General features: G+C 30.6%; 55 protein-coding genes (2 of these 55 cut by a window edge). 46 read left to right on the top strand and 9 right to left on the bottom strand.

Features of this window, described 5'->3' with window-relative positions; genetic code table 11:
- On the top strand, window positions 1–370 hold the final stretch of the coding sequence (locus tag LX78_RS12370; RefSeq protein WP_109682979.1) for a 2,3,4,5-tetrahydropyridine-2,6-dicarboxylate N-succinyltransferase. It extends 446 nt beyond the left edge of the window; only the last 370 of its 816 coding nucleotides appear in the window; its start codon lies off the left edge, out of view; the stop codon is at window positions 368–370.
- Here the strand turns inward: LX78_RS12370 and LX78_RS12375 are convergent.
- Window positions 367–1,158 carry a lipopolysaccharide kinase InaA family protein gene (locus LX78_RS12375; protein WP_245881527.1) on the bottom strand — a complete coding sequence of 264 codons (792 nt, stop codon included), beginning with the start codon at window positions 1,156–1,158 and terminating at the stop codon, window positions 367–369. The genes LX78_RS12370 and LX78_RS12375 overlap by 4 nt on opposite strands.
- 98 nt (window positions 1,159–1,256) lie before the next feature.
- Between LX78_RS12375 and LX78_RS12380 the strand changes: the two genes are divergently transcribed.
- Entirely contained in the window at window positions 1,257–2,333 is a 1,077-nt protein-coding gene (locus tag LX78_RS12380; protein WP_109682980.1) for a glycosyltransferase family 9 protein, read from the top strand.
- Window positions 2,330–2,899 carry a class I SAM-dependent methyltransferase gene (locus LX78_RS12385; RefSeq protein WP_109682981.1) on the top strand — a complete coding sequence of 190 codons (570 nt, stop codon included), beginning with the start codon at window positions 2,330–2,332 and terminating at the stop codon, window positions 2,897–2,899. Before LX78_RS12380 ends, LX78_RS12385 begins: the two co-directional genes overlap by 4 nt.
- A 5-nt stretch (window positions 2,900–2,904) precedes the next feature.
- Here LX78_RS12385 and LX78_RS12390 read toward each other — a convergent pair whose 3' ends face one another.
- Window positions 2,905–3,726 (bottom strand): glycosyltransferase family 2 protein, encoded by an 822-nt coding sequence (locus tag LX78_RS12390; RefSeq protein ID WP_109682982.1) that lies wholly within the window; start codon window positions 3,724–3,726, stop codon window positions 2,905–2,907.
- A 246-nt stretch (window positions 3,727–3,972) separates the two neighbouring features.
- On the opposite strand from LX78_RS12390, the gene LX78_RS12395 reads away from it, so the two are divergent.
- The 9 genes from LX78_RS12395 (at window position 3,973) to LX78_RS12435 (ending at window position 10,402) form a co-directional block, all read left to right on the top strand.
- Entirely contained in the window at window positions 3,973–4,239 is a 267-nt protein-coding gene (locus tag LX78_RS12395) for a hypothetical protein (RefSeq protein WP_109682983.1), read from the top strand.
- A gap of 252 nt (window positions 4,240–4,491) precedes the next feature.
- Complete coding sequence (locus LX78_RS12400) at window positions 4,492–4,827, top strand: hypothetical protein (protein ID WP_109682984.1); 336 nt, start codon at window positions 4,492–4,494, stop codon at window positions 4,825–4,827.
- Window positions 4,828–5,035: 208 nt separating this feature from the next.
- Window positions 5,036–5,887 carry a hypothetical protein gene (locus tag LX78_RS12405; protein ID WP_146192581.1) on the top strand — a complete coding sequence of 284 codons (852 nt, stop codon included), beginning with the start codon at window positions 5,036–5,038 and terminating at the stop codon, window positions 5,885–5,887.
- 130 nt (window positions 5,888–6,017) lie between these two features.
- Entirely contained in the window at window positions 6,018–6,800 is a 783-nt protein-coding gene (locus tag LX78_RS12410) for a hypothetical protein (RefSeq protein WP_109682986.1), read from the top strand.
- A 157-nt stretch (window positions 6,801–6,957) separates the two neighbouring features.
- Window positions 6,958–7,335, top strand: a complete 378-nt coding sequence (locus LX78_RS12415) for a DUF2200 domain-containing protein (protein WP_109682987.1) — start codon at window positions 6,958–6,960, stop codon at window positions 7,333–7,335.
- A gap of 44 nt (window positions 7,336–7,379) precedes the next feature.
- Entirely contained in the window at window positions 7,380–7,913 is a 534-nt protein-coding gene (locus tag LX78_RS12420) for a GNAT family N-acetyltransferase (RefSeq protein WP_109682988.1), read from the top strand.
- 97 nt (window positions 7,914–8,010) lie between these two features.
- Window positions 8,011–8,430 carry a hypothetical protein gene (locus LX78_RS12425; RefSeq protein ID WP_109682989.1) on the top strand — a complete coding sequence of 140 codons (420 nt, stop codon included), beginning with the start codon at window positions 8,011–8,013 and terminating at the stop codon, window positions 8,428–8,430.
- Window positions 8,431–8,471: 41 nt separating this feature from the next.
- Window positions 8,472–9,638 (top strand): C45 family autoproteolytic acyltransferase/hydolase, encoded by a 1,167-nt coding sequence (locus tag LX78_RS12430; protein WP_109682990.1) that lies wholly within the window; start codon window positions 8,472–8,474, stop codon window positions 9,636–9,638.
- A 26-nt stretch (window positions 9,639–9,664) separates the two neighbouring features.
- On the top strand, window positions 9,665–10,402 hold the full coding sequence (locus tag LX78_RS12435) for a glycosyltransferase family 2 protein (protein WP_109682991.1): 738 nt from the start codon (window positions 9,665–9,667) through the stop codon (window positions 10,400–10,402).
- A 3-nt stretch (window positions 10,403–10,405) separates the two neighbouring features.
- Here the strand turns inward: LX78_RS12435 and LX78_RS12440 are convergent, their stop codons facing one another.
- Window positions 10,406–11,125: a polysaccharide deacetylase family protein gene (locus LX78_RS12440; RefSeq protein WP_170109852.1), complete on the bottom strand. Its 720-nt coding sequence runs from the start codon at window positions 11,123–11,125 to the stop codon at window positions 10,406–10,408.
- 99 nt (window positions 11,126–11,224) lie between these two features.
- On the opposite strand from LX78_RS12440, the gene LX78_RS12445 reads away from it, so the two are divergent.
- Genes LX78_RS12445 through LX78_RS12460 form a run of 4 tightly spaced genes read left to right on the top strand, consistent with a single transcriptional unit; the run spans window position 11,225 to window position 14,676 of the window.
- The gene (locus LX78_RS12445; protein WP_109682992.1) at window positions 11,225–11,971 is read left to right on the top strand and encodes a glycosyltransferase family 2 protein; all 747 of its coding nucleotides are present in this window, start codon (window positions 11,225–11,227) and stop codon (window positions 11,969–11,971) included.
- 5 nt (window positions 11,972–11,976) lie between these two features.
- Window positions 11,977–13,044: a glycosyltransferase family 4 protein gene (locus LX78_RS12450; protein ID WP_109683123.1), complete on the top strand. Its 1,068-nt coding sequence runs from the start codon at window positions 11,977–11,979 to the stop codon at window positions 13,042–13,044.
- A gap of 48 nt (window positions 13,045–13,092) precedes the next feature.
- Entirely contained in the window at window positions 13,093–13,995 is a 903-nt protein-coding gene (locus tag LX78_RS12455) for a glycosyltransferase family 2 protein (protein ID WP_109682993.1), read from the top strand.
- 21 nt (window positions 13,996–14,016) lie between these two features.
- A complete protein-coding gene (locus LX78_RS12460) occupies window positions 14,017–14,676 on the top strand; it encodes a class I SAM-dependent methyltransferase (protein ID WP_245881528.1) in 660 nt (219 codons plus the stop codon).
- Window positions 14,677–14,680: 4 nt separating this feature from the next.
- Here LX78_RS12460 and LX78_RS12465 read toward each other — a convergent pair whose 3' ends face one another.
- On the bottom strand, window positions 14,681–15,910 hold the full coding sequence (locus LX78_RS12465; protein WP_109682994.1) for a glycosyltransferase: 1,230 nt from the start codon (window positions 15,908–15,910) through the stop codon (window positions 14,681–14,683).
- A gap of 134 nt (window positions 15,911–16,044) precedes the next feature.
- On the opposite strand from LX78_RS12465, the gene LX78_RS12470 reads away from it, so the two are divergent.
- Complete coding sequence (locus LX78_RS12470; RefSeq protein WP_109682995.1) at window positions 16,045–17,130, top strand: glycosyltransferase family 2 protein; 1,086 nt, start codon at window positions 16,045–16,047, stop codon at window positions 17,128–17,130.
- Here the strand turns inward: LX78_RS12470 and LX78_RS12475 are convergent.
- On the bottom strand, window positions 17,127–17,909 hold the full coding sequence (locus LX78_RS12475; protein ID WP_109682996.1) for a glycosyltransferase: 783 nt from the start codon (window positions 17,907–17,909) through the stop codon (window positions 17,127–17,129). The two genes, LX78_RS12470 and LX78_RS12475, sit on opposite strands and share 4 nt — an antisense overlap.
- Window positions 17,910–18,043: 134 nt before the next feature.
- On the opposite strand from LX78_RS12475, the gene LX78_RS12480 reads away from it, so the two are divergent.
- The 7 genes from LX78_RS12480 to LX78_RS12510 all read left to right on the top strand — a co-directional run bounded on the left by LX78_RS12480 (window position 18,044) and on the right by LX78_RS12510 (window position 23,624).
- Complete coding sequence (locus LX78_RS12480) at window positions 18,044–18,991, top strand: polysaccharide pyruvyl transferase family protein (RefSeq protein WP_109682997.1); 948 nt, start codon at window positions 18,044–18,046, stop codon at window positions 18,989–18,991.
- An 8-nt stretch (window positions 18,992–18,999) separates the two neighbouring features.
- Complete coding sequence (locus tag LX78_RS12485; protein WP_109682998.1) at window positions 19,000–19,566, top strand: L-threonylcarbamoyladenylate synthase; 567 nt, start codon at window positions 19,000–19,002, stop codon at window positions 19,564–19,566.
- Between the two features lie 25 nt (window positions 19,567–19,591).
- Window positions 19,592–19,966 (top strand): GxxExxY protein, encoded by a 375-nt coding sequence (locus LX78_RS12490; protein ID WP_109682999.1) that lies wholly within the window; start codon window positions 19,592–19,594, stop codon window positions 19,964–19,966.
- Between the two features lie 228 nt (window positions 19,967–20,194).
- Window positions 20,195–21,613: a CCA tRNA nucleotidyltransferase gene (locus tag LX78_RS12495; protein ID WP_109683000.1), complete on the top strand. Its 1,419-nt coding sequence runs from the start codon at window positions 20,195–20,197 to the stop codon at window positions 21,611–21,613.
- A 2-nt stretch (window positions 21,614–21,615) separates the two neighbouring features.
- Window positions 21,616–22,074: a GNAT family N-acetyltransferase gene (locus LX78_RS12500; protein WP_185117713.1), complete on the top strand. Its 459-nt coding sequence runs from the start codon at window positions 21,616–21,618 to the stop codon at window positions 22,072–22,074.
- Window positions 22,071–23,084, top strand: a complete 1,014-nt coding sequence (locus LX78_RS12505; RefSeq protein WP_109683002.1) for a COX15/CtaA family protein — start codon at window positions 22,071–22,073, stop codon at window positions 23,082–23,084. Before LX78_RS12500 ends, LX78_RS12505 begins: the two co-directional genes overlap by 4 nt.
- Before the next feature lie 24 nt (window positions 23,085–23,108).
- A complete protein-coding gene (locus tag LX78_RS12510; protein ID WP_109683003.1) occupies window positions 23,109–23,624 on the top strand; it encodes an IS1096 element passenger TnpR family protein in 516 nt (171 codons plus the stop codon).
- Here the strand turns inward: LX78_RS12510 and LX78_RS12515 are convergent.
- Entirely contained in the window at window positions 23,621–24,682 is a 1,062-nt protein-coding gene (locus LX78_RS12515) for a hypothetical protein (RefSeq protein ID WP_109683004.1), read from the bottom strand. The genes LX78_RS12510 and LX78_RS12515 overlap by 4 nt on opposite strands.
- A gap of 121 nt (window positions 24,683–24,803) precedes the next feature.
- On the opposite strand from LX78_RS12515, the gene LX78_RS12520 reads away from it, so the two are divergent.
- The 7 genes from LX78_RS12520 to uvrB all read left to right on the top strand — a co-directional run bounded on the left by LX78_RS12520 (window position 24,804) and on the right by uvrB (window position 41,215).
- Window positions 24,804–25,700 (top strand): ABC transporter ATP-binding protein, encoded by an 897-nt coding sequence (locus tag LX78_RS12520; RefSeq protein WP_109683005.1) that lies wholly within the window; start codon window positions 24,804–24,806, stop codon window positions 25,698–25,700.
- A 23-nt stretch (window positions 25,701–25,723) separates the two neighbouring features.
- Window positions 25,724–26,548 (top strand): ABC transporter permease, encoded by an 825-nt coding sequence (locus tag LX78_RS12525; RefSeq protein WP_109683006.1) that lies wholly within the window; start codon window positions 25,724–25,726, stop codon window positions 26,546–26,548.
- Window positions 26,549–26,574: 26 nt separating this feature from the next.
- Window positions 26,575–29,886 (top strand): T9SS type B sorting domain-containing protein, encoded by a 3,312-nt coding sequence (locus LX78_RS12530; protein WP_109683007.1) that lies wholly within the window; start codon window positions 26,575–26,577, stop codon window positions 29,884–29,886.
- A 40-nt stretch (window positions 29,887–29,926) separates the two neighbouring features.
- Window positions 29,927–31,765 carry a T9SS type B sorting domain-containing protein gene (locus tag LX78_RS12535; RefSeq protein ID WP_245881529.1) on the top strand — a complete coding sequence of 613 codons (1,839 nt, stop codon included), beginning with the start codon at window positions 29,927–29,929 and terminating at the stop codon, window positions 31,763–31,765.
- Between the two features lie 106 nt (window positions 31,766–31,871).
- A complete protein-coding gene (locus LX78_RS12540; RefSeq protein WP_245881530.1) occupies window positions 31,872–36,722 on the top strand; it encodes a T9SS type B sorting domain-containing protein in 4,851 nt (1,616 codons plus the stop codon).
- 79 nt (window positions 36,723–36,801) lie between these two features.
- Window positions 36,802–39,132 carry a T9SS type B sorting domain-containing protein gene (locus tag LX78_RS12545; protein ID WP_109683008.1) on the top strand — a complete coding sequence of 777 codons (2,331 nt, stop codon included), beginning with the start codon at window positions 36,802–36,804 and terminating at the stop codon, window positions 39,130–39,132.
- A 79-nt stretch (window positions 39,133–39,211) separates the two neighbouring features.
- On the top strand, window positions 39,212–41,215 hold the full coding sequence (gene uvrB / locus LX78_RS12550) for an excinuclease ABC subunit UvrB (protein ID WP_109683009.1): 2,004 nt from the start codon (window positions 39,212–39,214) through the stop codon (window positions 41,213–41,215).
- Between the two features lie 30 nt (window positions 41,216–41,245).
- Here uvrB and LX78_RS12555 read toward each other — a convergent pair whose 3' ends face one another.
- Window positions 41,246–41,647 carry a hypothetical protein gene (locus tag LX78_RS12555; protein WP_109683010.1) on the bottom strand — a complete coding sequence of 134 codons (402 nt, stop codon included), beginning with the start codon at window positions 41,645–41,647 and terminating at the stop codon, window positions 41,246–41,248.
- 212 nt (window positions 41,648–41,859) lie between these two features.
- Between LX78_RS12555 and LX78_RS12560 the strand changes: the two genes are divergently transcribed.
- Window positions 41,860–42,126, top strand: a complete 267-nt coding sequence (locus LX78_RS12560; RefSeq protein WP_109683131.1) for a DUF1456 family protein — start codon at window positions 41,860–41,862, stop codon at window positions 42,124–42,126.
- A gap of 67 nt (window positions 42,127–42,193) precedes the next feature.
- A complete protein-coding gene (locus LX78_RS12565) occupies window positions 42,194–42,892 on the top strand; it encodes a phosphoadenylyl-sulfate reductase (RefSeq protein ID WP_185117714.1) in 699 nt (232 codons plus the stop codon).
- Between the two features lie 101 nt (window positions 42,893–42,993).
- Here LX78_RS12565 and sucC read toward each other — a convergent pair whose 3' ends face one another.
- Window positions 42,994–44,184, bottom strand: coding sequence for an ADP-forming succinate--CoA ligase subunit beta (gene sucC / locus LX78_RS12570; protein ID WP_109683135.1), 1,191 nt, complete (start codon window positions 44,182–44,184; stop codon window positions 42,994–42,996).
- Window positions 44,185–44,425: 241 nt separating this feature from the next.
- Window positions 44,426–45,433: a T9SS type A sorting domain-containing protein gene (locus tag LX78_RS12575; protein ID WP_109683011.1), complete on the bottom strand. Its 1,008-nt coding sequence runs from the start codon at window positions 45,431–45,433 to the stop codon at window positions 44,426–44,428.
- 134 nt (window positions 45,434–45,567) lie between these two features.
- On the opposite strand from LX78_RS12575, the gene LX78_RS12580 reads away from it, so the two are divergent.
- The 13 genes from LX78_RS12580 to LX78_RS12640 all read left to right on the top strand — a co-directional run.
- Window positions 45,568–46,080, top strand: coding sequence for an SRPBCC family protein (locus LX78_RS12580; RefSeq protein WP_109683012.1), 513 nt, complete (start codon window positions 45,568–45,570; stop codon window positions 46,078–46,080).
- 58 nt (window positions 46,081–46,138) lie between these two features.
- Window positions 46,139–48,157, top strand: coding sequence for a tetratricopeptide repeat protein (locus tag LX78_RS12585; RefSeq protein WP_109683016.1), 2,019 nt, complete (start codon window positions 46,139–46,141; stop codon window positions 48,155–48,157).
- Window positions 48,158–48,901 (top strand): LytR/AlgR family response regulator transcription factor, encoded by a 744-nt coding sequence (locus LX78_RS12590; RefSeq protein ID WP_109683018.1) that lies wholly within the window; start codon window positions 48,158–48,160, stop codon window positions 48,899–48,901.
- A 165-nt stretch (window positions 48,902–49,066) separates the two neighbouring features.
- Window positions 49,067–49,492, top strand: a complete 426-nt coding sequence (locus LX78_RS12595; protein WP_109683020.1) for a hypothetical protein — start codon at window positions 49,067–49,069, stop codon at window positions 49,490–49,492.
- Window positions 49,493–49,632: 140 nt separating this feature from the next.
- Window positions 49,633–50,571 (top strand): NAD-dependent epimerase/dehydratase family protein, encoded by a 939-nt coding sequence (locus LX78_RS12600; RefSeq protein WP_109683022.1) that lies wholly within the window; start codon window positions 49,633–49,635, stop codon window positions 50,569–50,571.
- 13 nt (window positions 50,572–50,584) lie between these two features.
- Window positions 50,585–51,106: a RidA family protein gene (locus LX78_RS12605; RefSeq protein WP_109683024.1), complete on the top strand. Its 522-nt coding sequence runs from the start codon at window positions 50,585–50,587 to the stop codon at window positions 51,104–51,106.
- Window positions 51,107–51,135: 29 nt separating this feature from the next.
- A complete protein-coding gene (locus LX78_RS12610) occupies window positions 51,136–51,588 on the top strand; it encodes a cupin domain-containing protein (protein ID WP_109683026.1) in 453 nt (150 codons plus the stop codon).
- Window positions 51,589–51,766: 178 nt separating this feature from the next.
- On the top strand, window positions 51,767–52,528 hold the full coding sequence (locus tag LX78_RS12615) for an SDR family NAD(P)-dependent oxidoreductase (RefSeq protein ID WP_109683028.1): 762 nt from the start codon (window positions 51,767–51,769) through the stop codon (window positions 52,526–52,528).
- Window positions 52,529–52,689: 161 nt separating this feature from the next.
- Complete coding sequence (locus LX78_RS12620; RefSeq protein ID WP_109683030.1) at window positions 52,690–53,544, top strand: SDR family oxidoreductase; 855 nt, start codon at window positions 52,690–52,692, stop codon at window positions 53,542–53,544.
- Between the two features lie 275 nt (window positions 53,545–53,819).
- Window positions 53,820–54,383, top strand: a complete 564-nt coding sequence (locus LX78_RS12625; protein ID WP_109683032.1) for a hypothetical protein — start codon at window positions 53,820–53,822, stop codon at window positions 54,381–54,383.
- A gap of 222 nt (window positions 54,384–54,605) precedes the next feature.
- Window positions 54,606–55,658, top strand: coding sequence for a proline iminopeptidase-family hydrolase (locus LX78_RS12630; RefSeq protein ID WP_109683034.1), 1,053 nt, complete (start codon window positions 54,606–54,608; stop codon window positions 55,656–55,658).
- Between the two features lie 10 nt (window positions 55,659–55,668).
- Complete coding sequence (locus tag LX78_RS12635) at window positions 55,669–57,405, top strand: amidohydrolase family protein (RefSeq protein WP_109683136.1); 1,737 nt, start codon at window positions 55,669–55,671, stop codon at window positions 57,403–57,405.
- Window positions 57,406–57,456: 51 nt separating this feature from the next.
- Window positions 57,457–57,671, top strand: partial view of a DUF418 domain-containing protein gene (locus LX78_RS12640; RefSeq protein WP_109683036.1) — the 5' end (the start) only. The gene runs 1,045 nt beyond the window's last position; only the first 215 of its 1,260 coding nucleotides appear in the window; it begins with the start codon at window positions 57,457–57,459; its stop codon lies off the right edge, out of view.

Below are 57,671 nucleotides of genomic sequence, written 5' to 3' on the forward strand. Positions count from 1 at the left end.
TGGTGGTGTAGGTATTGGTGGTGTTTTAGAACCCTTACAAGCTGCTCCTGTTATTATTGAAGACAATGCTTTTATTGGTTCTCGTTGCATTGTTGTTGAAGGTGTAAAAGTTGAAAAAGAAGCTGTTCTTGGAGCCAATGTGGTTTTAACAGCTTCAACAAAAATTATTGATGTTACAGGAGACAAACCTGTTGAAATGAAAGGTATTGTTCCTGCTCGTTCTGTAGTTATTCCTGGAAGTTATACTAAAGAGTTTCCTGCTGGAACTTATAATGTACCATGTGCTTTAATTATTGGTAAGCGTAAAGAAAGTACCAATAAAAAAACATCGCTTAACGATGCCTTACGTGAGTATGATGTTGCAGTTTAATTTTTAGAAAATCTCATCTTTCGTCCAGATTTACGTAATTTTTTAGAATTTACTTTTTTCTGAAACGCTCTACTATGCTTCAACATTAAACTATAAGTTTCTTTGTAAGATGTCTTATATAATTCCGAATATGTTTCAGACATGATTTTCACCATGGTTTTAGACAACCATAAACGTCTAAAATTGTGCATGCGTTTATTAAAATCCATAGTTTCGAAACGCATTCGGTTTAAATCTATTAAATAGAAATCGTATTGTTTCTCTAGCTTTTCAACAATTAAAGTGTTTCCAGGAGAATGATCTAAAAAGTTAATATTGTTTTCATGCAACTTAAACGTAAAGGCTGTAAACTGCTGTAAAATCTCCTTTCGGTTTGGAAATAACGGTTTATGGATTAAATCTCTAAAATCGAAATCGTAGTCAACATGTGTACTTATATAATAACTGGTTGTTAGACCAAAAGCATTAGTGTTTTCAATGTATGCTATTGGAAAAGGTGTTGAAATATCACAATCAATCAATTTTTTAGCATATTCAAAAGAACGTTTGGCTTTAGATTTCCTAATGTATTTATACACGAAACTGTTAAATGCATTTGGTATTTTAAACGACTTAATATTTATAGCTTCTCCATTAACTTCAAATTGTTTTATTACATTTCGTTGACCAATAGTTACATCCTTACCAGATGCTTCAAAATCTAAAATAATAGATTCTAGAGTTTCCTTTAAATGTTGGTATTTAGAATGTAAGTGTATAATAGTAATAACAATTTTGAAATTTCTCAAAGATATGTTAATTGATATTTTAATAAAAGTAGAAAATATAATACTTTGCAGTTGATTAAGTTTACCGTAAAAGATTCCTGATTATTTGGGAAATGACTATGAAAAAAATACTTGTCATACAAAACAAACGTATTGGAGATGTTTTAATAGCTTCAGTTATTGCACAAAACATGAAAAAAATCTATCCAGAGAGTCAGATTGATTTTTTGGTGTACGATTATACTGTTGGAGTTATTGAAAACAATCCTTCTATAGACAGCATTATTTCAGTTAATGATAAAGAACTAAAAAAACTTGGCAATTTAAAACAGCTCATTCAAACAGTTAAAAAAAGAGAATACGACATAATCTTCGATCCATATTCCAAACTCCAAAGCCGTCTTATTTGTTATTTCTCGAAAGCTCCAATTAGAATTGGTTTTCAAAAAAGAGGTAAAAATCCACTTTTAAAATTCTATACGCATAATATTCCTTTTTTAGAGGACAAAACAAATATCTGTGGAAAAGCCATTGAAGATAGGATTAATATGGTAACCTCGGTTTTTTCTTTACCAGAAAACAACATAGATTTCGAACCAAAAATTGTTTTAACTGAAAAAGAAAAACAATACAACAAAATAGATAGTTACAACAAGCCCTTTATTATGCTTGGTATTTTAGGTAGTACACCTCAAAAATCCATGCCTTATAATTACATAGTAGAACTTATAGATTATATTACAGACAACTACCAAGTGAATGTGCTTTTCAACTATGCACCAAACCAAAAAGAAGATGCATTAAGCATATATAAAGATTGCAAAAACAAAGACAATATTATTATAGATATATATGAAGATAGCATTCGTGGTTTTATAAAACTCATGAATAAATGCGAACTTTTAGTTGGTAACGAAGGTGGTATTGTCCATATCTCTAAAGCTTTAAACAAACCTACATTTACTATTTTTTCGCCTTATGTTATGAAAGATCATTGGGCTAGTTTTGAAGATGGCAAAAAACATGCATCCATTCATTTACTGGAAGAAAAACCAGAATTGTATAATGAAAATAGTGTTGAAAACAGACGAAAAATTGAAGCAGATCCAAGCTTTATGTACAAGCAATTAACGCCAGAATTAATATTTCCTAAGCTGGAACAATTCTTAATGTTACATTTAAAAAACAATACATGAATATTATAGACAAGTTTCATAATTGGCGAAGAAAACAACGTTGGAATAAACAATACAAAAAAGGACGTTGGAATAATTTAAAGAACCCAATTGAAGCGTCTAGATATAATACTATTAAAAATTTTATTATTGCTTATGGAAAAAGTAAACCAAGTATTTTAGACTTAGGCTCTGGTGAAGGCGTTCTTAACGAATATTTAGATTCAAATTCTTATGCTTATTTTTTAGGAATAGATTTCTCTAAAGTCTCAATAGAATATGCTAAATCGAAGCAATTTCCTAATTCAGAATTTATCTCAGCAGACATCCATAATTATACACCAGAAAGAAAATTTGATGTTATTATTTTTAATGAAGCTTTTTATTATGTGCATGATTCTGAAAAAGAAAACGTTTTTCAACGTGTAATTTCTTGTTTAGAAGACAATGGTATACTTATCGTTTCTATATACAGAGAAGGATTGGGTTGCTGGGAATATTTTAATAATCTGGAACAACTAAATTTTAAAGTTGTAACGACAACTCAAGAAAAAACTTACTGGAAAATAGGTGTTTATAAAAAATAACTGTTTTATTTCTTAACAATTCCAAAATCGGTCCACGTTTTTTGTTCCGTTTTAGTTGTCTTTCTAATGGCTAGATTTTTATTAATGGATTCTTGATTTTTATAACCTCTTGGATGGTCTAAATGAATACAAACAGCACTATACCTTATTTGCTTTCCTTTTACACCAAGATTCATTAAGCGCTCGCCTAATTCTCTGTCTTGACCTCCATATTGCATGCGCTCATCAAAACCATTAATAGCCACAATATCCTTTTTCCAGCCAGACGCATTGTGTCCATTCCAACTAGCATTGGTTGGAGTAATAGTATTTAAAAACCAAGATTTAAAACCTTTAGCTGTTAATTTATTGTTTTTAAAAGAGGTATTCAATCCTTGAGATTTCAACCATCTTAAATTAAAACATTTACCACTTAAAATTGATTCCTTAGTAATAGCTTTAGATATAGACATTGGTAACATAAAATAGCCACCAGACAAAAAATAACCTATTTCCCTTTCTCTAAAATGCACCTCAACAAAATCTTCTCTTGGAATACAATCGCCATCAGACATTAAAATGTAATCTGCCTGACATTCTACAATGGCTTTATTTAAAATTTGTGATTTTTGAAACCCATTGTCTTCATGCCAAACATGAGTAATTGGATAAAACACCTCTTTTTTAAAAGCCTCAATAAGATCTATGGTTTCCTGTTTAGAGCCATCGTCTGCAATAACAACCTCGAAGTTTTGATACGTTTGATTGTTATATCCATGTAATACTTTTGCCAGCCATTCTGGGGAATTATAAGTGCTTATTATTACAGAAATAGAAATCTCGCTCATCAACTTGTTGTTTTTGCATGGCAAAGATAAACATATTTCAGGTATTTATTTTATGAGTTTAAAAGAGACCGTTTACAATTAAAAACTTTTATATTTGGGAATATATATAAAAAGAATAAACACTCTAGTGTTTATATTCCATTGTTGGCAAACATTTGAAAAGTGAAATTTAGAACATTTATATTATTCCTATTTTTAATCCAAATTTCCTATTCCCAGAAAATAGATTCGATACAGAGTTATTCAATGGAAATTAAAGGTTGGGAATCCTATTTTAAAGGAAATAAAGAAGATGCTAAACTTCAATTCAAAAAAGCTATTGAATTAGACTCAACTAATTTTATGGCAAAAATTGGACTTTTTAATTCAAAAACGGAGAATGAACTAACCGAAAACGATTATGAATTAACAAAAAACCTTCCAAATAAAGGAGATTTTAAAAATCTAATGTTCAACTTAATGATGTCCAGTCAAGTTGACAAACAACTTCCGGATTCCATTAAAGTAATGTGAAATAAATATGATGAAAATTATATTCAATTTAAAGCACGTCTGACTGATTCAGAATTTAAAGTTTATGATGAGGATGGTGAAGTTAGACAGACTGGAGCTTTTAAAAACAGGAAACCCATTGGAACTTGGAAAAAGTATGGCTATGAGAACAAACTTCACCATTCTTTTACCTTTTCCCAAGAAAATGATACCGTAATAATTAAATATTACACACCCAATGGATATGTTGCAAGAAAAGAATTAACAACTGGAATGCCCTTCACAAATGAAAGTAAAAAGTTTAAAGAAATTGTTTATTGGCAAGAAACACCAGGAAAAGACATTGATTATTTATTTGTCACTAAAAATGGATTCACGGTTTTTGACAAAGAAAACCCTGTTGTGTTTGACGAAACGACACCTGACAACATAATACAAATGAAATTTAATCCTGAAACTTATAGTCAAGAAGCCTTCATCTGGAAAAACGGAAAGACAATACCTTTTGAATTTTGTCCTTATGATGGAACAAAAGTGACCTATTTAGAAAATGGAGTGAAAAAATCCTATCGTTGGGAAGATTGTAAAAAAGTACCAATTAATAAATAAAAACGTTTGCCAATCCGTTTATAATTCATTACTAGTACTCGCCCACTTCTGAAAATCCTCGCAGATTTTTTACCTGCCTACCAGCAGGCAGGTTCGGTTTGTATTTGCTAAATTTAGGGTTTAAATAAATAACGTAATCATACAAAAAAGTGTTGTACACAATTAAACCATAAATAATAATCAAAATGAATCTAAAAAATTCAAGTTTATGAAAACTAAAGTAACCTTATTTTTACTCTTTATGAGTATCGGAATTTCTACAATAGCACAAAACTTCGACATCATTCTAAAAACGAATGGCGAAGAAATGGAAGGAACTGTAAAAGGTATTGAAGAGGAAACTATATCCTTTATTTATAAAAACGAAACAATTGTTTATAAAGTGAAACAAAGTGATATTGTAAAAATCACCTTCGCTTCTGGGAGAGTACAATTTTTTAATAAATTTGATCAACCAGGAAATTCTAATGATGTAAGCCTGGAAGACCATCATAATAAAGTAGCCGTTTTGCCCTTTGCTTATATTAAAGACCAACAGGCAGGAGATCAGGTGATGAGTAATAAAATACAGACTGAAACTTTCGCGCTTTTAAATAAACATCGTGGAGGTTTAACCTACTTAAGTGTTAACGACACGAATGCGTTATTAATTAAAGCAGGAGTTACTAATAATAATATTCAAGGGTATACTATGGGAGAAATCTGTACGATTTTAGGAGTTGAATATGTAATTCAAGGAATGGTTTCAGTTGAAAAAACAACCCAACAAAATATCAATACTTATTCTGAAACCACAAAAAACAAAGGAAATAATAAGGCTTATGTTGATAGTAATGGACATTTAATTGGAGATCCCTTAAATAATGGCAAAAGTCAATCTTATGGCTCTTCTATATCAACCAAAACTCAGAATTATGCAACTTCTATGACGATGAATATATTCAACGATAAAGGAGATAATATTTTTAGTCAAGACCATACGTCCTTTTGGAATACTCAAGATGCCTATAAAATTACTTTAAAGTACTTGGCAAAAAGAATGCCTTTATTCAAGAAATAAATAATGGAATATAGAAAACTTTATATAACAAAAAGCTGAGTAATAAAACATACTATTTTAGTGCTTAACCAATTTAAAAGTGCGTGTTTGTTTACACACACAAAACCCTTTACACAAAAAAACAAACAATATGCATAAAAAAATATTTATAGTTTCGTTGCTAATTTTATTAACAAGTATTGGATATGCTCAATCTGATAAAATAAAAATTAAATCAGAAAATCTTAATGAATCAAATTATCTAAAAGTGGATGATTTTTATTTAACCCATTATTTGTATATCGACTTATTTTTAAGAGAGAATTTATTTCCAGAAGCAAATCCAGAAGATGTTTCCTCTATACTAAATGCATTAAAAAAGTATGTTTCATTAGAAAACAAGTTAGATATTGAAATTGAAAAACCTGGGAAAAAAAATTATTTAATTCGATTTGCACTATTAAAGAAAGATGACGGAACGGAACTTTTAATTGCATTTACAAACTGGAGTACGAAAGAAAAAATATTTGAGAAAGAAATAAAAATAGAGAACGATTCCTACACGAGATGGTATTTTCTTAATGGAAACAAAATGACCTATAGAAAAGATATGTCTAATGAGAATGATTATTCAAATATGACCAAATCTGACCTAGTCAACGCTTATCTGTTCGATGAACTATCAGAGAACGATATGGAAATAAAAAACACCTTAGACGAAATTCTAAATGAAAGTGATTTGAATGTATCAGATACTATTATGGCTAATTTAATTCTCTTGAAATATCAAATTTTCCAAAGAGATAACGACAATGTGATTAAGCAAACCGAATACTTAAATAAACTGTTTGAAAACAATAAATCGGAATCTAATATCAGAGGACTTGAAATGGCCTTTGACGCAACAAAATTTCAAATAGAACTAATGAAATAAATACAGTTAACATTAACGTATATATTTTATAGATAGCAATTACCTACTTACCAAGTTCTTACAGATTTTTTACCTGCCTACCAGCAGGCAGGTTCGGTTTGTATTTACTAAATTGGGTGCTTAAAACTGTTAACAACCCTTACAAAAATCATATAAAATGAAAGTTACTACCGAAAAAAATGAAAAAGTTGCCAATATGATATTTGCTTCCATTTATCCACTTTACTTGATTAGGTTGGAGAAGAATGGTAGATCAAAAGAAGAACTGAATCAGGTAATAGAATGGTTCACTGGTTTTGATAAAGATAAATTACAAGCACTCATTGAAGAGAAAGTAACTTTTAGAACATTTTTCCAAAAAGCTAAAATACATGCTAACGCACACTTAATTAAAGGAGTGGTTTGTGGTTATCGAATTGAAGAAATAGAGGATGAATTTGAATTGTATAGACAGTGCAGACGTATGGAAAAGCTAATTGATGAATTGGCAAGAGGTCGTAAAATGGAAAAAATTTTGCGTGAAGAAAAAAAGTAGAAACTGTTGCTAACAAAAAACTGAAACAAGAACAATTATAATCCATGCAAATCCAATTCAGAAAACTACAACCAAAAGAATCAAACTCATATAGAGAGATTAGATTGGAATGTTTGAAGAATTTTCCAGAAAACTTTGGCTCTAATTATCAAGATGAAAAAGCAAAGGATGTTTTATTCTTTCAACCTCATATTGAAAAGCAAAACACAAATAATTTTATTATTGGAGCATTTAACAACAATAACTTAGTTGGAATTTCAGGTTTTAATAGATACGAAAGTGAGAAAACAAAACATCGAGGCAGAATCATTCAGGTCTATGTAAAACTAGAATATCAAGGACAACATATTGGTTCAAATATTATTAAAGCCACAATTGAAGAGGCCTTTAAAATATCAGGAATTGAGCAAATAGAAATTAATGTACTTACAAATAATGTAAATGCAGAAAAACTATATAATAAATTAGGCTTTGAAGCTTACGGTGTTCAAGAGAATTACATTAAAATTGACAACAAATATTACGATCAAAAAATGATGCTGTTATATAAAACAGTTTATCATTCAAAGTATAATTGACATTTATTCAAATCTATAGCATCAATTCTTTTACTATCTTAGTCCTCAAGTCACCAAAACCAGAAACTAACTTTTCCTACATAAAAACACTAAAATCATGAATTCAACAGTAAAAAACATTTTAGCAGTAGTTGCAGGAATCATTATTGGAGGCATTGTCAATATGGGATTAATAAATATAAGTGGCTCTATTATTCCACCACCAGAAGGTGTAGATAATACAACCATGGAAGGTTTAAAAGAGTCCATGCATTTGTTTCAACCCAAACATTTTATATTTCCATTTTTAGCTCATGCTCTTGGAACACTTGTTGGAGCCTTTATAGCAGCTAAAATTGCTGCAACTCGAAAAATGACATTCGCTTTAGTAATTGGTGCCTTTTTCTTATTAGGTGGCATTACCAGTGTTATGATGCTTCCTTCACCTACTTGGTTCTCCATACTTGATATTGTTGGAGCTTATATTCCTATGGCTTATATTGGAGGAAAGCTCGCTATAGGAAAAACGGAATATTAAAATTCACTTACAATTAACCGAACATAAATATCTAAATTATTATGAAAAATATATTTATATTATTATTACTCTTAACATTTGAAGGTTTTGGACAACAAGCTAATAGAGATTTACAAATAATTACGCTTTCTGGAAGTGGTTATGACCTTGGCTTACAACATGGTAAACAATTAAAAGAAGAAATTGGAGACATTATTAGTGCATGGAAAAAAAATACTTCTAATGCATTAAAAAAAGATGCAGATTTAGTTGTGGCAGAGTTCTTTGAATATGCTAATTTTGATGAAGCCATTAAAAAATGGACACCAGACCTATATGAAGAAGTAAAAGGAATTGCAGATGGTTCTGAACAAAATTTCAATGATGTGTTTGTTTTGAATTTACTCGATGAGTTTTGGGTTTATCTAGACAATCTGTACAACCATCATTGTAGTAGTTTAGGTGTGCCAGCAAGAAATGGAAATCCAGGCTATATTTCACAAAACATGGATCTTGAAAATTATACTGATGGTTTTCAAGTGCTCATGCGTTTAAAAAGAATAGAAAATCGTCCAGAACAATTAATTTTAACACATCCTGGATTAATTGCATTAAATGGTATGAATGAAGATGGCATTGGTGTCTGCGTAAATACGCTTATGGAATTAAATGCTTCTGCTTCAGGATTACCTGTGGCATTTGTTGTTAGGCGCATTATAAATACCACAGATAAAGAAGATTTATTATCCTTTATCCAAACTGTAAATCACGCTTCAGGACAAAATTATATCTTAGGCATAAAAGGTGAAGTTTACGATTTTGAAGCTTCTGCAAATAAAGTCGTTAGATATAACCCCTTAAATGAAAATGGTACAGTTTACCATACAAACCATCCTATTGTAAATGATGATGTAAAATCTTGGCACAATCAGTTCAATCCTAATTTAAAAGAAAAAGAAAAACCTAAAAAGACAAATAGCCATTTAAGATTTAATGCTGTTGAAACTAGAATGGCAAATAGTGAAGAAATTAATGATCAACAGATAATGGATGCCTTGCGCTCTAAAGACGATAAAAACAACCCTGTTTGTAGAACAAATAATAACAATGGTTATGGGTTTACCTTTGCATCTACTATCATGACAATGTCTGAAAAACCTTATATACAAATTCTTGCTGGACCACCTGATGAATCTGATTATATACGAGTTGATTTTAGTTCAAAATAATAATTACCTTTGAAGCTTTAATTGCCATGAAAAAACTATCTGTCATCATTCCTACTTATAACGAGGAAGCCTATTTAAAAAATGCGCTTCTTTCGGTTTCTTTTGCCGATGAAATTATTGTGATAGATTCTTTAAGTACAGATAAAACAGTAGAGATAGCTGAAGCTTTTGGCTGTAAAATATTAAGCAGAAAATTCGATAATTTTTCCAATCAGAAAAACCATGCACTTCAATATGCTACTGGAGAATGGGTTTTATTTATTGATGGTGACGAACGTATTACATACAAGTTAAAGCAAGAAATTCTTGAAGCTATGGATTCTGGGAAACATGCTGGATACAAGCTCAATTTTCCTCATTTTTATATGAATCGTTTTTTGTACCATCATAGCGATCATGTAACCAGATTAGTTCTTAGAGAAAAATGTCGATTTGAAGGTTCTGTTCACGAAAAACTAATTGTAGAAGGAAGTGTTGGGAAACTTAAAAACCCTGTTTTACATTTCACATACAAAGGTTTGATGCATTACATAAGTAAAAAAGACAGTTATGCTTGGTTTCAAGCCGAACAGCTTTTAAACAAAGGTAAAAAAGCTACCTATTTTCATATAGCATTCAAACCTTTCTACCGTTTTTTTAGCAGTTATGTTTTACGTGGTGGTTTTCTAGATGGCATTCCAGGATTGGCAGTTGCCAGCATTAATGCCTATGGCGTTTTTTCTCGTTATGTAAAACTTATGCTTCTTCAAAAAGGTATTAGATAGGTTTTAGAAAAAAAGTTTTCCAAACTTCAATTTTCGTTTAAAAGTAGCTAGACTATCTTCTCCTTTAATATCTAATCGCTGAATTTCGTAGTTATTTTTAAATGGAAATGTATTTACTCTATTTCCAATTCTCAAACCATAAGCTATTTGATTTTTATGCAACAAATTAATAAATGTTTGTTTCTCTTCTCCTTTTCTTGGATACTTTCCGTAAGGATAAGCTAATGTATTATGTACTTCTAAATGGTTTTCAACTATAAATTTTTTACATAAATCAAAATCTATCTGGATATCTTCAAGAGTCATCTCATCATATTTATTATGTGAAAAACTGTGTAAACCAAGCTCGACAACTTCAGAATCTAAAATTTGTAATTGTTCAACAGACATAATTTTTTCTTCATCTGTATTCCATGAATCCACACCATTTACATATTTAAATGGCACATAAAAACAGGCTTTTAAACCATACTTTTTCAGCAACGGATAAGCCATTTCCAACTGATTTACATATACATCGTCGAACGTAATGATAACGGCTTTCTTAGGGAAATCTGCTAGACCTTTTATATCCTGAAAATCTTTAAAATGAAGTGATTGATAACCGTTTTCCTTTAAAAAAGCAAATTGTTCTTCCAATTTTGAAACAGCAATAGTTAAGCCTTGACTCTCTTCGAGATTCGCACTCACACTATGATACATTAAAACAGGTAGTTTAGGCATTGCTTGTTATTATTGAAAAAAATCTATGTAAATTGATTACTTTTGACACAAATATATAAAGGCATTAGCAATATATTTGATAAATCTGAAATTTTATAAATGATAAGCGCTTTAGCTATAACCTACAACGAGGAATCCAACATTGAAAGCTACATTGAGAGCCTGTCTTTTGCCGACGAAATTATTATTGTAGATTCTTTTAGTACAGACCAAACGGTTGCTCTAGCAAAAAAACATAAGGTAACAGTTGTGCAACGAGCATTTGATAATTTTTCAGCACAAAAAAATCATGCTATTTCTCTAGCTAAAAACGACTGGGTTGTGTTTTTCGATTTAGACGAAAAAATTTCAGAATCTCTAGCAAAGGAAATAGTTTCTACAGTAAATTCTAAAAATCCATTGAAAGCCTATAAAGTAAAACGCAACTTTATTTTTATGGGTAAACGCTTAAAATATAGTGGTTTTCAAACAGATGAAGTTATCAGGTTATTTAATAAGAATTTCTGTAAATACAACGGAAATTCGGTTCATGAAACCATTGAAACTTCAGAAAAAACAGGTCTTTTAAAAAACACTTCAGATCATGATACCTATAAGGATTTTGATAGTTACAATCAGAAATTAAGTCAATATAGCAAACTACAAGCAGAGCAATTATTCGAAAAAAATGTACGTCCTAACATGTATCATTTCCTGTTTAGACCTTGGTACAGGTTTATGCATCAATACTTTTTAAGAGGTGGTATTTTAGATGGTAAAGAAGGATTTATTTTAGCCTATATCAATGCCTTTTCAGTATTTAAACGTTATATTCAACTTTGGTTGATGTATAGAAAAATTAATTGATTGTTATGCCAAATATATTTTTAGAATCTCATAACATTAAAAATCAATTCTTCGGATTTGGACAATTCAATTACCATCTAATAAAAGGATTGTATCATGCCAATCCAGATGATTTTAAAATGACTTTACATGTTAAAGATGCTTCTAAATTAAAAGATGAATTTGGCAGCTTCTTCAACTATAAAAAATACTTTTCTTTTAGAAGATATCCTGCTTTAAGAATTAGAAAAAAATACGATGTTTGGCATTCTTTAAACCAGAATATCAAAATTGAACCATTTCATAACATTCCTTATATCTTGACAGTTCATGATGTGAATTTTATAGATGAAGTTTCTAAAGACATGGATCATGAAGTGAATATTAGATTTCAGGAGAAACTAAACAGAAGCTCAGCTATAACATACATTTCAGAATTTGCTAAAACCTCTACACATGCTCATTTTAAAGTACCAAGTGTTCCAGAGTATGTAATTTATAATGGCAATCCTATTGCAGAGATTACGTTACCTGAAAATCACAATCCAAAGCTCACTACATCTAGACCTTTTATATTTAGTATTGGCGAGTTTACCGAACGCAAAAACTTTCATACACTTGTAGAAATGCTTTCGCATTTGCCAGATTACGACTTGGTTTTATCTGGAAATAATGAAACCTCTTATGCTTCAGGAAAATTAGCAAACACCATTGAGTCTTTAAATTTAAAGAATCGTGTCTTCATTACTGGTAAAATTGGAGATTTAGACAAGCAATATTATTTAAAAAATTGTACAGCTTTTGTTTTTCCTTCGCTTCGTGAAGGTTTTGGTATACCACCAATTGAAGCCATGCGTTTTGGAAAACCAGTTTTCCTGTCTAATAACACTTCTTTACCAGAGATTGGTGGAAAACATGCTTTTTATTGGGATCATTACGAATCTGATTATATGGCAAACGTCTTTAACAATGGTATGAATGAATATCTTAATAAGAAAGAAACTTATGCTACTGCCTATATTGAAAGAGCAAAAAGTTTTAATTGGGATAATACTGCCAAGCAGTATATTGAAGTTTACAGAAGTCTTTTATAACAACTTGCTGAATAAAAATTAGTAGCTTTGTTTCATTAAAATCTATACATGAAGGATATTTCGGTAATCATTATTAATTACAACACAGCATCTTATACAATTAGTTGTGTGGAGTCTGTATTAAAATTAACAAACCCTAAATTAGATATCGAAATTATTGTTGTAGATAACAATTCTAAGTCTGAAGATTATTCATTTTTAATAGAAAGTCTACCAGAATCAAATAAAGTAAAACTTTATAGAAGCATTATAAATACTGGCTTTGGTGGAGGCAATATGTTTGGTGCTCAATTTGCTCATGCCAAATATCTTTTGTTTCTAAATAACGATGCTTTTTTACAAAACGACTGCTTGTCTATTCTACATGATTATATGGAAGAGCATCCAGAAATTGGTGTTTCTACTGCACAAAATTATGATGAATATGGAAAACATGTGGTCTCATTTGATCATAATAAAGGCATTAGAAAACTTATTTTTGGACGTAGTTTTTTGGAGAAGAATTTTTCTAAAAAACATCCAAAACGTAAAAAAGAATACACAGATCCAATAACTGTTAATTATGTAAATGGTGCTTTTATGTTTTTTAAAAGTGATGTATTTGCATTAGTTGGTGGTTTTGATACAAATATCTTTTTGTATTTCGAAGAGATGGATATATGCTATAGAATAAATAAATTAAATTATAAAAGTGTCTTGGTACCTAAAGCTAAAATAACCCATTACCAAGGTGTTAGTACTGGAATGTCGAAAGCAATTAGTAAAGAAGGATTATTGTCTTATTTCTATGTGATTAAAAAGAATTATCCATATTTAAAATATGCTTTTATAAGATTATATTATTGTTTAACATTTTTAATAAAACCAAAGAAATGGTTTATGTTGCCATTGGTTTTAAAAGGCGTACATTTATCTGAATCCTTGAAACAAAAGCAACAGATTCATTTTTAAATAAAACCATACTTATTAATTATGGATATAGATTACAATCACAAACCAGATGATTATTTTGAAAATGAACGAATGGAAATGCTTCAATTCCTTCCAAAAAATGCAAAATATGTTCTTGATGTTGGTTGTAGTAATGGTGGTTTTGGCAATCTTATAAAATCTAAAACTTCAGCCGAAGTTTGGGGAATAGAGCCTTTAGAGCATGCTTCAGATAATGCAAAAAAAGCATTGGATAAGGTTATAACTAAGTCTTGCGAATTGGCTATTGATGAATTACCTTCTAAATACTTTGATGCTATTTTTTTTAATGATGTTTTAGAACATCTTATAGATCCTTATTCAGTTTTAGAAATTATGAAAGAGAAGCTTAAAGACGATGGCAAAATAATTAGCTCCATACCAAACATAAGATATCATAGAACCTTTTTAAAATTGTTATTTAAAAAAGATTGGGAATACCAAGATGAAGGAGTTTTAGACAGAACACATTTAAGATTTTTTACCTATAAAAGCATAAGTAACATGTATGAAAATGCTGGTTATGTTGTTGAAAAAAACATTGGAATTAATGGTGGAAAATCTTTAAAACCATTTTTAGTCAATATTCCACTTCTTTTCTCAGGAATGGATATGAAATATCCACAATTTGCTACTGTTGCAAGTAAAAAAAATATCACTTAATTGTTTAAGAGTTACTTAAATCGTTTAAAACTTTCTGGACGTTAGCTTCAATATTATCTACTGAAAAAGGTTCCAATATGTCTTTCGAAGCATCACTAACTTTCATCCATAAGGCATCATCTTCATATAGTTTTAGAATTTTATCTGCCATACCTTGTGCAGTATTATCTATTAAAGCTGATGCATGTACTCCAAAATCAAATCCTTCTGCACCAACTTCAGTTGTAATTACTGGTAAACCAAATTCTAAACTCTGACCAATCTTTCCTTTTACACCAGCACCAAAACGTAAAGGCGCTACAAAAACTCTAGAAATATTAAAATAATGAGAGATGTCTTCAACATAACCTAGAACAGAAAATCGTTCTGAATTTAAAGCTAACATTTCTTTAGTAGGATAACTTCCAACAATAGTAACTTTAATATTTTTATTTTCTTTCCATACCAAAGGCATGATATCGTGATATAAAAAACTTACAGCATCTTCATTGGGTTTGTGCGAGAATCCTCCAACAAAAAACAATCCTGATCTTTGCTCTAAAAGTTTTTGCTTTATACCTTTATGTTGATGAACATTGCTTATGGTAAGCATCTTATCGTCATTAGAATAAAACTCATTTAATGCCAGTTTATCTGCATCAGAGATAGTAATAATCTTATCTGCTTTTTTACAATTTTCTACTTCAATATACTTGTATTTATCCGCTTCCTTTTTAATCTTTTTATCATTAGACTTTTCCCATTCACGTTCTAATCTTAAATAATGAAAATCGACCATGTCATAGATTAGTTTAATAGATTTATTAGCAGATACCAGATCTACATAATCTTTAAATACGTCTGCTCTATGCAGCCATGCAAAATCTATTTTTTCTAAAATATTTAGAATAAAGGATTCTCCAGTAATAAAATTTCCATTTTGATCAATAGATGGCTCATACACTACAACACCTAAATTCTTATAATGATTTACATATTCTGTTTTGTATTTATATTCTTTTTTATCGGCAACTAAAAAAACACCAAAATTATTTTTAATTAATATCTGAATAATCTTGTGTAAGCGTCTAGATCCTGAATCTTTATCGAATTCCGGAATAATTGAATCAATAATAAGGACATTCTTTTTAGAGTAAGCAATCTTTGAAAAATCGAAAACTTTATTGGCTTTTTTTAAAGCAACTTTAAGTTGGTGATTTTTATATTTTAATCGTAAGTCTTTGTAAAACGACATATATATTAGATTTTGCTCTTAATCTTCCTTTGTAATGCGAAAATAAGTATTTACCAATAAAGTTTTCCTTCAATTTCCATTTGTTTAATGAGAATAAATTATTTTTGATTTTTAAGTTAAAATCAACTCTAAAAATGTCTCATCCATTAGTATCAATTATTGTTCCATGCTATAATGTTGAAGCTTTTATTAATAAAAGCTTAGAGAGTATTTATGCTCAAACATATGGTAATTGGGAATGTATTTTAATAGATGATGGAAGCAAAGACAGGACCAAACAAGAAATTGATGCTTGGTTAAAAAAAGATTCTCGATTTAAATATTTCTATCAAGACAACCAAGGTCTTTCTGGTGCTAGAAATACTGGATTACAAAAAGCTGGAGGGGAATTTGTTTATTTTTTTGATTCAGATGATTTATTAGACGCAATTACATTAGATAATTTACTATCGTTAGTTGAAGATGACATTGATATTGTTATTGGTAAAAATGCTATTACTCAAGGACAAACAAATAAGATTGCTGATTTTTTAGAGCATTATTCACAGCCACTAAAAAAGCTTAACAATCAGAACAAAAAATTAATAAAACTGGTTGTAGAAAACCCGATTATATGCGTGGCGTGGAACAAACTTTATAGAAAAGAGTTTTTAGACACACATAAATTAATCTTTAAAAAAGGGATTCTACATGAAGACGAACTATGGTTTTTCGAAACTCTCTTTCATGCAAGAGCTATTATTTTTAACGACAAAACTACCTATTATTATAATGTAGCTAATGTAAATTCTATTACAAACAATTTTGGGATTCGAAATTTAGAATCTTATCTAGAGATTATTGAATTTATTAATGAGTCGTATTATAAAAATGATTCTACAGAGTTAACATCTATTTACATAACGCATTTAAAAATAAAAGCGATTCAACATTGTTTTAAGAAATTAAACAAGCAGGATAAACAAAAGGCTACTCCAAAAATAAAAACTTGTTTTGATAATATTCAACCCAACAGACACAGTCAAATATTAGACTTTTCGTTTGAAGATTTGCATTATCATTTTAAAATAGCTGAGGTACTTGAGCCTAATAACATCTTAAAGTTTTTACGTTATTTTAACTCTTCAAAATTTTTCAGAAAAATAAAAAGCAAAGTACTTTTCCAAAAAGCCCTCAAAATCAATTCTAGTAAGAATCGTTCTGTTAATAAAGTATATTAAAGATATTTTCTTTTAAGCTGCTCGATTAAAGAATCTTTTGGGAAAGTGGCATTCTTATTAAAATCTTTTTCCCTTCTTGTCATTTCATTCCATAAATGAATGGCATACGTATCAGCAAAAAATTCCATGCCATTTTTAAAGGTATCGTCGTAAACTGTATGCCAATTAGAAAAATGCACTGGAAAGAAAAAAACAAATGGTTTGGCCTTGTCTCGAACTTTAAAATAGTCTAAAGCTTTTGTAAATCCTTCTGGACCTCCGGTTTCTCCCCATTCCATGTCTTCTCTACCTTTTCCTAACATTCTTCTTTTCCATTTTTTCCGTCTCGTTTTCGTTCTATCATAAGGCAAATACGCATTTGGATTTTCGCAGTTATCTTTCAAAAATTTGCTTATTTCGTGTTTTGGAGGAAATCCTAAAACTGCTGGACAAACTAAATCTATACTTTCAGAACCAAAAATCAAATCAGCATCAAAATCAAATGGTTTTAGACAAATCATATCTGTATCAACCCAAAAACCTCCCTCTTTATATAATAATTCCCAACGAAACCAATCAGCAAATCCTGCATAACTACCTCCACAATAGGTAAAAATATCTTTTTCGGGAATAATATTATTTCCGTCTTTTACAATCGTTCCTTCTGGTATTCCTTTTACTTCTCCATAAGTATATAAATGGAACTCGTGATTGTTTTTTATAAATGATGAAATAGATAGCTGTTCGATTAACGAAAGCTCTCCACCAACCCATAACGATTGTATAATAGGTAATGCCATACTTGTTTTTTTTATATACTTTTGCAAGTATACAACATAATAAGATTCTTTAAATTTTAACGATATAAATCAACACTAAATTATATTGATTTTATGTTATATAAGCCTAAAAATAATTAAAATACATTCAAAAAATGAAATATGGCCTACTTAAATATCGAGATAAAGAATCTAACATTGGAGATTACATTCAAAGTCTAGCTGCCAAACGCTTCTTACCTCAAGTTGATAGGTTAGTAAGTAGAGAAAAACTCGATAAAGTTTCTGAAGATTTATATATTATTTTAAACGGTTGGTTTATGCACCATCCTGAAAACTGGCCTCCAAGTGGACACGTGACTCCTAAATTTATTTCGTTTCATATTAATAATCATGCAAAAAGATTAATGACAAATGAAAAATCTATTGCTTATTATAAAAAACATGAACCCATTGGATGTCGAGATAAATTCACAGAAAAACTCTTAAAAGACAAAGGTGTAGAAGCCTATTTCTCTGGTTGTTTAACACTAACTTTAGAGAAAGAAAAATATTTAAAAGACGAAAAAGCTGAAGTTATTTTTTGCGATATTCTTTCACATAAAAATGATGTTATTAACGAAGGCCAAAAAATTCCATGGAAAAAAATTCGTAATCCTCATAAAATCTTCATTAAAAAAGTAAAGAAAAAACTATTTAAAAAGAAGACTAGAAAATTAATTAAAAAATTAGTTCCAAATCAGCTTAGGAAAAATGCTATTTATATATCAAATCAAAACTTTCAAGCAACAACACATGAAGAAAAATTTGAAATAGCTAAAAGCCTTCTAGCAAAATATGCAGCAGCCAAATTAGTTGTAACCTCCAGAATTCACGTAGCTTTACCTTGTCTAGCTTTTGGTACTCCTGTAGTTTTTATTCATCCTGAGAGAGACACAAGTCGTTTATCTGGATTAATAGAATTGTTTCATACGTTTACCATTAAGCAAATTGAAGAAACTCCAGAAGATGAACTTCAAAAACAATTTTTAAAAGCTTCAATAAAAAACAAAGAAGTTCATCTTAAATTAAGAGATGATATTATTAAAAGTTTTTCAAAATAAATATTATTGTGGTCGATAATACAATTTTAAATAATGCTTTAAACGTTTTAAAACAAGGAGGACTTATCCTCTATCCTACAGACACAGTTTGGGGAATTGGTTGTGATGCTACTAATGAAGAAGCTATTGAAAACGTGTTCAAACTCAAACAACGAAAAGATTGCAAAGCTTTAATTTGTTTAGTGGCAGACGATAGAATGCTAAAAAAATATATTAAAAAAATACCTGAAGCTGCTTTCGATTTAATGGATATTGAAGACAATCCAATTACTATTATCTACGACGAACCTCAAAATTTAGCGAAAAACTTAATTGCTGAAGACAACACCATTGCCATTAGAATTCCAGATCATGAGTTTTGCTTTCAACTCCTTAGAAAATTTAATGGAGCTATTGTTTCTACCTCAGCAAATATTAGTGGACAAGCCACGCCAAAATCGTTTAAAGAAATACATGAAGACATTTTAAAAGGTGTGGACTATGTTGTAAATTTGCCGGATGAAAAAATAGGTGCTAAACCATCATCAATTATTAAATTGGGTAACGATGGGAAAGTACAAGTAATCAGGAAATAGTTTAGCCACGAATACACGAATAATAATGTCTAACATTTTATATAAAGAAGAAAGTTATTCCATAATTGGAGCTTTATTTGATGTTTACAATAATTTAGGAAGTGGTTTTTCTGAAATTGTTTATAAAGATGCTTTGGAATACGAATTCAAAACATTGGATATTCCATTTCAAAGAGAAAAAGAATTTAAAATCAATTATAAAAACATTGTACTTCCACATACATTTTATGCAGATTTCGTAGTATTTGACACAATTATATTAGAAATAAAATCTGTTGAAAATTTAAATGATAAACATTTAGCACAATGCTTGAATTATTTAAAAGTATCCAATTGTAAACTAGCTATTTTAGTAAATTTTCACAAAGATTTACTAGATCATAAAAGAATTGTTTTATAAAATAAAAAGAAACACATTAGAGTAAGAGTAAGAGTAAGAGTAAGAGTAAGAGTAAGAGTAAGAGTAAGAGTAAGAGTAAGAGTAAGAGTAAGAAAGAAAAACATTCGTGTATTCGTGGCTATAAAACATAAGAGTAAGAAAAGAATTTATCCAAACATATAATGAGTACCAAAACCCATAATAGACGTTTTGGAATTTCGTTTTTATTTTTTGGAATTTGAATCAAATATGAATTACAAACAAGCATTAAATCACCCAATATTTAAGATTATTTCGCAATCTGCAAAAGAACTACAGCTTGATGCTTATGTTATTGGTGGTTTTGTTCGTGATTTTATCTTACAACGTGGCTCTGCAAAGGACATCGATATTGTTGCTATAGGTTCTGGAATTGAATTAGCCAAACAAGTTGCTAAAAATTTACCTAACAAACCAAAAGTTCAAGTTTTTAAAACTTATGGAACAGCCATGTTGCGTTTTGAAGATATTGAAATTGAATTTGTAGGTGCCAGAAAAGAAAGCTATAACGAAGACAGTAGAAATCCAGTTGTTGAGAATGGCACACTTGAAGACGACCAAAATCGTCGCGATTTCACTATTAATGCTTTGGCATTAGATTTAAGCGAATCACATTTTGGAGACCTTTTAGATCCATTTAATGGCATTCAAGATTTAAAAGATTCAGTTATTAGAACACCATTAAATCCAGATATTACATATAGCGACGATCCGTTACGTATGATGCGAGCCATACGTTTTGCTACCCAATTAAATTTTAAAATAGAGTCAAAATCTTTAAAAGCTATTTCAGATAACAAGCAGCGTATCGAAATAATTACTAAAGAACGAATTGTTGTAGAATTACATAAAATCATGGAAAGCACAAAGCCTTCTATTGGTTTTATACTTCTAGAAGACACTGGATTATTAGATTACATCTTACCTGAGTTAACAGCTTTAAAAGGCATAGACGAAATTGAAGGTCAAAGACATAAAGACAACTTTTATCACACATTAGAAGTAGTCGATAATATTAGCGAAAACACAGACAATCTTTGGTTACGTTGGGCTGCCTTATTACACGATATTGGAAAAGCACCTACTAAAAAATTTCATAAAAAAATTGGCTGGACGTTTCATGGACATGAGTTTCAAGGTTCAAAAATGGTATATCATATATTCAAGCGTTTAAAAATGCCTTTAAATGATAAGATGAAATTTGTTCAAAAAATGGTGCTCATGAGTTCGCGTCCTATTGTCTTGGCAGAAGATATGACAACAGATTCTGCTGTAAGACGATTAGTTTTTGATGCAGGAGATTATGTAGAAGATTTAATGACACTTTGCGAAGCAGACATTACCACAAAGAATCCTAATAAATTTAAAAAATACCATAACAACTTTAAACTTGTTCGGAAGAAAATTGTTGAAGTTGAAGAGCGTGATCATGTTAGAAATTTTCAACCTCCTGTTTCAGGTGAAATTATTATGGAAACTTTTAACTTAAAACCTTCAAAAGAAATTGGCATGATTAAAGAAACCATAAAAGAAGCTATACTTGAAGGTGAAATTCCAAATGAGTATGAAGCAGCTTACCAATTAATGCTAAGGGAAGGAGAACGATTAGGTTTAAAAGTTAGTAAGTAATCATGTTAGAAATTATTAGAACAAATTCAGAAAACGAAGATTTTGTTTCTCTAGTAAAACAACTAGATGATTACTTAAAAATAACAGATGGTGAAGAGCATGCTTTTTACAATCAGTTTAATAACATCGATGTTTTAAAAAACACCATAGTTTTATATCTAAATAACAAACCTGTTGGCTGTGGTGCTTTTAAACAATTTGATTCTAATACTGTAGAAATTAAACGCATGTTTACACTTCCTGAAACTAGAGAACAAGGTATTGCAACCAAAATTTTAAACGCATTAGAAGATTGGGCTAAAGAATTAAAATATTCGGCTTGTATTTTAGAAACAGGAATTCGACAAGTTGAAGCAGTTCAGTTTTACAAAAAAAACAAGTATACTATTATCCCAAGTTATGGCCAATATAAAAATGTTGATAATAGTATTTGTTTTCAAAAAATATTTAATCAAAAATGAGAAAAGACAATAATAAAGTAATCTATTGGTTACTTACTGGTTGCATATTAATATTCATCATGGTAATAATTGGTGGTATTACTAGATTAACAGATTCTGGATTATCTATTTCTAATTATAAATTAATTACTGGAACCATTCCTCCTATTGGAGAAGCAGAATGGCAAGAAGCATTCGAGCTTTACCAACAATATCCTGAGTTTCAAAAACTACATTCACATTTTACTATTGAAGATTTTAAAGGTATTTATTTTTGGGAATGGCTTCATAGAGTTATTGGTAGATTAATTGGTATCGTATTTATAATCCCATTCTTATATTTTATAGCTACTAAACAGCTCACAAAAAAAACCATTAAAAAGTGTATTGTTCTTTTAGTACTTGGAGGCTTCCAAGGCTTTTTAGGTTGGTATATGGTTAAAAGTGGTTTGGTAGATATGCCAGATGTTAGTCATTTTAGATTAGCTGCGCATTTAACAACTGCCTTTTTAACTTTTGCTGCGACACTTTGGGTGGCTTTAGATTTAATATTTCCAGAGAAAAAAATAATCGATAAAAAATTTAGGAATCTAATTATTATAAGTTATCTAGTTTTAATTTTTCAGATAGTTTATGGTGCTTTTGTCGCTGGATTAAAAGCTGGATTACTTCATAATCATTGGCCTTTTATGAATGAAGGTAAATTTATGCACGAAACAGTTTATATTCTTCAACCATTTTATAAAAACTTAATAGAAAACCCAAGTGGCATCCAGTTTATTCACAGAACAGCTGCATATATAGTTGTAATCTTTATTTTAATTATTTGGTTTCAGGCTAAAAAAATGTCACTTACCAAGCTACAAAACAAAGCTGTTGATAGCTTATTTTTTCTGGTTGGTATTCAATTTTTATTAGGTGTTTTAACTATTATTTATCAGGTTCCATTATGGTTAGGTGTTGCTCATCAAGTAGGTGCTTTTTTCTTGCTTTCAGCTATGACTTTTACCTTGCATCGTTTTAGTAAATAATCGAAAATAACTTATCTTTGCAAAATGATTTACAGATTTAGAATTATACTTGACCACGACTCTGAAGGTGATATTTTTAGAGATATTGAAATTCGTGAAACAGACACTTTAGAAGATTTTCACAATACCATTACACAATCTTTTGGTTTTGAAGGTAGCGAAATGGCATCTTTTTATTTAAGTGATGACGAATGGAATCAAGGTGAAGAAATTTCTCTATTTGATATGAGCGAAGTTGCAAATCAAGTTCGTTTAATGCGTGATACAACAATTAATGATGTAACACATGAGGCTAAAACTAGGTTGATTTATATATACGATTTTCTAAGCATGTGGACTTTTTTAGTTGAACTTGCTGAAATTGTTGAAGAAGCCGAAGGCACAGATTATCCAAACTTAATGTTTGTTCATGGTCAAATTCCAGATGAAGCTCCAGAAAAATCTTTTGAAGCTGAAAGTTTTGATGATTTTAACGAATTTGAAGACGATTTAGATATTGATGATTACGATAATTTAGATTTTGATGAAAACTGGAATTAATAAAAATTCCTCATGTTTACATCTTCGTAATTACGTTTAACAAAATCCAGAGCATACTTTAAAATGTCTCCCATAGTTTTACTTTTCTTAAAATTGATATCTGAAGTAAACTCATAAATATTATTTCTTAATTGCTTAATATTTTCAGGTTTTGAAATAATATCTGCTCTCATACAATCTATTAAATGTTCTATTCTATCATGATAGCTAATTAAACGTTTAGCCATAATAGAACGCTCCTCAAGTTTATATTGGTCTATGGATTCAGCTTGAAATTTTTCAGAAACCAACTCAACCATTTTAAAGTTTTCTTTAAAAAATTGAGGTTTATAAATATTAAACTTCCCTTCATAACACTGTTGATCGAAATCTATAGCACGAATTTTATAAACCACTTGATCAAAATCATGCGTTGGTACAATAACATAATTATAAGATCTCATATCACCTAATAACCTTATGGTACAACGCTCATTAAATTTCACAAACTCTTTAGCAATTTGAGATTTTTCAAGAGGGTTACAATCTGGCAACATGTTTTTTATAAACTCATCTCCAGGAATTCCAGCAATATGCTCTTCAATTAATGTATCCTTATGTACCAGAAAATTCAAATTATATGGCGAAAGCATGTGCTCTAATTCTAATCCATAAACTCTGGAAGCATCAGCCTTTTTTACATAAAAATAAGTAAAGTTATCGTTTAAAATATTTCTAACTTTTACACGAAAAGGTTTAGAATTTCCAAACGTGCAATAATCGACAGCATCGATGGTTAAAAATGGAATGGTTTTTTCGTTTCCATCACTATGTAAAATAGTGTAAACGCGTTTCAGACTTAAGTCTATTTCTTCACGTTCAAATTCATTATAATACACACGAATCCAAAGTGTATCTATATCGTTTTTATCATACACGACAATTGATCCTTGGAAACGCAACAAATCATCGTAAAAAATAGGCAACCTAATATTTCTGTTATATTCTGTGAGATATTGGTGTAATTTTTTACTAACTGGATAAGATGGCTTTTTTTTTGATATCTTTAAATCTTCCATAGTAAATGAATTCATCAAATTTAAGCTTTTATTTTTATGGATGTAACATTTTTAAAAGACTCTCGTCTTATTAATACTAACTTAAACCGAATCTAATTTCGGTTTCAATCAAAAGAACAATTTGGAACCAATTTTATCAATCAATAATCTTACTAAAAAATTTGGCTATTTAACAGCTGTTAAAGACTTATCTTTTACTATTAACAAAGGAAATGTTTATGGTATTCTAGGTCCAAATGGCAGTGGAAAATCGACTACATTAGGCATTGTTTTAAATGTTGTAAATAAAACTACTGGCGATTTTAAATGGTTTAATGGAACCGTTTCTACACATAATGCACTAAAAAAAGTTGGAGCTATAATAGAAAGACCAAACTTTTATCCATACATGACAGCTGCACAGAATTTAAAGCTTGTTTGTAAAATTAAAGGTGTGAATTATTCTAAAATTGACGAAAAGCTAGAAATAGTCAATTTATTAGACAGAAAAGACCATAAATTTAGTACGTATTCTCTAGGTATGAAACAACGTTTAGCAATTGCCTCAGCATTATTAAACGATCCAGAGATTTTAATTTTAGACGAACCTACAAATGGTTTAGATCCTCAAGGAATCCATCAAATTAGACAAATAATTAAAGACATTGCTGGAGAAGGCACTACTATTTTATTAGCTTCACATTTATTAGACGAAGTTGAAAAAGTGTGCTCTCACGTGGTTGTATTAAGAAAAGGTGAAAAACTTTATTCTGGTCGTGTAGACGAAATGATTTCTAGTCATGGCTTTTTTGAATTGAAATGCGAAAATCAAGAGCAGCTCTTAACATATTTAGAATCGAATCCAGATTTTGGAACTGTAAAAGTTGAAAATCAAATAATTACTGCTTTTTTAAATGAACCCATGGATGCTGTAACCTTTAACAAACTTATGTTTGAAAAAGGCATTGTATTATCTCATTTAGTAAAACGTAAGGAAAGTCTAGAAGAACAATTTTTACAACTTACAGACAAACTTTAATTCATCCAATCAAAACCAATTTCATGTTAAGACTTTTAAATCTAGAATTACAAAAACTGCTTTTAAACAGAACCAGTAAAATATTGATATTTGTATCCTTTGTTTTACCATTTACAGTATTAATTCTATCATCTATAAAAATAAATTTCTTCGGATTTTTCACTTTAGAATTAGGTGAATTAGGTATTTTTAATTTCCCAATTATTTGGCATATTACCACTTTCTTTGCATCTCAATTTAAATTCTTCTTTGCTATTGTAGTTGTAAGTATGATTGGTAACGAATACAGCAACAAAACTTTAAAACAAAATTTAATAGATGGCTTAAGCAAGAAAGAGTTTATACTCTCTAAGTTTTATACCATAGTATTCTTTTCTCTTGTTGCAACATTGCTAATTGCAGTAGCATCTTTTTTTATAGGTTTATATTATTCAAGTTATACTGAAGCATCTATTATTATTAGAGAAACTGATTTTCTTGTTGCTTATTTTGTTAAGCTTGTAGGCTTTTTTAGTTTATGTCTTTTCTTTGGTATGCTGGTTAAACGTTCAGCTTTTGCATTGGCTTTTTTGTTCATTTTATATATTTTAGAATGGATTGCTTTTGGAATTATATCTTGGCAGGCCAACATGGATGTGGCTGAGAAAATTCAGAATTTTTTCCCTTTAAAATCCATGTATAAACTTATAGACCAACCTTTTCAAAGAGTCATGATGACTAAGTTTCCTGACAAAGCAGATTTAATGTACGACTATGCTGTGCATTGGCATGAAATAGCTATCGTGCTATGTTGGACTGCCTTATTTATCTTTTTATCCTATAGATTATTAAAAAAGCGAGATTTATAATACCTTTGGTAGCTATTGCTCGTTAAATGAAAAAACTACTTTTTTACATACTATTATTAAGTACCTTTTTTGCTTATTCTCAAGAAGAGGCTTCTAATTGGTACTTTGGTGAAAATGCAGGAATTCAATTTGCAGCAGATGGTTCTGTAAGTGTTTTAAACGATGGACAATTAGATACACTTGAAGGTTGTTCATCTATTTCAGATAACAATGGAGATCTTGTATTCTACACAGATGGCACAACTGTTTACAACAGGTTGCACAATGTAATGAGTAACGGTTTTGGGCTATTGGGCGATTCTTCAAGTTCGCAATCAGCTATTGTTGTCCCAAAACCTAACGATCCTGATTTTTATTATATTTTTACCGTTGGTTCAAATGCTTCTCAAACTGGTTTAAAATATTCTGTTGTAGATATGACACGTGATGGAGGCTTGGGTCAAGTAATTCAAAAAAATGTTAACCTCCTTGATCAATGTGCTGAAAAAGTTTCAGCTGTGTTAAAAGATTGTGCGTCACAAAGTATTTGGGTAATTGCTTTATCAAATCCAACCGGAACAAGTACAAATACATTAGACACTTTTCATGCTTTTGAAGTTACAACAGCTGGTGTTAACTCAACTGCTGTTACCTCAACTTTTAGTGGCTTAGGAATTAGTGATCTAAGAGGCTATTTAAAATTATCTCCAAGTGGAGAGAAATTAGCTTGTGCTAATGTACAAACAGATGGCTTATTTTTATTCGATTTCGATAAAGATACTGGAATTGCAAGTAACAACATAAGACTAAACATTAATAGTCCTTACGACCAACCTTATGGGATCGAGTTTTCGCCAAACAGTAATCTATTATACGTTTCATCTTCAAATGATAATTTTGGACCAGGAGATACAAATCCTGCCTCTCATTTTTCTTCATTAACACAATTTGATTTAACAGCTGCAGATATTGTTGGATCCCAACAATTAATCGATCAACAAAATTTATACAGAAGTGCCTTACAATTAGGCCCAAATGGTAAAATTTATCGTTCTATGGCTGCTACTTATTTGAGAGGGATTCCCTTTTTAAGTGTTATAAACAATCCAAACGAAATTGGTCCTGCTTGTAACTATCAGAACAATGCAATTGATTTAGGGAACAATAATTCTACTCAAGGTTTACCTCCATTTATATCATCGTTTTTTGTTGAAAAAATAGATATTATTCAAAATCCATCTAATCCTATTGCTGTTAATTATTTACCTTTATGTTTTGGCGAAACCTATACATTAACGGCTGAAGATGTACCAGGAGCTATTTATACTTGGTATTTTAACGGAGCACTTTTACCAAATACTGATTATTTCTTAGATATAACTACAAATGGTCTTTATGAAGTTATTATTGACTTAAACAATGGTGGCTGCGATTTTTTAGAAGGCGAAGCGCTTGTAGAATACTTTCCTTTTCCTATAGCTAATATGGCTTCAAAAATTGAAGTTTGCGATGATAACAATGATAATTTATGGCAGTTTGATTTCACAATCCAAGATACAGATATTTTAGGCGCTCAAAATCCTACAAACTATAGTGTACATTATTTCGAATCTCAAACAGATGCCGATTTAAATCAAGGAGAAATTACTGGTTTATATACCAATACATCTAATCTTCAAGAAATATTTGTTAGAGTCGATTTAACAGGAAGTCCTGGTTGTTACGACACCTCATCCTTTTTTATTGAAATATTCAATACTCCTATTGCAAATACAGTAAGCACACAAGAAGTATGTGACAATGATACTGATGGAGATTATGCTAATGGACAAGTAGACATCTATTTACATAATTACGATACTACGATTCTAGATAGTCAAGATGCAACTGCTTATACAATAACGTATCATCCTACTCAATCAGATGCTGAAAATAATACAGCTGAACTTTCAGAACCACATTACAACCTAACTCCTTTTACAGAAACCGTTTTTGTTAGGATTGAAAATAATTTGAATACTACTTGTTTTGACACAACAACTTTCGAAATAATTATAGATCCTGCACCAGCATCATTTAACGCATCTCTTCTTCAATGTGATGAAGATGGTATAAACGATGGCATTACAATTTTTAATCTAAATGAGGCCAACACAGATTTAACTGGAGGTATTGCTAATTTATCTACTGCATTTTATAACAATTTTATGGATGCTGAAAATAGCAACAATCCATTAAATGCAAATAACTTTATTAATACAAGCAATCCTCAAATAGTATTTGCACAAGTTATTGATGATACTACTGGGTGCTTTAGTATTGTAGAACTTTCTCTTGAAGTTAGTATTACGCAACTTTTAGATTATCAAACTCCTCCTGTTTGCGATGAGCTGGATTCTGAAGATGGCATTAATACGTTTAATTTAAACGACTTTGCTTTAGATATGCAAACCATAAATGGTATTGTGTTTCCTATTACTTTTTATGAAACGTATCAAGATGCTCTTTTAGAACAAAACGAATTAGTTTCTCCATATAATAACACAATACCTTACAATCAAACTATTTATGCAAGAGCTGAAAACAACAATGCTTGTTATGGTATTAGCGAAGTTTATATTACTGTAAATGTGTTGCCAGAACTGGAAGAAGATGAAACGGTTTTATATTGCTTAAACACGTTTCCTCAAACCATTCCTCTTTTTTCTGGAATCCTTAACGATTCTCCTACCAACTATACATATTTATGGTCTACTGGCGAAACTACCGAAACCATTCAAATTAATCAATTAGGCACTTACACTGTTACTGCTACAAATATGTTTGGTTGCTCTAAGTCTAGAGATATTACTGTTGAACCATCAAGCACAGCTACTTTTAACGATATTATTGTGGTTGATGCTACCGAAAATAACACTATTACAGTTTTAGTTTCTGGTGAAGGCGAATACGAATATGCACTTTACGACCAAGATGGTTTATATACTACTTTTCAATCAAGTAATGTTTTTTATAATGTTTATGGTGGCATTTATACAGTTGCTGTAAGAGATATTAAAAACGATTGTGGTATTGTAACACAAGATGTTTCTGTTATTGGTTTTCCTAAATTTTTTACTCCAAATGGCGATGGTTTCAATGATACATGGAATGTAAAAGGTGTTTCAAATGTATTTCAGCCAAATACTATGATTCGTATTTTCGATAGATACGGAAAACTAGTAAAACAATTAAGCCCTCTTGGCGAAGGTTGGGATGGCACATTCAATGGAGAACTACTTCCTACTAGCGATTATTGGTTTTCTGCAACACTTCAGGATGGCAGAGAATTCCAAAGCCACTTTACTTTAAAACGATAAACATAAAAGTTGTACTTTTATTTCAATAATCACAAATTGAATGTTTCGACTTTATAAATACGTTTTATTATTTATTTTTATAACTAGCAATGTTGCTTTTAGTCAAGAGATAAGCTTATTTCAGCAATTTAATGGGCGTTATGATTATCTAGCAATTGGAAACACTTTAAATACGTTCGAAAATAATATAGATCGTGATTTTTGTGAAATCTTACCAGAATCTCAAGCCGATTTACTTTTACCCGTAAACACAAACATAATAGCGGCATATTTATATTGGGCTGGTTCTGGCGAAGGTGATTTAGAAGTTAGTTTAAATAGTGTTCCTTTTATTGCAGACGATATCTATTTGATAGATTACAACGACTCAAGTTATGGCGTTCTAACTTACTTTTCCTGTTATGCAGACATTACAGATTATATAATTGCAACAGGAAATGCAACTTATAACTTTTCTAATTTAGATATTTCTGAAACTCTTTTTAACAATCCTGGATATTGTGGTAATAGAACCAATTTTGCTGGATGGAGTATTTATATTGTTTATGAAGACATGGATTTACCTTTAAATCAAGTAAATTTATTTCAAGGTCTGGATATTATAAATAGAAATGTTAGAGAAAAAATCATCACCTTAGATAATGTAAATGTATTAGATAATGAAGGAGCTAAAATTGGGTTTCTTGCTTGGGAAGGTGATGCGCTTTTAAATTACGGAGAATCCTTACTAATCAATGATAATATTATTTCAAATCCACCATTAAACCCAGCAAATAATGCTTTTAATGGAACCAATACATTTACTAATAGTAATACGTTTTACAATGGAGACATAGATGTCTATGGTATTCAAGATAATATTACTATTGGCGACACTTCAGTTGAAATAAAATTGACGACTGGAGATTTAGACGTTAATGGTATTCTACAAGCCGATTTAATTATTATCAATAATATAATTACAGTATTAAACAGCCAACTTCCAGATGCTACTGTTCAAATTAATGCTATTAACCTAGAATGCTCTAACAGGCAAATTACTATAGATTATACTGTATTTAATATAAATAGCACTGAGTTTCTTCCTTCAAATGTGCCAATTGCCTTTTATGCTAATAATGAACTTGTTGGAACCAGTCAAACAATAAATCAAATAGAAATAGGTGATTCAGAAAATGGACAAATTACAATTTTTATACCTGATCATTTACCAAATGACATCACCATAACTGTGGTAGTAGATGATATTGGCGATGGAACTGGAATTATTACTGAATTAAACGAACTTAATAACCAAGACACACAAAACATTCAATTACTTGAAATTGTAATCACTCCTTTACAACCTATAACAAATTGTGATGAAGGTTTTAATATGGCGTATTTTGATTTAACCTTACAACTTGATTCCATAAAAACAAATGGAGAACCAACTGCCTTCTTCTTAACATTAGAGGATTTACAAAATAATGATAATGATATCTTAAATCCTGGTAATTTTCAAAATACAGTTGTACCACAAACCATTTATTTAAAAATAGAAAACCAACCATGTTATGACATTTATTATTTCGATTTAATAGTAGAAAACTGTCCTCCACATGTGCCTCAAGTTTTTACACCAAATAACGATGGTTATAACGATTGGTTTAATATACAAGGACTTTATAATATTTTCGAAAAACATAAACTCCTTATATATAATAGGTATGGAACCTTAATTTTTGAAGGTGACAATAACAACCCTTGGGTCGGAAAATCAAACAAAGGTTTGAATAACATTGGTAAGGCACTCCCAGTTGGCACTTATTTCTATGTGCTTTACCTTAACGATTCAAATTATAAAACCTTAACCGGTTGGATCTACTTAAACATGTAGAAAAAATCTAAATAGTGCATTTTATCGTTATTTTTTGCATTTTGTCTAATTTTAACTTACTTTGCCCACTGATTAATCCCAAATCTAGAGTAACTTGAAAACATTAATGAAAAAGAAAAATATCATGTTAAACAATTATAGCTATTTGTTAGTTATTTTTTTAATGTCATTCTTTCAAAATACCCATGCACAACAAATTTCAATAAACGATAATATTCCATTAAACGATCTAATAGAAACCCACTTAATTCAAGGTTGTGTAGAGGTTTCAAATATACAATCTAATAGCAATGGATTGGTTAATGGATTAGCTAGTTATGGCTATTTCGAAAAAGCCAGTTCTAACTTTCCTTTCGAAAATGGAATTTTGCTTTCTACAGGTTCAGCAACTGCAGCTGGAAATACAGTAAATGCCAATCCATTAAATGAAGGTGAAACCAGTTGGGGAACAGATACAGACTTAGAAAATGCCCTTGGAATTACAAACACATTAAATGCAACATCTATAGAATTCGATTTTATTTCGGTTTCAAATCAAGTACAATTCAATTATATTTTAGCTTCAGAAGAATATTATGCAAATTATCCTTGCGATTATTCCGATGGATTTGCTTTTCTTATAAAACCAACAGGATCTGCAGCTCCCTTCCAAAATGTAGCTTTAGTTCCTGGAACAAGTATTCCTGTAAACACAAATACAGTACACGAAGAAGTTGTTGGTTTTTGCCCAGCAGAAAACGAACAATATTTCGATGGACATAATCTTGGAGACACCAATTTTAATGGTAGAACAACAGTTTTATCAGCTACTGCAACTATTCAACCAAACGTTCAATATCATATTAAATTAGTAATTGCCGATCAAACAGATGAGAATTTCGATTCAGCAGTATTTATTGAAGGAAATAGTTTTAATGCAACTGTAGATTTAGGTCCAGATGTAACTACTTGTGCAGATAATATAATTTTAAATGCAGATACACAAAACCCATTAGCTACATATGAATGGTATTTAGATGGACAACTTTTATCTGGTGAAATTTTAGAAACCTTAACAGCTGTAACTTCTGGTACATATACAGTAGTTATTAGTATACCAATAAGTAATACAACTTGTGTTATTAACGATGAGATAATAGTAACATTAAATTCTGAACAATCTGCTGGAAACATCTCAGATTTTGAAATATGTGATGATGCTAGTAATGATGGTATTGAAACTTTCGATTTAAGCACTAAAGATTCTGAAGTAATTGCATCTGTTCCTGCTTCAAATTATAACATTAGTTATCATTATAGTTTAACCGATGCTCAAAACAACATCAATCCAATTACAACTTCAATTCAAAATACAACTAATCCACAAACCATTTTTGTTAGGATTCTTGATAGAGATAATGGTTGTTTAGCTTATGCTAATTTCAATCTTGTTGTAAATCCGTTACCAGTAATAACAGATCCACAACCTTTAGAAATTTGTGATGATGCAGTAGCAGACGGTTTTACTCAAATAGATTTAACACAAGCTAATAATGAGATTACAAATAGTAATCCTAATTTAATTGTTACCTATCATTATTCTCAAGCTGAAGCAGATGCTGGAACAAATCCAATAGCATCGCCTTATGTAAATACCAATCAAACAGAACAACTTTTTATAAGAGTTACAGATGCAACTACTGGTTGTATTAGCACAACTTCAATAGTAATTACTGTATTAGATTCTCCAAATATTAATAATGAAACTCAAACAATTAATGCTTGCGAACAAGATGGAGATGGTTTCGATACTTTTGATTTAACTACAATAATAGATGATGTGTTAGCAGGATTAACAAATGTTACAACAACATTTCATACTACTTTTGAAGATGCTGAAACTGGAGACAATCCAATTCAAGACATTCAGAATTATCAAAACACAACACCAAATCTTCAAATAATATATATTAGAGTTGTTGATGATGTTACTGGTTGCGTAGCCATTTCAACTATCGAATTACATACCAATATTCTTGAATCTGCTACTAACATTAGAAACTTTGATGTTTGCGACGATGCTTCAAACGATGGTATTGCAAACTTTAATTTAGAAAATATTGGAAACTCCATAGTTAATAATCTGGCTAACACTACAGTTATATTTTATGAAACAGAAACTGATCAAACAAATGGAACAAATCCAATAGATATAACACAATTATATGAGGTTACATCAAGCCCTCATCAATTATATATAACTATAGAAAATACTGATTGTACTTATTTTACAGATATTAATTTAATTATCAATCCAGCAGTAATTATTCAACCTTTAAGCCCTATTAATTATTGCGATACTGACGACGATGGTTTTACAGCTATAGAATTAGCAACATTTGACACTTATGTAAGTACTGGAATATCAAATCCATCTATAAGTTATTTCTTAACTCAAGAAGATGCTGACAACAATGAGAATATATTGACTCCATTCTACACAAACATTAGCAATCCACAAATTATATATGTTCGTGTGGTAGAATCAACTACTAGCTGTCATGATGTTTCCTCGTTTGAAATAAACATCATTCCTGCTCCAACTGTTACACAACCATTGGATGTTGTTATATGTGACAATGATCAAGATGCCTTTTCAACAGTAAATTTAGATGATAAAATTTCTGAGATAGTTTCTAGCACTTCAAATTTAGACATCACATTCCATACCTCAGAAGATGATGCTAATGCAGATACAAACGCCATTACAAATACAACAGCTTACAATGCAAATACACAAACTGTATATGTTAGAATTGAAAGTGATATTACAACCTGTTATGCTTTAGTTAACTTTGAAATTATTGTAAATACAGAGCCTGTTTTTACAAATATTAGTAATTATAGAAATTGCGAAACCGATGGTAATCAAACAGCAGATTTCATTTTTATAGATAAAGATGCAGAAATATTAAATGGTCAAACAGGGAAACGTGTTTTGTACTTTGAAAATGCTACAGACGCGTTAAACAGAACAAATATCATTAACAAAACATTAGCTTATACAAATCAATCGAATCCTCAAACCATTCATGTTCGTGTAGAAAATTTAAGCGACCAAAGTTGTTTTGGAGTTTCTACTTTTGTTATTGAAGTTGGTTCTATTCCAATTTTCAATGCACCTTTAGACACTTTTTTATGTGATGACAGATCAAACGACAGTCAAGAAACTTTCGATTTGAATGCTATTATTACTGAAATGTCAGTAAGCAGTCCTGAAACTTTAACCATTACGTTTTATGAGACTTTAGTAGATGCTGAAAACGAACAAAACGAATTGCCTTTAAATTACACCAATCAAACCAATCCTCAGCAAATTTACGCTCGTGTAGAAAATGGCACGTATTGTCATGCTATTGCAGAATTTGGCTTGAATGTCATACAAGTCCCTTTGGTAAACTCGGCTTCTGCATTAACACAATGTGATACAGATCAAGATGGTTCAGCAAGTTTCAATTTAACAGTTTCAGAAACTGAAGTGTTAGACATTAGACAAGATGATATTTTAGTTACTTATCATGAAACTATTGAAGATGTAGATAATAACGATGTAACCATTCCAAATCCAAGTGCATATCACAACACATCGAACCCTCAAACGGTTTATATTCGAGTAACCAATACAGTTTCTAATTGTTATGTAACCATTCCATTGGAACTAATAGTGAACTTACCTCCTTCTATAAATACGGCAATTATTGAAACTTGTGATAGCGATACCAATACATATAATTTATTAGATGCTATAACTGATTTAATTGGAACTCAAACTCCTATAAACGTGACTTTTTATGCAAACTTATTAGATGCACAAAACACACAAAATCCTTTAAATACAGATTATACCTACGCAACAAATAACGACACTATTTTTGTAAATGCTGTAAATACAGATACTGGTTGCTCTGCAATAACATCGTTTAATTTATTGGTAAATTCGAGTCCTATTGCAAATCAACCACCAAATCTTGTTGCTTGCGATGACGATTTTGACAGTATGCTATTTTTAGATTTATCACAACAAACAGCAATTGTATTAGGAGCTCAAGATCCAAATCAATTTACTGTAAGTTACTTTGAATTAGAAGTAGAGGCAATAGATAATACCAATGCCATACTAGATTTGAATTACAACGCTTTTGATGGTCAAACTATTTACGTAAGAATAGAAAACAATACAACTGGTTGTTTTAGTACAACATCTTTTGATATAATTATAAATAGAAAACCAGATGTGAATATTCCAGATCAGACGGTTTGTTTAGACAATTTACCACTAATTGTTTCAGCTGAAACAGGATTTGCAGACGACACCTATTTATGGTCAACAAATGCTTCAACTTCTGAAATTGAAATTACTACTATTGGCACTTATTCTGTAACAGTTACATCCATTTTTGGATGTCAAACAACTTCTACTTTCAATGTCATAGAATCTGAACAAGCAACCATAGAGTTTACAGAAACAGTAGATTTTTCAAATCCGAATAACATTACAGTTACCATAAGTGGAATTGGAAACTATTTGTACACTTTAGATCATGGAGTACCACAGGAATCAAACGTATTTTACAATGTAACTTTAGGACCACATGTAATTGAAATAATTGATTTAAATGGTTGTGCTTCTGCCATTAAAAACATTGTTATTATTGATGCACCATTATTCTTTACACCAAATAATGATGGTTATAATGACACTTGGCATATTACTGGAGTCAATCAACTTGAAGGAACTGTTGTTTACATTTTCGACAGATATGGCAAACTTATTAAGACATTAAACCATAGTTCACCAGGATGGGACGGAACGTATAGAGGTGAACTCATGCCATCTAACGACTACTGGTTTTTAGCTCAAGTTAAAAAAGGCGACATTTCTTTTGAAGTGAAACGACATTTTGCTTTAAAACGATAGAAAAACCCAAAACGTCTTTAACAAACTTTATTCCTTTAAAAAATTAGTATTAGTTATCTTTGCAAACTAATTACTATTAATGAAGCCCTTTTTATTATTCCCATTCTTATTGGTTTCCTGTGTCATGTTTTCTCAAAACGTGACAACAGATAGTAGAACTTATACTGCACAGCAACTAATTGAAGATATTTTAATTGACAGCAATTGTATAACAGATGTTGTGGTTACCAATGTTCTTGGTGGAGATTTTAGTGGTACTGATGAAAGTTATGGTTATTTTGAAGCCAATGGCTCAGCTTTTCCATTTCAAGAAGGCGTTGTGTTAAGTACAGGGAAACTTGTAAATGTGCAAGGCCCTAATTCCTCTTTAAGTGATGACGATGCTCCAGGTTGGGTTGGAGATGCTGATTTAGAATATGTATTAAACGAATCAAACACATTAAATGCAACCATTTTAGAATTTAATTTTAAAGCTGTTGCAGACCAAATAAGCTTTAGATATCTTTTTGCTTCAGAAGAATACCAGGAAGGCAATAGTAATACCTGTCAATATTCAGATTTATTTGGGTTTTTAATTAGAAAAGAAGACGAAACCAGATACGAAAACATTGCTGTGGTCCCAGGAACTATGACTCCTGTAAAAGTAACAACGGTTCACTCTGGAATCCCAGGTGCTTGCGATCCAATTAATGAAACATATTTTGGGAGTTGGAATGATGTAACAGCTCCAATTAATTTTAATGGCCAAACTGCTATTTTAACAGCAACTGCAAATGTAATCCCTAATGAAACATATCATGTAAAATTAGTGATTGCAGACGAACAAAATTACAGATACGATTCTGCTGTTTTTCTTGAGGCTGGAAGTTTTCAATTAAATACCGATTTAGGTCCAAATTTACTAATAGACTACAATACTGCTTTATGTCCTACTGAAACCGTTTTACTAGATGCTAATCAGCCTGGAATAAATACTTATAAATGGTTTAGAAATGGTGTTGAAATTTTGTTTGAGACTAATCCAACCTATTTAGTAACAGATGCTGGAACTTACAACGTTGAAGTAATTATTGATGGAACGTGTATCTCATATGGAGAAATAATTATTGAAATTGCTACAGATCCTATTGTTTTTAATACAACTCTTATTAGTTGCGATTACAACTTAGATGGTTTTACAACTTATAATTTATATGATGCAGAAGCAGATATCACAAATGGTGATAGTAACTTAAATTTAGAAAATTTCTTTTTAACACAAGCTCAAGCTGAATCTGGAGTGAGTCCAATTCCTACTCCAACAAGTTTTGATAATACCTCGTTAAATCAAATTGTTTATGCAAGGGTTTCCAATGCTAATGGCTGTATATCGATTGCAGAAGTTACATTAGATTTTGCTAACAACTCTATTATGTTACCTTCTTATGATGCTTGCGATGAAGATATTAACGATGGTATCATCAGTTTTAATCTGAATGATATCTCAGATTTTATCATCTCTCAAAGTAACGTCCCTAACTCTGCAAGTGTAATATTTTATAATTCTCAAAATGAATTAGAAAACCAAGAAAATGCCCTTTCCGGAACTTATGAGAATATAGACAATCCATATTTAGAAACACTATTTGTTCAAATTACTGATAATGGGTTATGTTATGCGTATTCAAACATTAACTTAGCTGTGTTTCCTTTTCCTGAACTAGTTCCAGATGAAGAAAGTACTTATTGTTTAAATACATATCCAGAGACCATAAGTTTAGAAGCAGGAATTTTAAACGGATTGCCTTCAGATTTTACTTATCAATGGCTTTTAGATGGCATCGATTTAATGCAGAATTCTGAACAGATTTTAATTAATGAAACTGGTGTTTATACAGTTATTGTTACAAATAACGATGGTTGTTCAAGCACAAGAACCATCACAGTTTTTCCTTCTAACATTGCTACCATTGAAGATGTTTTTGTAACTGAAGCCTCTAATAATAACACAATAACTATTAATGTTTCAGGCGAAGGTGATTACGAATATGCTTTAGATAATGGCTTCTTTCAAAACAGCAATACATTTTCCAATGTATCTCCTGGATATCACACAGTGCATATTCAAGATAAAAATGGCTGTGGAATTGTTTCAGAAGACGTATCAGTTTTAGGTTTTCCAAAATTCTTCACTCCCAATGGAGATGGATATAACGATTTTTGGAATCCTATTGGTTTAGATTATTTAGAAACTAACGTTATCATAAAGGTTTTTAATCGTTACGGAAAACTTATTAAAGAATTAAGTGCTTTTGGGTCTGGTTGGGATGGAACTTTTAATGGCAATTTACTCCCAAGTGATGATTATTGGTTTGTTATCACATTAACAGACGGAAAAGAATATCGAGGTCATTTCTCTTTAAAACGATAAACGAAAGTTTCATACAAAATTTCTAATTCCAACAACTTTAAGTAATTTAGACAATTCAAGTACTTTAGGCACTTTTTCAATGAAATTTAAGATAAAATCAGAATTCAGTCCAACAGGAGATCAACCAGCTGCAATTAAACAATTAGTAGACGGTCTTGTTATTCAAGAAAAATACCAAACACTTCTTGGTGTTACTGGTTCTGGTAAAACATTTACAGTTGCTAATGTTATAGAAGAAGTACAAAAACCAACGTTAGTTTTAGCACATAACAAAACCTTGGCAGCGCAATTATATTCTGAATTCAAGCAGTTTTTTCCTGAAAATGCAGTCGAATATTTTGTGTCTTATTACGATTATTACCAACCTGAAGCATACATTCCAGTTTCTGGAGTTTATATAGAAAAAGATCTCTCTATAAACGAAGAAATTGAAAAAATGCGATTAAGTACAACCTCTTCTCTTCTTTCTGGAAGACGAGATGTTTTAGTAGTAGCTTCCGTATCTTGTTTATATGGTATTGGAAATCCTGTAGAATTTCAGAAGAATGTGATTTCACTTGAAAAAGATCAGGTTATTTCACGAACAAAATTACTTCACAGATTGGTTCAAAGTTTATATTCCAGAACTGAAGCCGAATTTAATCATGGGAATTTCAGAATAAAAGGAGATACAGTTGATGTATTTCCAAGTTACGATGATCATGCTTTTAGAATTCACTTTTTTGGCGATGAAATTGAAGAAATTGAAGCTTTCAACATTCAAACTAATGAAGTAATTGAGAAATATGATAGACTGAATATTTATCCAGCTAATATGTTTGTTACGTCTCCAGATGTCTTACAAGGAGCTATAAAAGACATTCAAGACGATTTAGTAAAGCAATACGATTATTTTAAAGAAATAGGCAAACACTTAGAAGCAAAAAGATTAAAAGAACGCACTGAATTCGATTTAGAAATGATTCGAGAATTGGGTTATTGCTCTGGTATTGAAAACTATTCTCGTTACTTAGATGGCAGACAACCAGGAACCAGACCTTTCTGTTTATTAGACTATTTTCCAGACGACTATTTAATGGTTGTAGACGAAAGTCACGTAACCATTTCTCAAGTACATGCCATGTATGGAGGAGATAGAAGCAGGAAAGAAAATCTGGTAGAATATGGTTTTAGATTACCAGCTGCTATGGACAATAGACCTTTAAAATTTGAAGAGTTTGAAGCGCTACAAAACCAAGTGATTTATGTTAGTGCTACTCCAGCAGATTACGAACTTCAAAAATCAGATGGTGTTTATGTCGAACAAGTAATTCGTCCTACTGGACTTTTAGATCCTACTATTGAAGTAAGACCAAGTTTAAACCAAATAGACGATTTAATAGAAGAAATCCAGCTACGTGTAGAAAAAGACGAACGAACATTAGTGACTACTTTAACCAAAAGAATGGCTGAAGAATTAACCAAGTATTTAAGCAGAATTCAAATACGCGTACGTTATATACATAGTGATGTAGATACTTTGGAGCGTGTACAAATTATGCAAGATTTACGTGCAGGTATGTTTGATGTTTTAGTTGGTGTCAATCTTTTAAGAGAAGGCCTAGATTTGCCTGAAGTGTCATTGGTTGCTATTCTTGATGCAGATAAAGAAGGCTTTTTGCGTTCAGCGAGATCATTAACACAAACTGTTGGAAGAGCTGCAAGGAATCTAAATGGAAAAGCTATTATGTATGCAGACAAAATAACCAAGAGTATGCAAAAAACCATTGATGAGACTAATTACAGACGTGAAAAACAAATTGCTTATAACACAAAGCACAATCTAATTCCTAAGGCATTAAACAAAAGTCTTGACAATGCGTTGTCAAAGAATTCGGTGAGTACATATAGTTATGAATTGGAAGCATTAAAAGCAGCAGAACCAGAAAGTAAATATTTAACTAAAGGTGAATTGGAAAAGAAAATCCGTGAAAAACGAAAATTTATGGAAGAAGCCGCAAAGGCTTTAAACTTTTTACAAGCAGCCAAATTTAGGGATGAAATTAAAGCTTATCAAGATAAGCTTGAGAAGCTTAAAATATAAAATTAGAGGTTTTAACTTTTTTAAAAATTACTAATTATATTGAACCTTAAAGATATCAATAAGCACATCTGGTGGAACAATTTTATTAGGAAAGCTTTCCATCAAGTATAATACTTTATTTATAGACTCATGACTTAAACCCATTCTAAGACCATAATTAAAAAGTTTAATCTTGTCTTTAGGAGAATTTTCCTCATCGATATTCATTAATAATACCAATCTATGAAACTGGACAATACGTTCGCTATGAGATTCTAAATGAATATAATTTATAGGATGCTCGATTAAATAATCGAAATCTTCTCTTGAAATATCTAACTGTTTTGCAATAGCCAATAAAAAATTATATTCTATTGGTTTTAGATTGCTTTCGCTTTTTGCAAATGATATCATTTCAGACAAAAGGCTTAATTTTTCAACCTTGTTAATCATTGGAGGAATGGATTAATATTACAATATAAAGATACCTATAAACAATATTTAATAATCCCTTATAATTTGTAACTTGTCGAAAATTTGAATGCGTTTCATCGTTATTTTCTTACATTTAATAAATAATATTTTTTAACATTTTGATTATCAGATAGTTAATTCGAACGTGCATTTCATCGATTATTCTATTATTGAACCATAAAACTAAACACATGACAAACAACGATATCTTCAAAAAACTAAGAGTTGCATTAAAACTTCGCGATGATGAAATTGTTAAAATTTTAGAATTAGTAGACTTTAGAATTACAAAAAGTGAATTAGGTGCTTTTTTTAGAAAAGAAGACCATCCAAAATACATGGAATGTGGCGATCAAATTTTAAGAAATTTCCTGAATGGATTAGTAATTCATCTTCGTGGACCAATGCCTAAAAAAGAAATAAAGCAACCAACTACAAATAAACCCTTAAAAAAATAATAAAGGTTTTAAAAGTTTATTGAATAATCTTAAATTGCGCATTTAAGATTAAAATGTCCTAAATAATATGATAGATAATCCTACTATTATGAATTCGTCTGAAATTTCAGATGAACAAATAAAATCTCTCAATAAGAAATACAAATATCTTTCAGTTACAAATCGTATTAAAGAACTTTATGTAGATTTCGATGTTAACCAAGTTATGTTAACTAGCTCTTTTGCTGCAACCTCAGCTTTCTTATTAAAACTTTTTTCTGATGTTAACAAAGAACAACAAGTCTTCTTTATTGATACAGGATATCATTTTGAAGAAACATTAAAATATAAAGACAAGTTGGTACAATTATATGGTTTAAATGTAAAATCTATAAGTGCTATAAAAGAGGAACATGAGTTTACAACCAAAGATGAAACATGGAAGAAAAATCCTGATTTTTGTTGTTCAATAAATAAAGTAAGCCCTTTAGAATCCATTAAAAAAAATTACAAGGTTTGGGTGTCTGGCTTAATGGAATGGCAAAGCGACCATAGAGCAAGTTTAGATATTTTTGAAATGCGTGGAGAAATATTAAAATTCTATCCACTATTAGATATTACTAAAGAACAACGTGATGCTTTTATTGAAATTCACCAATTACCTTTTCATCCTTTAGTTGCAAAAGGTTATAACTCCATTGGCTGTAGTCATTGTACAATTCCTAGTGAAGACAGAAGTGGACGATGGAACAACAATCCAAAAACGGAGTGTGGCTTACATCTTTAAACTAATTTTTAAAAAATCGAAAATAAAAAAAGCCACTTTATATTTAAAGTGGCTTTTGTTTTGTTAAACTCTTAGATAAAACTAAGAGCTACCTTTTTTAATTAGGCTAAAACTTTCTGTACTTTATCTGCTGCTTCTTGAAATTCAGTTGCACTTAATACATCTAAACCAGAATTATCTATTAATTCTTTAGCGATGTCTGCATTGGTTCCTTGAAGACGTACAATAATTGGCACATTAATATTACCCATATTTTTATATGCATCAATAACACCTTGTGCAACACGATCGCAACGTACAATACCTCCAAAGATGTTAATCAAAATAGCTTTAACAGCAGGATCTTTTAAAATAATTTTAAAAGCTGCTTCTACTCTTGCAGCATCAGCAGTTCCACCTACATCTAAAAAGTTTGCTGGTTCTCCACCTGCTTGTTTTATTAAATCCATAGTTGCCATTGCAAGTCCTGCTCCATTAACCATACAACCAACATTTCCGTCTAAGTCAACATAGTTAAGTCCTAAAGCTCCTGCTTCTACTTCAATTGGATTTTCTTCACGTAAATCGCGTAAATCTTGATAATCTTTATGTCTGTAAAGGGCATTATCGTCTATGGTTACTTTAGCATCCACAGCCATAATTTTATTGTCACTTGTTTTTAATACTGGATTGATTTCGAATAAAGAAGCATCAGATTCTACATAGGCAGTATATAAAGAAGCAACAAACTTGGTCATTTCTTTAAATGCAAGTCCTTCTAATCCTAAGTTAAAAGCAACACGTCTAGCCTGAAAAGGCATTAACCCAACAGATGGATCTACCTCTTCAGTGAAGATTAAATGTGGTGTTTCTTCAGCAACAGTTTCTATATCCATTCCTCCTTCTGTAGAATACATAATCATATTACGTCCAGTAGCACGATTCAATAAAACTGACATATAAAACTCATTCGTTTCAGTTTCACCTGGATAATAAACGTCTTCAGCAACTAAAACTTGGTGAACTTTTTTTCCTTCAGCAGACGTTTGTGGTGTAATTAAATTCATACCAATTATTTGTCCTGCAATTTGTTCAACCTCTTGAAGATTTTTTGCAAGCTTAACGCCTCCTCCTTTACCACGTCCACCTGCATGAACCTGAGCTTTAATTACATGCCAACCTGTTCCAGTTTCAGCAGTTAACTGTTTTGCAGCAGCAACAGCTTCTTGTGCATTTTTTGCTACCATTCCACGCTGAATACGTACGCCAAAGTTTGCTAATATGTCTTTTCCTTGATATTCGTGTAAATTCATCTTTAAGTTCTTATTTGTTATTTCCTTAAAATAAAGAAACATCAAAATTTATAGTGGCACAAAAGTAAACAACCTGATGCTTTTTACCAATAAATTTTAAAGGAAGTATTTTATTTTATAACTGAATGTTCAAGGAATTTAACAAACTATCAGTGTTGTCTATAAAAAATAAGGTATTGAGGCACAAAAATACCGATGAGTCATTGAGACTCATCGGTATTTTTTATAAACTATAATAATTTTATTTCTTAATAAATTTCTTAGTAATAAACCCATTTTTAGTTTGAACAGATACAATATATAAACCACTTTTTAGTCCAGATACATCAACTGATTTTGAAGCACCAATTGAACTTAAAATTATTCGCCCGTTTATATCCGAAACACGAATAGATTGAATTGTATTCGCTGGGTTAAATTTAATATTTAATATATCAATCACTGGATTAGGAGCTACACTAAACTCATTCGTTACCAAAGTATTGTTTGGCGTTGATAAAGAATTTGTTAAGAAACTTTCCATAAGAGTTATAGTATCATCTATACCAACAATGGCAAATTCAATATCAGCTGTATTCGATCTAAAAACAAGATTACCATTACTATTATCATAATAGTAATAGGATGTTTGAAATACAGTTCCTGTAAAAATAGATACGGATAAGGTTAAATCTTGAACTATTTTTAGTCTTGTTACACTACCACTAAATGCACCCTCTCCAAGATCATTCATATTTAAAGTTCCATGAGCATCAACTGTAGTTGTAATTGTTCCTGCAAAAGTACCTGATCCAGAATCGCTTGTAAAAGACCCAGCTACTGCGTCTGAAGTTGTATCCAAATAGCTTAAAGGAAATGTCCCAAGAAATGCATTATTTGTGTTATAATTCAATTCAAAACCAGCATTAGAAACACCCGTAAAAGAAAAAGCACCTGCTATATCTTTAGCAAAAATATTATTTTCTTCCATGGTACCTGATGTTGTAACAGTTAAAACCTCAGTAGTTCCAGGGTATGTAGCTAACTCACTAGCAGTAGGTACAGCATAGGTATCCGTGTTTATCCCTAATGTTGTTAAATTCGTAAAATCCCATACTAATGATGCACCAGAGGTGCTTTGGTCAATAGCAGGATTAGATTCTACAATGGCATACGATGACATTGGAACACTAAAGAATTCATTAATTGGTGCTTGCGCAAAAAATAATACGGGTAAAAATAAAAATAAGAAAGGTAGTTTTGTTTTCATGTGTTATGTTTTTTTCAAAGCTATTAAAAAGTGTGCTTCATCTATAAAAAATAGGATAATATTAAAAGAAACTTCGTTTAAGTGTTTTATTGATTGATAATTAATTTTGTATTTTTATCATTAAACTATTAATTATGAAAAAGTTAGACTGGTATGAATTCACTAAACGAATTTATATTCATACAACTGTTGAAAAACTTTATTGGTGTTGGGCTACAAAAGAAGGTCTTATTTCATGGTTTTTAAAAGATGCTGAGTTTTCAAGAAATGAAAAAGTCATAAATAATTCAGAATTTATACAACAAAATGACAATTATACTTGGTTTTGGTACAATTGGGATGGAAAAGAAGAAGGAAAAATTCTTGAAGCAAATGGAACAAATGTTATTAAATTTACATTTGCTGGAAGTTGTGTAGTTACCATTACTATAGAACAAAAAGAACATGCTGTTTTACTTTCTTTAACGCAATCTAACATCCCACTAGACGACAAAAGCAAACTCGAAATATTTTATGGTTGCAGCAATGGTTGGACTTTTTGGTTAACCAATTTAAAGTCTTATTTAGAACATGACATCTTATTAAACGAGACCAAAATTGATTTAAGGCCCTTTGGATTAGCTGGTTACGAATTTGTAAATATGTAGTTTTTTTTAGTATCTTTAAACTCTCCTCAAGTCTTTTTTAATAGCGTTCAAAAGACTTATGAAAACTAACAAACTAAAGCCATTTGTGCTATCGCGTATAACAGTACTCTGTTGTACAAAAAATCCAGTGCATTTTTTTGCAATTAAATCAAATAGAAATTGCTCTAAAAAATTTCTATTAATTATCCTTTTACTTTGTTTTCAATTTACTTTTAGTCAAAATCAAAAAATAGATAGCCTTGCTAATCTGCTACAAAATGAAAAAGACTATCGTATCAAACTAAAATTACTTAGTGAATTAGTAACGCTGCAATCTCAAACAGATTTTGAAAAAGCGATTGTATATTCAAGACAGGGAATAACACTTTCAGAAAACACTAAAGATGCTGAATGGCAACCAACATTTTATGAAATGCATGGTCGAATCCATGCCAACTTATTAGAGTTAGATTCTGCCTCTTTTTACTTCAACAAAGCCTTAGTTGGTTACAAATCTATAGATAACAAAAAAGGACAAGCAACTACTTTGTTTAAAATTGGTTGGATTAATAAACGAAAAGGAGATATTGAACAAGCCCTAAAAGTCGACCTTGAAGCTTTAAAACTTATGGAAGCAATTGACGATATAACAGGAATTGCAGGTGCTTACAGTCGTATTTCTGAAGATTTAAACAATCAAGGTAGACACAATGAAGCTTTGGAATATGCTTTAAAAACAATTAAATTATGTAAGCAAAACCATTTAGATACAGAATTGGTTTACGCTTACACTTCTGCTGGAGACTCTTATCTGGCTTTAGGCAACTTTCAAGAATCTTATAATTATTTTAATGAAGCAATTAATTTAGCAAAAACATTAAATTTTTCTGTTTATGATTTGCTTAATTTTTCCAACAATAGAGCAAATTCCCTTAAACGTATGGGAAAATATCAAGAAGCAAAAAAAGAATATGAAACCACTTTAACAAAAGCAAAAGAGGTGAATTATGAAAACGCTATTTACGTAATAACTGCAAATTTAGGTGAAGTAACAATGCTTTTAGGAAATTATGAAGAAGCGCTAAATTACCAACTTCAAACAGTAGAACTTCAAGAAACCAATGGAGATGTCTCTAATCTAACAGAAAATTATGGTCATGTTAGTACTATTTATGAAAAATTGGGCAACTATGCAAAAGCACTTGAATATCAGAAAAAGGCAAGAGTTATGAGAGATAGTACAGCTGCTATAGAAAGTGATAAAGTCATGTCTAATTTATTAACCAAATACGAAACAGTTAAAAAAGAAGAAACTATTAAAACCCAAGAAGCCAAAATATCTCAACAACAAAAAACACAAATATTATACATTACTATTGCTGGGTTATTAACTCTTAGTTTAATAGGCATGTTTTCTAGTATAAAAAATATTAGAAAAAAACGTGAAAAACTATTAGCTTTAAATATTGAATTAGAGAAAAAAAATAAACAAAACGAATTACTCCTAAAAGAAATACATCATCGCGTAAAAAATAATTTAGAGTTAGTAAAAAGTTTAATTGCTCTACAATCTGCACAATTAGAGGATTCAGCCACCAAAGACGCTATGATTGCTAGTCAAAACAGAGTACAATCAATGGGAATTATCCATCAAAAACTCTATCAAGGTACTAACTTAGGAAGTATTGAAATGAAAGACTATTTCCTAAATTTAAGCGAAGGTATTTTAGATACTTTCAACACGGAAGATAAAGTGAAAATTGAGTGTGCAATGGATAATTTAGAACTAGATGTTGACACAGCAGTACCAATAGGTTTAATAGTAAACGAGCTTTTAACAAATGCTTTAAAGTACGCTTTTCCAGACAACAAAAAAGGTAATATTAAAATTAGCTTATTGCAAGATAAACCAGATATTTTAACACTTAAAGTAGTTGATAATGGCATTGGAAAGGTACATGGAATAACTCCTAAAGGAACTGGTTTTGGATCTCAACTAATTAAACTTTTAACCCAACAGTTAAATGGTGAAATGCAAGAAGAAAACACAAATGGCACATCTGTATTGTTTCATTTTAAACTACATAATGCTGCCTAAATGAAAAATCCATTAAAAATATTAATAGTTGAAGATGAAATGATTATTGCAGCAAATATATCATTACAACTTACCATGCTTGGTTACGAAGTAACTGGTATTATTCCTCGTGGTGAGGAAGCATTGCTTCATATTAAAGAACAACAACCAAACATTGTTCTCCTTGATATTAATTTAAAAGGAAAAATAGATGGCATAGAAACTGCTTTAATCATGCAGAAAGATTATAATATTCCAATTATTTACCTTACTGCTAATGCAGATGACACAAATTTCAACAGAGCTAAAACAACAAATCCCTATGCATTTATTTCTAAGCCTTTTAAAAAATTAGACTTACAACGTGCAATAGAACTTACTGCAAATCATTTAAAATTAGAAAATAAAGATAAAAAAGAACCATCTATTGATAATGACGAACCTTTAATTTTAGACGATTGTATTTTTGTTCGTCATCACGAAAAAATGGTAAAAATCAATATTAAAGACATCTTATATATTGAAGCTGAACGAAACTATTGTCGTATTTATGCTAAAGGCAAAGAGTACTTGATAGTGACTACTCTAAAAGATATTGATGAAAAATTACCTCAAGTTCATTTTTTAAGAATTCATAGGTCGTTTATAGTTAATATTTCTCAAATAGATGAAATAGCAACTAGTCATGTGGTTGTTTCAAGAAAAGCCATTCCTATTAGCAAGCAACTAAAATCTGAGCTCCTAAAACGCTTACATACAATTTAGTAACAATAAAAACTTGCAATTAATTGCAAGAAAGACAAAAGTAGCAACTCCCTTCGATAAAAATAAAAGTGTTTTCGGACATTAATAACTCTATTTCGTCCTAATACGCTTTTAATAAGTAATAATTATAGCTTTCTTAGTTAACACATTTAAAACCATAATTAAATGAAGCTCTTAATAACATCTTTTACATTAATAATTTGCTTTTTACTAATTCCTGAAACGTTAATATCTCAAAATCAAGATGATAACATTATCACAATTGAAGAAGTTTATAATAATTTAATTCCTAACGAAATTTCAAGTACAAAAAACTTTATAAACCCTACAACTAATTACAAATTGATTAAAACAAATCAAGAAGTTTCAATTTTAAATAACACTATAATTAGCGATGTTATAAAAGATTTTAAGAGTGAATGGGAATATATAATTTTTAACGAAGTTACTATAAATGAAGTTGAGAAAGACAACATATTAGTAACTGGAATTATTTCAGGAAAAAAAATTGAACAAGGTATCGTAAATCATCAATATTTTCAACATACATGGCTAATTCAAAATGGTATTGTTGTTAAATTTTTGAATTAATAAATATTAAAAAAACAAGTAGATATGTTTAAAAGCAAATAGCTTAAATTTTTATAGGGAAAATAGTTTAGTTTTTTGAAAAGGACACTAAACACTTAGCTATTCTACTTGTTTTAAATCATTAATTAACATAAAACATCATGAAAAAGGCAGGTATTATTGGAGGCTCAGGCTTTATTGGAAGCTATATAACTAAGCAATTCTTAGACCATGATTTCGAAGTAAAGGTGTCTTCAACAGATATTTCTAAAGAAGAAAAATATCAACATTTAATGAACCTAGAAAATTCAGATCATTTGCATATTAGCGAATTAGATGTTACAGATAAAGCAGCCCTAAAAGATTTTATTAAGGATTGTGATATAGTGATTCATGGAGGAACACCTTTCCAATTAGATGTTACAGATCCACAAAAAGAATTATTTGACCCAACCATAATTGGTACTGAAAACTTTTTAGAAATAATTTCTAAAACACCCTCAGTAAAAAAAGTGGTATTAATAGCATCTGTAGCTGCCTGGAATACAAATTTTCCATTACCAGTAGAAGGAAAAACAAGAAATGACACCTATAGTGAAAAGGATAAACCCTACACAAGTAAAGATAGTCATCCTTACGCTCAAGCTAAGTTTATTGCAAATCAAACGGTCGAAAACTTTATTAAAAACAATCCAGAAATAGATGTAGAAATTACAAGTGTTTCTCCTGTTATGGTCATGGGAAAATCTTTATCAAATCGTGAAGATTCTACTTCAACAGGCATTCAATTTCTTTTCAAAAATAAAATAGCTCCAAACCCATTCATTCAAATGTTTTACGACACAGATATTCCTTTAGCTATAGTAGATGTGGAAGATGTTGCAACAGGTGTTTTTAAAGCAGCAACAATACCTGGAAACCATGGAAAGAATTATTTATTAAGTAGTGAAACCTATCCAGTTTCTGATGTATCGTTAATGCTTAATCATAAAGAACCAAAAAATGCACCAAAAATAATATATCAAAACAAAATGGCAGAACGCGAACTAGGATTGCCTTTCCGATCCGTAAAATCAACTTTAAATAATTATTCTAATTAAAATAAAAATAATAATGAAAAAAGCAACCTTTTTAAACCTAGCAGTTTTAACACTTATTATTACTGCTACATTAGTAAGTTGTAAGGAAGAAACTAAAACTGAAACTCCTCAACCAGAACCTCAACCAATTGTAGTTGAAGTAGATGAAACACCAGACTATTTTCAATTACGCCCAGAAGTTGAAAAAGCTTATGGCTATTCGCATGCAGTAAAAATTGGCAACGACATTAAAATATCTGGAGCTGTTAGTATGGATGATGAAGGCAACCCAACTGCTGTGGGAAATTTAGAACAACAAATGAAAAACTGTTATGCCGATTTAGATAAAATCCTAAAGCATTATGGCTGTACATTTGATGATGTGGTAAAGGAAGACGTATTCACTACAAACATGCCAAAATTTTTAGAAGTTGCTGGTTATAGAGCAGAAATTTACAAAAACCAATTCCCTACTGGTACTTGGCTTGGCGTTAAAGAATTGGCCATACCAGAATTTCTTATAGAAATAGAATTAGAAGTACATAAAACGGAATAAAAAAATCTATTAAAACCAAATTAACAATTATGAAAACAAGTCAATTATTAATGGCTCTTATAGTCATGATTTCTATAAACCTAAATTGCATAGGTCAAGAAAATAGCAACCAACAAACAATAAATTATAAAACAGGAAATCCAGCAGATTGGCCTAAAGAACTTGATGCTGTAGTAGCTGCTCCAAAAAACCATAAAATTTTATTAGAAAATGACAGCGTAAGAGTTTTGGAAGTATCACTTGCTCCTGGAGAAGTAGAAGCATTGCATCATCATCAGTGGCCAAGTGTCCTATATATTCAAGAAGCTGGAGACTTTATTGATTATGATGGTGATGGGAACGTTATTTTCGATTCTAGGAACTTACCTGAACCTTTAACTCTACCACTAACTATGTACAAAAATCCCGAAGCTCCACATAGTGTTGTAAATTTAAGTGAAACAGAAACCATACGACTTATTCGAGTTGAAATGAAACAGTAAAACCAAAAAACAAACATGAAAAAAATAAAAAAACTGCTTACAATATCGTGTATATAAAAATGTTGTTTTTGGCTTAATAAAAGGACAATATTACACAAGCAAGATGACTAATATCGAAAATATTATTTCGTTCAGAAGCTAGATTCAATTAACTGTAATAATATAAATCACAAACAAAATGAAAGACAAAGTCGCATTAATAACTGGAGCAAGTAGCGGTATCGGAAAATCTACAGCTGAAGCCTTTGCAGCCAAAGGTGCAAATGTTGTAGTCGCTGCACGTCGAAAAGAAGAGTTGGATAGTTTGGTTGCTTCAATTGTGGCTAATGGAGGAAAAGCCTCTGCCATACAAACAGATGTTTCTAACTCAAAAAGCGTGGAAGAAATGGTGGCACATACCATTAAAACCTTTGGCCGTTTGGATTATTGTGTCAATAGTGCTGGAATTGAAGGCGTATTTGGAAGCGTCATAGATTTACCAGAAGAAGACTGGGACAAAGTAATGAACATCAACCTCAAAGGAACATTTCTATGTATGAAATATCAAGCCAAAGCAATGATTAAAGCAGGCAAAGGTGGTTCTATTGTGAATATTGGTTCGGTCAATTCATTTCTTGGTTTTCCAACAGGGTCTGCATATGTTACATCAAAGCATGGTCTTATTGGATTAACTTCTAGTGCTTCTGCCGAATTGGGACCACTGGGCATTAGAGTCAATCTCTTGTGTCCTGGTATTACTGTTACACCAATGCACGACCGTTTAAGAGATATTGTTGGTGATGACATGTACGACAAGGGCATAATTCCAACTGTTCATCTTCAACGTGCTGGAAAACCAGAGGAAATGGCAAAAGCTATCCTATTTCTATGTTCAGAAGATTCGAGTTATATAAGTGGTTCGACGCTTACTGTTGATGGTGGACTTACACTTACGATGTAGCGCATTTATGACAAAAATAAACTAAATCGATGCTCAATTACTAGTTACAACTTTTTCATTTTCGTTGTTTCCAAATTCATTTGGTAACCGATTATAAGTATTAAAAAGAATTAGAAAAAAATAACTTCATATTAACAATTATTAATTAAAAACATCTAATAATGAAAACCGTATTAATTACAGGCACTAGCAAAGGTATTGGACTTGAAACAGCACTATTTTTTGGACGAGCTGGATATAAAGTTTTTGCAACCATGAGAAATCCAGAAAAAGCTTCAGCATTTAAACAAAAAATAGCCTCCGAATCTTTGGATATCAGCATACATAAAATGGATGTCGATTCAGATGCATCTGTTTATAATTGTATAGATTCTATATTCGACAATCATGAACACATAGATGTTTTGGTAAATAATGCAGGAATTGAACGTCATGGTTCTATTGAAGAAATGTCTATGAACGATTTCGAATCTGTTATGAATACTAATTACTTAGGTGTATTAAGATGCACAAAAGCATTACTACCACAAATGCGAAAGAAAAAAACAGGTTGCATTATTAATGTTGCATCTGTTGCTGGACATATTTCCAACAGTCCCTTAGGTGCCTATGCAGCAAGCAAATATGCTCTAGAAGCTGTTAGCGAAGCTTTAGCGCAAGAAGTAAAGCCCTTTAACATTCGAGTAGCTATTGTAGAACCAGGCATTATTAATACCGAAATGGCAACTGATATTTCAGTAGATGGAGAGTCTATCTATCCACATTCTAAACGTCAAGCTGGTCTTTTTGCTGCAGCATTAAAAACGCCAACACCACCTTCTCTCGTGGCAAATAAAATTTTAGAAATCTCAGAAAGCAACTCTTGGAAATTAAGGCATCCCGTTGGACCAGATGCAGAACCTTTTATTGCATGGAGAGCTTCTATGAGTGATGAAGAATGGGTAGATTGGAATTCAGTAAATGATGAAGACTGGTATAATTCTGTAGAAAGAGATTTTGGATTAAATGCACGCTAAAGCAAAATTATTTGAAGGAAATCAAGAAAATTCTATAAATTACTTTAGTATTTAAGTAATAAAATCGATCCTTGTAAGAATACATTCACTTAAATTTTGTATTTTTACTTGTATGCTAACTTATTAAACCAGTTGGTATTCAAGTAATTTTGTTTAGTAGCAACAAGCCCTACTTCTGCTATAACTAATGATGAGGTATTAATACTATTCAATGTTATATTCATCTATTACTTTCTAATTATTTATGTCAAATTATTAACTTAAAATCATCACTCATGAAAAAATTAGTTTTATTATGTTGCCTGATATTCACCCTAAACTCATGCAACAAAGAGCCAAGATACACACAAGATTCAGAAGAAATTGAAATTGTTAAAGCTGCAATTAATGATTACGACTACCAAGAATGGGATAAATTATTAACTCATTATGCAGATACAGCAAAAATATTTTACAATTCAAGATCGAATGTTTTATCGCCAATAGCCCTTCTAGATTTTCATAAAAATAATGATTCTAGTTTTTCTACCCGAGCTTTCGAAGACGAAAACAGAGAATACGAAATGGTTGAAGATAACAATGGTAAAACATGGGTTAATTTTTGGGGCTTATGGAAAGGAAACTTAACTGCAAATAACAAACAAATAGTAATTCCAGTTCATATAACGTATCAATTTATCGACAATAAAATTGTTACTGAATATGGCTATTGGAATTCTGCTGAATTACAATTAGAACTCCAAAAAATTGAAGCTAATAAAACACTTTCAGAACCTGAAGAAGATATTGAAGATATTGTTGAAATTGAGGATATAGAAGACATAGAAGAAGTTGAGTAGCTATTTTCTATTTAATTTTCAGTTTAATTGAAACACTCCATTTAATAATAAAAAGCATTTATTTTTACCAGTAGGACCCTTGTTTAGATAATTATTTTAGCATATTCGGACAATAAATTCAATCATTCGTCCTAATTCAATTTTATATTAATTTAAATATCACGTACTTAGAATTCAATAGATAATTGAAGATAACACAATCTATATAAAATAATTTTTATCATGAAATCAAACATTATTATTTGTTTTTGTTTCTTAGTTTTTTGTTTTGGATGCCAAATAAAACAAAATTCTAACCCAGAAACCAATTGCGATTCAACGTATTTAGATTATTCTAACAGTAAAGATCAATTTACTGGAGGCATCAACATGATTCCAATTACAACACCAAAAGGCACCTTCAATGTTTGGACAAAACGTGTTGGTAATAACCCGAAAATAAAAGTATTACTTCTTCATGGCGGACCTGGTGGGACACACGAATTATTTGAATGCTTTGATGGCTATTTCCCAAACGAAGAAATTGAATATGTATATTACGATCAGCTAGATTCTTATTATAGCGACAAACCAAATGACTCTACACTTTGGACAACTGAACATTTTGTTGAAGAAGTAGAACAAGTTAGAAAAGCGTTAAATATGGATCATAGCAACTTCTATTTACTAGGTCAATCTTGGGGAGGTATATTAGCCATGGAATATGCTTTAAAATATCAAGACAATTTAAAAGGTTTAATTATTTCGAACATGATGGCTAGTATCCCTGAATATGAAAAATATGCTGCTGAAGTTTTAGGACCGCAATTAGATCCTGAAGTTTATAAAGAAATTAAAGACATGGAAGCTAATAACGATTTTGAAAATCCAAGATATGCAGAATTAGTCACAACCAATTATTATACAGAACACGTATTAAGAATGCCATTAAATTCCTGGCCAGAATCAATAACACGAGGATTTAACCACTTAAATCCAAGCATCTATATTTATATGCAAGGCTATAGTGAATTTGGAGTTACTGGTAATGCCACTTTAAAAGGCTGGGATGTATCGGATAGGTTAAAAACCATAAACACGCCAACCTTAATGATTGGTGCTACTTATGATACTATGGATCCAAAATATATGGAATGGATGTCTAACCAAGTTCCTAACGGTCGCTTCTTATTGTGTCCAAACGGAAGTCATTTCTCTCAATACGATGATCAAAAAAATTATTTCAAAGGGTTGATTTCTTTTATCAAAGATGTGGATTCTGGCTCATTTAATTAATCTATTTTTTATGAATAAAATACTTAGTACTTTAACCTTATTTTTCTCTATTACATTTGGTTTTTCGCAAACTTATATCACGAATGTAACCATTATAGATGTTGAGAATCAAAAGTTAATTCCCAATCAAACAGTAGTTATTACTGGAGATAAAATTTCTAATATTCAATCAAGTAAAAAGATTAAAGTTGCAGCAGATACCTCTGTAATTGATGGTACTAACAAATATTTAGCACCAGGTTTAACAGACGCTCATGTGCATTTTTTTCAAAATGGAGGGCTTTACTCGCGTCCTGATGTTATTGATTTAAGAAAGGAAAAATCTTTTGAAGAAGTCATTGAATTTTCTCATGAAAATATGGAAGACCAACTTCGAAGATACTTAAGAAGTGGTATTACTAATGTGATAGACGTTGGAGCCACTTATAACCTCCTTGAACTAAGAAAAACTTTCGAAAACAAAAATTTTGCACCTTCAGTTTACATGACAGGCCCATTGTTAACCACATACGAACCTCAAGTTTACATAGGATTAAAAAAGAACGAACCATTTAGTTTGGTTAAAACCGAAGAAGATGGCAGAAAAATGGTACAAGCACAATTAGCACATAAGCCAGATTTCATTAAAATCTGGTACATCGCTGGTGCAGATGGTTTGGATGCAGAAACAAGTGCAAAGAAAAATTCTCCTTTAATTAAAGCCATTATTGAAGAAGCCCATAAAAACAATTTAAAAGTTGCTGTTCACGCATCCGAAAGAATTACAGCACAGTTAGCTGTTGAAAATGGCGCAGATTTTTTAGTACATAGTGTGGATGATGAGATTGTTCAACCAGATTTTGTTAATCTTTTAAAGAAAAACAAAGTCATTCTTTGTCCAACACTAACTGTTTACGATGGTTACATGAATACGTTTGGACAAAAACATAGTTTTAGCGATTTAGAATTAACACAAACCAATCCATATCAATTAGGTACTTTATTAGACTTAAAACACATTCAGGACACCTTGCTTGTAAATCAATACAAGAGTATGGCTAATTCAGAAAGAAGCATGTCTGGTCTTAAAAAATCAGATTCTATTAGCATGGTAAATTTAAAAATATTATCAGATGCTGGTGTGTTAATTGCAACTGGAACAGATGCAGGAAATATTGGAACCTTACATGCTTCATCTTACTTAAAAGAACTACAAACCATGCACAAAAGTGGCATGAGCAATTGGCAAATTCTTCAAGCATCAACCATTAATGGTGCGAAAGTTCTAGATAAGCAAAATGAATTTGGCTCTGTTAGCATAGGAAAAAATGCAAATTTGATCCTTTTAGATGAAAATCCAGTTGACAAGATTGAAAATCTCACAAAAATACATCGTGTTATTAATAAAGGAACTGTTTTTAATCCTGAATCTTTAGTTGAAGAAACACCAGAGGCTTTAGTGCAGCGTCAATTAAATGGCTATAACTTAAGAAATATTGACGCTTTTTTAGAACCATATGCAGACGATGTAGAAATATATAATTATCCAGATCAATTAGCCTCAAAAGGGAAAGAAAATATGCGTTTAGGTTACTCTCAAATGTTTCAAACGGTTCCTAATTTACATTGCGAACTCAAAGGCAGACTAATCAGAGGAAATATTGTAATTGATCAAGAATACGTACAATTTGGTGATAAAATTTTAGAAGCCATAGCTATCTATCATATAGAGAATAATAAAATTAAAAAAGTCTATTTCATTCAATAAAAAACCAAACAACCCTAAGTCTTATTATTAATAGCATTAAAATTAAGACAAATGACAACCAACAAAACAACTAACACAACACTACAACCAGTAACCAAGGAAGAAAGAATTGATTTTCTAGACATATTAAGAGGCATTGCCATCTTTTTTATTTTTGCAGCTAATATTATTTATTTTTCTGGGTTCTTCTTTTTCCCACCAGAAGCACATATACCTTCTACAAACTTGGTTATAGATCCTTATGTAGACTTTATATCATTTACATT

This window comes from Xanthomarina spongicola (assembly GCF_003148645.1).
GTDB classification, from domain to species: domain Bacteria; phylum Bacteroidota; class Bacteroidia; order Flavobacteriales; family Flavobacteriaceae; genus Xanthomarina; species Xanthomarina spongicola.

What these genes read in the sequence shown, in the direction of transcription:
- LX78_RS12615 (WP_109683028.1), top strand. Translation starts at nt 51,767, where the DNA reads ATGAAAGACAAAGTCGCATTAATAACTGGAGCAAGTAGCGGTATCGGA.
- LX78_RS12600 (WP_109683022.1), top strand. Translation starts at nt 49,633, where the DNA reads ATGAAAAAGGCAGGTATTATTGGAGGCTCAGGCTTTATTGGAAGCTAT.
- LX78_RS12430 (WP_109682990.1), top strand. Translation starts at nt 8,472, where the DNA reads ATGAAAAATATATTTATATTATTATTACTCTTAACATTTGAAGGTTTT.
- LX78_RS12420 (WP_109682988.1), top strand. Translation starts at nt 7,380, where the DNA reads ATGCAAATCCAATTCAGAAAACTACAACCAAAAGAATCAAACTCATAT.
- LX78_RS12405 (WP_146192581.1), top strand. Translation starts at nt 5,036, where the DNA reads ATGAAAACTAAAGTAACCTTATTTTTACTCTTTATGAGTATCGGAATT.
- LX78_RS12535 (WP_245881529.1), top strand. Translation starts at nt 29,927, where the DNA reads ATGTTTCGACTTTATAAATACGTTTTATTATTTATTTTTATAACTAGC.
- LX78_RS12575 (WP_109683011.1), bottom strand. Translation starts at nt 45,433, where the DNA reads ATGAAAACAAAACTACCTTTCTTATTTTTATTTTTACCCGTATTATTT.
- LX78_RS12415 (WP_109682987.1), top strand. Translation starts at nt 6,958, where the DNA reads ATGAAAGTTACTACCGAAAAAAATGAAAAAGTTGCCAATATGATATTT.
- LX78_RS12385 (WP_109682981.1), top strand. Translation starts at nt 2,330, where the DNA reads ATGAATATTATAGACAAGTTTCATAATTGGCGAAGAAAACAACGTTGG.
- LX78_RS12470 (WP_109682995.1), top strand. Translation starts at nt 16,045, where the DNA reads ATGTCTCATCCATTAGTATCAATTATTGTTCCATGCTATAATGTTGAA.
- LX78_RS12410 (WP_109682986.1), top strand. Translation starts at nt 6,018, where the DNA reads ATGCATAAAAAAATATTTATAGTTTCGTTGCTAATTTTATTAACAAGT.
- LX78_RS12635 (WP_109683136.1), top strand. Translation starts at nt 55,669, where the DNA reads ATGAATAAAATACTTAGTACTTTAACCTTATTTTTCTCTATTACATTT.
- LX78_RS12395 (WP_109682983.1), top strand. Translation starts at nt 3,973, where the DNA reads ATGGAAATTAAAGGTTGGGAATCCTATTTTAAAGGAAATAAAGAAGAT.
- LX78_RS12565 (WP_185117714.1), top strand. Translation starts at nt 42,194, where the DNA reads ATGATAGATAATCCTACTATTATGAATTCGTCTGAAATTTCAGATGAA.
- LX78_RS12475 (WP_109682996.1), bottom strand. Translation starts at nt 17,909, where the DNA reads ATGGCATTACCTATTATACAATCGTTATGGGTTGGTGGAGAGCTTTCG.
- LX78_RS12540 (WP_245881530.1), top strand. Translation starts at nt 31,872, where the DNA reads ATGAAAAAGAAAAATATCATGTTAAACAATTATAGCTATTTGTTAGTT.
- LX78_RS12585 (WP_109683016.1), top strand. Translation starts at nt 46,139, where the DNA reads ATGAAAACTAACAAACTAAAGCCATTTGTGCTATCGCGTATAACAGTA.
- LX78_RS12595 (WP_109683020.1), top strand. Translation starts at nt 49,067, where the DNA reads ATGAAGCTCTTAATAACATCTTTTACATTAATAATTTGCTTTTTACTA.
- LX78_RS12495 (WP_109683000.1), top strand. Translation starts at nt 20,195, where the DNA reads ATGAATTACAAACAAGCATTAAATCACCCAATATTTAAGATTATTTCG.
- LX78_RS12500 (WP_185117713.1), top strand. Translation starts at nt 21,616, where the DNA reads ATGTTAGAAATTATTAGAACAAATTCAGAAAACGAAGATTTTGTTTCT.
- LX78_RS12555 (WP_109683010.1), bottom strand. Translation starts at nt 41,647, where the DNA reads ATGATTAACAAGGTTGAAAAATTAAGCCTTTTGTCTGAAATGATATCA.
- LX78_RS12425 (WP_109682989.1), top strand. Translation starts at nt 8,011, where the DNA reads ATGAATTCAACAGTAAAAAACATTTTAGCAGTAGTTGCAGGAATCATT.
- LX78_RS12545 (WP_109683008.1), top strand. Translation starts at nt 36,802, where the DNA reads ATGAAGCCCTTTTTATTATTCCCATTCTTATTGGTTTCCTGTGTCATG.
- LX78_RS12400 (WP_109682984.1), top strand. Translation starts at nt 4,492, where the DNA reads ATGCCCTTCACAAATGAAAGTAAAAAGTTTAAAGAAATTGTTTATTGG.
- LX78_RS12450 (WP_109683123.1), top strand. Translation starts at nt 11,977, where the DNA reads ATGCCAAATATATTTTTAGAATCTCATAACATTAAAAATCAATTCTTC.
- LX78_RS12625 (WP_109683032.1), top strand. Translation starts at nt 53,820, where the DNA reads ATGAAAAAATTAGTTTTATTATGTTGCCTGATATTCACCCTAAACTCA.
- LX78_RS12435 (WP_109682991.1), top strand. Translation starts at nt 9,665, where the DNA reads ATGAAAAAACTATCTGTCATCATTCCTACTTATAACGAGGAAGCCTAT.
- LX78_RS12515 (WP_109683004.1), bottom strand. Translation starts at nt 24,682, where the DNA reads ATGGAAGATTTAAAGATATCAAAAAAAAAGCCATCTTATCCAGTTAGT.
- LX78_RS12465 (WP_109682994.1), bottom strand. Translation starts at nt 15,910, where the DNA reads ATGTCGTTTTACAAAGACTTACGATTAAAATATAAAAATCACCAACTT.
- LX78_RS12560 (WP_109683131.1), top strand. Translation starts at nt 41,860, where the DNA reads ATGACAAACAACGATATCTTCAAAAAACTAAGAGTTGCATTAAAACTT.
- LX78_RS12505 (WP_109683002.1), top strand. Translation starts at nt 22,071, where the DNA reads ATGAGAAAAGACAATAATAAAGTAATCTATTGGTTACTTACTGGTTGC.
- sucC (WP_109683135.1), bottom strand. Translation starts at nt 44,184, where the DNA reads ATGAATTTACACGAATATCAAGGAAAAGACATATTAGCAAACTTTGGC.
- LX78_RS12390 (WP_109682982.1), bottom strand. Translation starts at nt 3,726, where the DNA reads ATGAGCGAGATTTCTATTTCTGTAATAATAAGCACTTATAATTCCCCA.
- LX78_RS12630 (WP_109683034.1), top strand. Translation starts at nt 54,606, where the DNA reads ATGAAATCAAACATTATTATTTGTTTTTGTTTCTTAGTTTTTTGTTTT.
- LX78_RS12380 (WP_109682980.1), top strand. Translation starts at nt 1,257, where the DNA reads ATGAAAAAAATACTTGTCATACAAAACAAACGTATTGGAGATGTTTTA.
- LX78_RS12455 (WP_109682993.1), top strand. Translation starts at nt 13,093, where the DNA reads ATGAAGGATATTTCGGTAATCATTATTAATTACAACACAGCATCTTAT.
- LX78_RS12580 (WP_109683012.1), top strand. Translation starts at nt 45,568, where the DNA reads ATGAAAAAGTTAGACTGGTATGAATTCACTAAACGAATTTATATTCAT.
- LX78_RS12605 (WP_109683024.1), top strand. Translation starts at nt 50,585, where the DNA reads ATGAAAAAAGCAACCTTTTTAAACCTAGCAGTTTTAACACTTATTATT.
- uvrB (WP_109683009.1), top strand. Translation starts at nt 39,212, where the DNA reads ATGAAATTTAAGATAAAATCAGAATTCAGTCCAACAGGAGATCAACCA.
- LX78_RS12510 (WP_109683003.1), top strand. Translation starts at nt 23,109, where the DNA reads ATGATTTACAGATTTAGAATTATACTTGACCACGACTCTGAAGGTGAT.
- LX78_RS12490 (WP_109682999.1), top strand. Translation starts at nt 19,592, where the DNA reads ATGTCTAACATTTTATATAAAGAAGAAAGTTATTCCATAATTGGAGCT.
- LX78_RS12610 (WP_109683026.1), top strand. Translation starts at nt 51,136, where the DNA reads ATGAAAACAAGTCAATTATTAATGGCTCTTATAGTCATGATTTCTATA.
- LX78_RS12590 (WP_109683018.1), top strand. Translation starts at nt 48,158, where the DNA reads ATGAAAAATCCATTAAAAATATTAATAGTTGAAGATGAAATGATTATT.
- LX78_RS12440 (WP_170109852.1), bottom strand. Translation starts at nt 11,125, where the DNA reads ATGCCTAAACTACCTGTTTTAATGTATCATAGTGTGAGTGCGAATCTC.
- LX78_RS12480 (WP_109682997.1), top strand. Translation starts at nt 18,044, where the DNA reads ATGAAATATGGCCTACTTAAATATCGAGATAAAGAATCTAACATTGGA.
- LX78_RS12620 (WP_109683030.1), top strand. Translation starts at nt 52,690, where the DNA reads ATGAAAACCGTATTAATTACAGGCACTAGCAAAGGTATTGGACTTGAA.
- LX78_RS12525 (WP_109683006.1), top strand. Translation starts at nt 25,724, where the DNA reads ATGTTAAGACTTTTAAATCTAGAATTACAAAAACTGCTTTTAAACAGA.
- LX78_RS12445 (WP_109682992.1), top strand. Translation starts at nt 11,225, where the DNA reads ATGATAAGCGCTTTAGCTATAACCTACAACGAGGAATCCAACATTGAA.
- LX78_RS12530 (WP_109683007.1), top strand. Translation starts at nt 26,575, where the DNA reads ATGAAAAAACTACTTTTTTACATACTATTATTAAGTACCTTTTTTGCT.
- LX78_RS12460 (WP_245881528.1), top strand. Translation starts at nt 14,017, where the DNA reads ATGGATATAGATTACAATCACAAACCAGATGATTATTTTGAAAATGAA.